Genomic DNA, 53711 nt, shown 5'->3' on the forward strand with positions numbered 1-53711 from the left:
TACAGCCCCGGTTCCTCGCCGCGCCCCAGCCGGGAATGTTGAAGACATGTCGGCCCAGCACCAGCAGGGTGAAGCCGATCACCACCGGCACGGGCGGTGCCGCTCTGGCCGATGGATGGGCCTGAGCCGCCCGAGGGCATGGATCGCCTCGGATTGTAGGAGCGCAACTCGTTGCGCGATGAGCCGGCCCGCCCCCCGAGGCGGAACCAGGCGCCTGGCTGCGTTCCTACAACCCCGGTTCCTCGCCGCGCCCCAGCCGGCGAATGTTGAAGACATGTCGGCCCAGCACCAGCAGGGTGAAGCCGATCACCACCGGCACGTAGGCCGGAGCCAGCCAGATCGCCGCCAGCGGCGCCATGGCCGCGCTGGCCAGCGAAGCGATGGCCGCGGTGCGCAGCCACCAGGCGAGCAGGCTCCAGACCAGGCCGCAGACCATCGCCACGCCCGGCATCAGCATCAGCATCACGCCGAAGGCGCTGGCCACCCCCTTGCCGCCGCGGAAGCGGTACCAGACCGGGTAGCTGTGGCCGAGCAGCACGCCCAGCCCCACCAGCCCCTGCCCCCAGGGCGGCAGCCCCATCAGCAGGGCCAGCCCCAGCACCGGCATGCCCTTGGCGGCATCCACCAGCAGGGTGGCCAGGGCCAGCCGGGGGCCGTGGAGCCGCAGCACGTTGGAGAAGCCGGGATTGCCGGAGCCCGCCAGCCGGGGATCGCCGAGCCCGGCGAGCCGGCAGACCGTCAGCGCGCCGAGCCAGGTGCCGCTGAGATAGCCCAGCGCCACGAGCGGCAGGAGGAGTTCGAGTTGGGTCAGCACCGGCGAGCCTCGCGTCGGGGAGTGACTCGATTCTGCCAGCCATGGCGCGGGGGGAACAGTCGGCGACGCTGTCCCCGTCGCATCCGCTGTCGTACAATCGCCGGCCAACCACCGCCCCACCCTGCCTGGCCCGGGAGCCCTCGATGGATCTCGTACTGATCGAAGCGCTGAAGGTCGACACCGTGATCGGCGTCTATGACTGGGAGCGCACCCTGACCCAGACCCTGGTGCTCGACCTCGAGCTGGCCGCCGACATCCGCCCCGCGGCGGCGGACGACGACCTGGCCAGGACCCTGAACTACGCCGCCATCAGCGAGCGCATCCAGGCCTTCGGCGCCGAGCACCGCTTCGAGCTGGTGGAGACCTTCGCCGAACGGCTGGCCGAGACCCTTCGCCAGGAGTTCGCCATCGCCTGGCTGCGGCTGACCCTGCGCAAGCCCGGCGCGGTGCCCGATGCGGCGGCGGTGGGCGTGCGCATCGAGCGGGGGCAGCGCTGATGGCCCGGGTCTGCGTGAGCATCGGCAGCAACATCGAGCGCGACCGCCACGTGCGCGCCTGCCTCGACGCCCTGGCCGACACCTTCGGCGACCTGCGCCTGTCGCGGGTCTACGAGAGCGAGCCGGTGGGCTTCGAGGACGGCCGCAACTTCTACAACCTGGTGGCGGTCTTCGAGTCCGCCTGGACGGTGGGCGAGCTGCAGGCCTGGTGCAAGCGCCTGGAATTCGCCAACGGGCGGCGCCCGGACAGCCCCAAGTTCAGCCCGCGGACCCTGGACATCGACCTGCTCAGCGTCGGCGAGCTGATCGGCGAGCACGACGGCGTCGCCCTGCCCCGCGCCGGGATCCGCCACCACGCCTTCGTGCTCAGGCCCCTGGCGGAGCTGTTGCCCGACGCCCGGCATCCGCTCGGCGGGGAGCGCTATGCCGACCTCTGGGCCGCCTTCGACGCCCCGGAGCAGGCCCTGTGGCCGGTGGACTTCGTGTGGCGGGGGCGCCGCCTGTCCGGGCAGGCCTGAGGCTCAGTCGTCCGCCAGCACCCCGTCGATCACCGCCCGGCGCCGGCGGGCGAGCTCCTCGCCCAGCGCACGCCCCTCGAAGCCCTCCTCGACCAGGCCGCGCGGCAGGATCTGGCCGGCCAGCCGCCAGGCCAGGGCCAGGGGCTCCGCCAGGTCGGCGACCTCCAGGCTGACCAGGCTGATCAGCGGCGGCACCCGCTCCGGGCGCCGCCAGGCATCCACGGCGTCGAGCCAGGCCATCACCCGGGCGCCGTCCAGTCCCCGTCGCTCGGCGTCGCGGCACAGCGACCGGGTCGCCGCGGCCTGGTCGGCGAGGCGCACCGGCGCGCCGGGCAGCCTGAGCCGATTCCCCAGGCGGCGGCGCGCCTCGCGGTCGAGGTGCTCGACCAGCCGCGCCCACCGCCAGTGGGCCTCCGCCTCGGCGGGGGTATCCTCGGGCAGTCGCGGCAACCGCCCCAGGGCCCGGTCGAGGGCCGCCTCGTCCGCCGCCAGCTCCGGCATCAGCACCGCCAGGGCCCCGCAGTCGTGCAGCGCCTGGAAGTAGACATCCGGCCAGGGCTCGCCCAGGGCCTTCTCGGTCTCGGCCCAGACTCGCTCGGCCACCAGGTGGTCGAGCTCGCCGCTGTCGACCAGGCGGCGCATCAGGGCCCGGGTCTCCTCGGCGATCACGAAGCCCAGGCCGGCGTAGCGGGCCAGGAAGCGCGCGGCGCGCAGCACCCGCAGCGGATCCTCGACGAAGGCCGGCGACACGTGGCGCAGCACCCGCGCCTGCAGGTCGGCCAGCCCGCCGTAGGGGTCCACCAGCTCGCCCTCCGGGGTCTCGGCCATGGCGTTGACGGTCAGGTCGCGGCGCGCCAGGTCCTGCTCCAGGGTGACCTCGGGGCTGGCATGGACCTCGAAGCCGGTGTAGCCGTGCCCGGCCTTGCGCTCGGTGCGCGCCAGGGCGAACTCCTCGTGGGTGTCCGGGTGCAGGAAGACCGGGAAGTCGCGGCCCACGGCCTTGAAGCCGCGGCCGGTCATGACCTCGGGCGTGGCGCCGACCACCACCCAGTCGACATCGGTGACCGGCCAGCCCAGGCGGGCGTCGCGCACGGCGCCGCCGACCCGGTAGACCGCCAGGCCCTCGAGACGGGCATCGCGACGGCGGGGCACGCTCAGGCCTCCACCCGCTCGGGGTGCCGGTGCTGCCAGTCGGTGAAGCCGCCGTCCAGGCTGTAGACCTCGGCGAAGCCCTGGGCGGCCAGCCAGGCGGCGGCCTGCTGGCTGGAGTGGCCGTGGTAGCAGATCACCACCAGCGGCGTCTCCCGGGGCGCCTCGGCCAGCAGCGCCGGAACGCCGGCGTTGTCCAGGTGGCGGCTGCCGGGCAGGTGGCCGGCGGCGAAGCTCGCCGGGTCGCGGATGTCCACCAGGGTCAGGGGGCGGCCGGCGTCGAGCCAGTCGCCCAGGGTGGCGTTGTCCAGGTGCAGGAAGGTCGGCGCAGTCATCGGGCCTCCGGGTCGCGGGGAAGGGGGCAGTGGCGGCTGGGCACGCGGATGCGCTCGCCGCTCTCGAGGTCCAGGGCGGTCAAGGCCCCGCCCCAGACGCAGCCGGTGTCCAGGGCCTCGGCCCGCACCCGGCTGCCGGGGGTGGCGCCCTGCAGGGCGGCCCAGTGGCCGAACAGCAGGCGCGGATCGTCGTCGCGGGGGTACTGGAACCAGGGGGCGAAGCCCGGCGGGGCGCTGTCCAACCCCTCCTTGGCGGTGAAGTCGAGGGTGCCGGCGGCGTCGATGAAGCGCATGCGGGTGAAGGTGTTGACGATCGCCCGCAGCCGGTCGAGGCCCTCCAGGTCGTCCCGCCAGCGGGCCGGGGCGTTGCCGTACATGCGCTCGAGGAAGGCGCCGGCATGCTCGCCGCCGAGCCGCTCGGCGACCTCGTCGGCCAGCGCCACCGCGCGGTCGAGGCCCCAGCGGGGCGGCAGGCCGGCGTGGCTCATCAGGGTGTCGCCGTCGCGGACCACCAGCGGCCGGCTCTGCAGCCAGTCGAGCAGGCGCTCCCGGTCGGGGGCCTCGAGGATGGCCGCCAGGGTGTCCTTGCGCTTGAGCCGGGCCCCGCCGCGCGCCACCGCCAGCAGGTGCAGGTCGTGGTTGCCGAGCACCACCCGGGCGGCGTCGCCCAGGGCGGCGACCTCGCGCAGGCAGGCCAGAGAGCCGCGGCCGCGGTTGACCAGGTCGCCGGCCAGCCACAGCCGGTCGCGGCGCGGGTCGAACGCCAGGCGCTCCAGCAGGGCCACGAACTCCTCGTGGCAGCCTTGCAGGTCGCCGACGGCATAGGTGGTCATGGGCGCTCCCTCGCGTTCAGTGGACCTGGTTGGGGCCGGCCAGCCGGAAGGGGGCGACGGCGACCTCGAAGGGGCGCTGGGAGGCGGTGTCCACGCAGGTGAAGGCGCCCTCCATGACCCCCACGGGACCGTCCAGGATCGCCCGGCTGGTGTAGCGGAAGGTCTGGCCAGGCCCGATCAGCGGCTGCTGGCCCACCACCCCCTTGCCGCGGACCTCCTGGACCTCGCCGCTGCTCTGGGTGATCTTCCAGTGGCGGGCCAGCAGCTGCATGCTGTGCCCGGAGTGGTTGTGCACCGTGATGGTGTAGCTGAACACGAAGCGCCCCTCCTCCGGGTCCGACTCGTCCTCCCGGAAGGCCGGCTCCACGTCGACGCGGATCCCCTCGCCCAGCGCCGGGGCCGTCATGAGTCACCTCCCGCCTCGGCCAGATGATTGGCGATACGCACGAATTCCTCCACGGTCAGGGTCTGGGGACGTCGGCCGGGCGCGATGCCCAGGGCCTCCAGGGCCTCGGCGCCGAGCCGGCCCTTGAGGTTGTTGCGCAGCGTCTTGCGACGCTGGGCGAAGGCCTGGCGCACCACCTCGAACAGCAGCGTCTCGTCGCTGGCCCGATGCGGCGGCTCGGCATGGGGCGTCAGGCGCACGATGGCCGACTCCACCTTGGGGCGCGGCACGAAGGCCTCGGGGGGCACGGTGAACAACGACTCGACCCGGCAGTGGTACTGGGCCAGCACCGACAGCCGGCCGCGCGCCGCGCTGCCGGGCTCGGCGGCCAGCCGCTCGACGACCTCCTTCTGCAGCATGAAGTGCATGTCGGCCACCGCCTCGCCGGCCTCGAGCAGGTGCGAGATCAGCGGCGTGGAAATATTGTAGGGCAGGTTGCCCACCACCCGCAGCGCCGGCCCCTCGCCGCGCAGGGCGCGGAAGTCCATCTTCAGGGCGTCGCCCTCGTGGATGACGAAGCCGGGCTTGTCGAAGAACTGCACGCGCAGCCCGGGGATCAGGTCGCGGTCCAGCTCGATGACCTCGAGGTGGCCGTCCGTCGCCTCCAGCAACGGCTCGGTGAGGGCGCCCTGGCCGGGGCCGATCTCGATCAGGCGCTCGCCGGGCCGGGGGCCGATGGCGCGCACCAGCCGGGCGATGATGCCGGGGTCGCGCAGGAAGTTCTGGCCGAAGCGCTTGCGGGCGCGATGACCCTGGGGGCGGGATGCCATGCACTCTGTCCTTCTGTTCGAATCGGGGGCGACACCGGGCTCAGCCGCGGCCCCGTCGCGCCATCTCGGCGGCGAGGGAGACGGCCACCGCCAGGCTGCCGGGGTCGGCGACGCCGCGGCCGGCCAGGTCCAGGGCCGTGCCGTGGTCGACCGAGGTGCGCACCAGGGGCAGGCCCAGGGTGACGTTGGCGGCGCGGCCGAAGCCGGCGTACTTGAGCACCGGCAGGCCCTGGTCATGATACATCGCCAGCACGGCGTCGGCGTCGGCCAGGTGGCGCGGGGTGAACAGGGTATCCGCCGGCAGCGGGCCGTCAAGGGTCAGCCCCTCGCGGCGCAGGGCCGCCAGGGTCGGGGCGATGGTGTCCAGCTCCTCGCTCCCCAGGTGACCGGCCTCGCCGGCATGGGGATTGAGCCCACAGACGGCGATGCGCGGCGCGTCCAGGCCGAACCAGCGGCGCAGGTCGGCGTCGAGGATCCGCAGCACCCGGCTCAGCCGCGCCGGGGTCACGGCGTCGGCCACCTCGCGCAGCGGCAGGTGGGTGGTAGCCAGCGCCACGCGCAGCGCCCGCGGGCCCTGCCAGCCGGAGCCCGCGGCGTGCAGGGCGCGGTCGGTGGCGAGCATCATCACCACCTCGTCGAGCCCGCAGGCGTCGCGCAGGTATTCGGTGTGGCCGGTGAACTCGGCCTGGCCGGCCTCGACGATCACCGCCTTGTGCAGCGGGGCGGTGACCATGCCCTCCGCCTCGCCGGCGCGGCAGGCCGCCAGGGCCCGGTCCAGGGTCTCGAGCACGTAGCCGGCGTTGCGGGTATCCAGCACGCCGGGGCGGGCCGGGGCGGCCAGCGACACCGGCCACACCGGCAGCCTCCCGGGCCGCGCCTCGGGCACCGGCTCGCCGGGTCCCAGCTCGACGAGCTCCAGGGGCCGGCCGATGGCCGCGGCGCGCTCGGCGAGCAGCTCGGGATCGCCCACCGCCACCGGCCGCCCGGCCGGCGTGCCGGCGGCGGCCAGCATCACCGCGAGCTCGGGGCCGATGCCGGCCGGCTCGCCGGTGGTCAGGGCCAGGACCGGGGCGTCGGTCATGCCCCGGGCTCGAGGCGCTCGTCGACGAAGGCCTCGGCGCGGATCTCCTGGAGCCAGGCCTCCATCTCGTCGCCGGCCTTGCGCTGGAAGAGCGCCTGGCGGGCCTGCTCGCGGCTCAGACCGCCCTGCTGCTCCATGAAGCGCTCGACCTCGCGCTCGGAGAGGCTGACCCGGCCGGCGACCCGGCGCTGCTGGAGCTCGCGCATCAGCAACTCGCGACGCACCTGGTCGCGCATCATGCCCAGCGACAGACCATCGGCCTCCAGGGCGTCGGCGAACTGCTCCAGGGTCATGCCGTTGCCCTCGGCGATGGCCCGCACCTGGCGGTTGAGCTCGGTGTCGTCGACGCTGAGGTTGGCCTCCCGGGCCATCTGCAGCTGGATCTCCTCGACGATCAGGCGGTCGAGCACCTGCTCGCGCAGCGCCTGGTCGGACGGCAGCTCGATGCCCCGGGCGGTCAGCTGGCGGCGGGTCTGGGCGAGGCGGTCCTCCAGCTGGGAGGCCATGATGGCGCCCTCGTTGACCACCGCCACGATGCGGTCCAGGGGCTGGCGCTCCTGGGCCTGGCCGGCCAGGGGCGCGGCCCCCAGCAGCACGGCCAGCAGCAGGGGGGCGAGTTGTCGGCTGCGCATGTCGGTCGTTCCTCTCTCGTTCGGGGTGTCTGGGGGGCCGGCGCCGCGCCGTTCAGGGCCGGCCGAAGGCGGTGCTGCGATATCCGGGAACGGCGCCGTCGAAGTAGCCCGCGGCCTCGCCGCCGACGCCGCCGAGTCCCTTGAAGACGAAGCGCAGGAAGAGGCCGCGGTCCGTGGTGTCGTCGCCGATGGTGTCGGCGGTGCCCTCGTCGTCGATCCACTCGCGCCACACCAGCTGCAGACCATAACAGCAGTCGTTCCACTGCACACCCGCCAGCTGCTCGAGGGTCCGGTCGTTGGTGTTGTCGTAGACCGCCCGGGCGATCAGGTCGAGGCTCGGCGAGACGCGCCAGGCGCCGGAGACGTCGATCTCCTCGCGGTCGTAGCCGCGCACGTCGTCGTCCTCCTCGGCCGGGTCGAAGCCCTGCAGCTCCCAGCGATAGCCCAGGTTGAACGCATGTCCGGCCTCGGCGCGGTACGCCAGGCTCCAGCCGGCGCGCTCGGTGCGCGACAGGTGGTCGTCGTAGAGCCACTCCCAGCAGGTGCGCCAGCGATCGGTCAGCCGCCAGTCGAGCCGGGCGACCAGCGGCGAGCGGTCCCGGGTGGCGTCGTAGAAGCGCTCGAAGCTGGCGAAGTCCTCGCGCTCGGCCTTGTCGGGATCGCCGGCCAGGTCGATGGCGCGATCGTCCAGGTAGTAGGCCTGGCCGAGGCCCAACGAGAGCCGCTCGCGGCCGCCGGCATCCTCCAGCAGCCGGGTCTCCAGGCCCAGCGACAGGCGATTGAGGTCGCCCACCCGATCGCCGCCGGAGAAGCGGTCCGGCGACCACAACTGGTTCCAGGAGAAGGCGCGCTGGCTGGTGTCGAAGTCGGGGAAGTCGCGCTGGTCCTCGGCCGGGACATAGGCGTAGTTGAGGCGCGGCTCCAGGGTCTGGCGGTAGCCGCGCCCGCCCAGCGACAGGTCGCGCTCGAACACCAGGCCGCCGTCCACCGAGGCCACGGGCACGGTCAGCGACGGGGTCTCGCTGCGCTCGGTGTCGCGACGGCCGTAGTCCAGGTCGTAGGCGAGATGGGCCAGCTCGACCCGGGGCTCCAAAAACCCCCAGGGGCGGTCGAGGCGCCAGCCCAGCGCCGGCGTCAGGCGCAGCCGGGTGCCGTCGGCCGCCTCGCGGATCGGGATCCGCCGGCGGCGGTCGCGGAAGTCGTAGAAGCCGTCCTCGTCGCCCTCGACGTCACGCCAGAAGTAGGTGAGGTTGGCGTTCCACTCCTGGTAGAGGCCGCTGTCCTGGGACCAGCGGCCCCGCGCGTCCAGGCTCGGCAGGCGATAGAAGGGCTTGTCGCCCTCGTCCAGGGGATCGTCGAGCTTCTGGTAGCCCTGGGCCCGGGCCTGCAGCCGCCAGACGTCGCCGCGGTAGTCGAGCCGGGCCAGGCGCGCCAGGTGGTCGGTGTCGCGCTCGGCGAAGTCGCGGCCGAAGTCGTCGAAGTAGGCGCCGTCGCTGGCCGCGCCGTATTGCAGGCGATAATCGGTGCGCGCATCGAGGCGGCCGGCATGGCGGACATCCAGGTACCAGCGCGCGTCACCGTCCTCCAGCGAAGAGCCGTCCGAGGCGCCCTCCCCGGCGCGCTTGTCGTCGGCGATATAGGCGCCCTCCAGGGTGCCGGCATCGGACGGGAAGAGGTAGCGATACTCGGCGCCCAGCAGCCAGCCGCGATCGCTGATCCAGCGCGGCGTGAGGGTCGCGTCCTGGTCGGGGGCGATGTTCCAGTAGAACGGCTGGGCATAGTCGAGGCCGTCGCCGCTGCTGCCGACCATCGGCCACAGGAAGCCGGTCTGGCGGCGGTCGTCGATGGGAAAGCGCACCCAGGGCCAGTAGAAGACCGGCACCCGGCCGACCTCCAGGCGCGCGTGGCGGGCGGTGCCGAAGCCGCTCTCGCGGTCGAGCAGGATGTCGTTGCCGACCAGGCGCCACAGCCGGCTGCCCGGCTCGCAGGTGGTGAAGCTGGCCTCGCGCAGGCGATAGCGCCCGTCCGCCAGCCGCGCCAGGCGCACCGCGTCGCCGCGCAGGCGCTGCGCGTGGGCCACGTAGTGGGCGCCCTCGATGCGCGCCGCGTCGCTGTCCAGGGAGAACTCGGCGGCCTCGCCGCGCACCAGCAGGTCGCGGTCGCGGATCGCCAGGGGGCCATCGGCCAGCACCCGGTCGCGGGCCGCGGGCAGGTGGACCCGCGGCGCCTCGAGCTGGGTGTCGCCGCGGCGCAGCACCACCTCGCCGGCGAGCCGAGTCTCGCCCTCGATGCCGTACTCGCCGCTGTCGGCCTCGCTGGCCACCCGCCCCTCGGGCGGCGGCGGCAGTCGGTAGGCCGGCATCACGTAGCGGCCGCGGCACACGGCGCCGGCGGGGCGTTCCTCGCCCCAGGGTTGCCAGTCCAGCTGTGCGGCCGGCAGCGGCTCGGGGGGCGCCGCCAGCGCCGGGCCGGTCAGCAGGCTCGAGGTCATCAGGCCTGCCAGGGCCGTCCAGGTGCGTCGCTTGGCCATGTTCCACGATGTCCTTGGCAGAGTGAATCGGTATTATACAGCCCCCGAGCGCGCTGTCCCGCCGACGCGCCCCGGTCGTCGCCGACGACGTGGGGCCTCAGCATGCGGCGCCGCCCCGGGGCCGTCAACCGACGCTCCGCCACCCGATGACCGAGAGGTGAAGATGCCCGAGGCCGATGCCCCGACGCGCCACGACTGCCTGCGCCAGTGGGTCGCCCGCCGCCACGGCCTGGCCCCGGCGGCCGTCGACCTGCGCCTGGCGGCCGGCGATGCCAGCTTTCGCCGCTACTACCGGCTGCGGCTGCCGGACGGCGACACGCGGATCCTGATGGACGCCCCGCCCGACCGGGAGGACAGCGCCCCCTTCGTGGCCGTGGCGCGCCGCTGGGCCGAGGCCGGCCTGCCGGTGCCGGCCCTGCACGGCGTGGATCTCGCCGCCGGCTTCCTGGAGCTCGACGACCTGGGCGACACCCCGCTGCAGAGCCGCTTCGCCGCCGAGGACGACCCCGCCACCCTGGCCTGGCACGAGCGCGCCCTGGATCTCGTCCATGACCTCCAGAACCGCGCCGCCCCGGATGGCCTGCCGCCCTATGACGCCGCGCTGCTCGGCCGCGAGCTGGACCTCTTCCCCGAGTGGTGCCTGGCGCGCTGGCTCGACGTCGCCCCGCCGCCCGGCTGGGACGCCCTGCGCCAGGCGCTGATCGAGGCCGCCCTGGCCCAGCCGGTGGTCACCGTGCACCGGGACTTCGACGCCATGAACCTGATGGTGGTCGAGGAGCGCCTCTACCTGATCGACTTCCAGGACGCCGTGGCCGGCCCCATCAGCTATGACCTGATCTCGCTGCTGCACGGCCGCTACTGCCGCTTCGCCCCGGCGCAACGTGCGGCCTGGATCGAGGCCTTCCGGGCCCGCGCGGTGGCCGACGGCCGGCTCGCGGCGGGCGTCGCCCCGGACGCCTTCCGCCGGCAGGTGGCGGGCATGGCCGCCCAGCGCAGCCTCAAGGTGCTGGGCATCTTCTGCCGGCTGACCCTGCGCGACCATCGCGACGGTTATCTCGCCCGGCTGCCGCACTTCCTCGCCCACCTGGAGGACGCCCTGGCCGAGCTCGACGGCCACGACGCCGTCCGGGCCTGGCTCGCCGACACCCTGCGCCCCGCCCTGGCGGCGCGACTGGCCGCGGAGGGGGCGGCATGAAGGCGATGATCCTGGCCGCCGGCCTCGGCACCCGCATGCGCCCGCTCACCGACCGCTGTCCCAAGCCGCTGCTGCCGGTAGCCGGCAAGCCGCTGATCGTCCACCACCTGGAACGCCTGGCCGCGGCGGGCATCCGCGAGGTGGTGATCAACGTCAGCTACCGGGCCGAGCAGATCATCGAGGCCCTGGGCGACGGCGGCGACTTCGGGGTGCATATCGCCTGGAGCCGCGAGGAGGCCCCGCTGGAGACCGGCGGCGGCATCCGCCGCGCCCTGCCGCTGCTCGGCGAGGCCCCCTTCTGGCTGGTCAACGGCGACGTCTGGTGCGACCTCGCCCCCGACGCACTCCCCGCCCTCGACGACGACCTGGCCCGGCTGGTGCTGGTGGACAACCCCGACCACCATCCGGACGGCGACTTCCACCTGGACGCCGCGGGGCGGGTGCACGCGACGGGCGCGCCCCGCCTGACCTACGCCGGCCTGGCGCAGCTCGACCCGGCGCTGGTGGCCGACCGGGCCGACGGCGCCTTCGCCCTGGCGCCGCTGCTGCGCGCGGCCATGGCAGAGGGGCGGGTCGCCGGCCATCATCATCGCGGCGCCTGGGTGGATGTCGGCACCCCGGCGCGCCTCGCGGCCCTGGACCGCCGCCTGCGCGACGGCCGGGGCTGAGCCCCGGCGCCGACAGCTGCTATGCTGCCCGCCTCCCCCTTGCCCGCAATCCAGAAGGACCCCGCCTATGAAAGCCACAGTGAAATGGACCGACGGTCGCCAGTTCGTCGCCTCGGGATGTGGACAGTCGGCAGCGGCCGCGGTGGAGTCGCGCGTTTAATCAACAGGAAGGAACTCAGCTCATGAAAGCCACAGTGAAATGGACCGACGGTCGCCAGTTCGTCGCTGAGGCCGGCAGCGGCCACAGCGTGGTCATCGACGGCCCCCCCGACCACGGCGGCCACAACACCGGCCCCCGCCCCATGGAAATGCTGCTGATGGGCATGGGCGCCTGCACCTCCTTCGACGTGCTGGAGATCCTCGAGAAGTCCCGGGCCCCGGTCTCGGACTGCGTGGCCAGCGTCGAGGCCGAGCGCGCCGACGCCGTGCCCAGCGTCTTCACCAGGATCCACGTGCACTTCACGGTCAGCGGCCGCGGCCTCAAGGAGAAGCAGGTCAAGCGCGCCGTGGAGCTGTCCGCCGACAAGTACTGCAGCGCCTCGATCATGCTGGCCAAGGGCGGCGTCGAGGTGACGCACTCCTTCACCATCGTCGAGGACTAAGCCGCCCCGCCGCGGCGGCGAAAAAAATCCGCCGCGGCGGGTGCGCCGTCACGGCGGGCTGTGCATAATACGCGCCTTTCGATCGCCAGGGGTTCCGGCGCCGCTCGTCGGGATGATACATCCGCCACTTTGGGAGGCTCGGACGTGACCGACAATCTCCGACTCCACGGGTTCAACAACCTGACCAGCTCCCTGAGCTTCAACATCTACGACATCTGCTACGCGAAGACCGAGGAGCAGCGCAAGGCGTACATCGACTACATCGATGAGCTCTACAACGCCGAGCGCCTGACGCAGATCCTCAAGGACGTCACCAACATCATCGGCGCCCATGTGCTCAACATCTCTCGCCAGGACTACGAGCCCCACGGCGCCAGCGTGACCATCCTGATCGCCGAGCACGAGCTGGAGGACGCCGATCCCGAACAGATGGAGCCCGGTCCCGGCCCGCTGCCGGAGACGGTGGTCGCCCACCTCGACAAGAGCCACGTCACGGTGCACAGCTACCCGGAGTCCCATCCGGACAACGGCATCAGCACCTTCCGCCTGGACATCGACGTGTCCACCTGCGGCCAGATCAGCCCGCTGAAGGCGCTGAACTACCTGATCCACAGCTTCGACTCCGACATCGTCACCATGGACTACCGGGTGCGCGGCTTCACCCGGGACGTAGACGGCAAGAAGCTGTTCATCGACCACGACATCACCTCCATCCAGGACTACCTGGCCGAGGACACCAAGCAGGCCTACCAGATGGTGGACGTGAACGTGTACCAGGAGAACATGTTCCACACCAAGATGCTGCTCAAGGACTTCGAGCTGGACAACTACCTGTTCGGCACCTCGCGCCGGGACATCTCCTTCGAGGAGGCGCGGGACATCGAGAGCCGCCTGCGCAAGGAGATGCTGGAGATCTTCTACTCGCGCAATATGGACTAGCCCGCGCGGAGCGCGGGAGCCATAAGCTGTAAGCCCCCCGAAAGCCCCGAAACCCCCACCGGTGCTGACCGATGGGGGTTTCGCCTTTTCTTACAGCTTAAAGCTTACGGCTTACAGCTTATAGACCGATTTGGTCATCACCCTGGAGGCCAGCGTCATGCCGGCCTTGACCGGCCCGGGGAAGCGGGCGCCGCCGGCGGCCAGGGCCTGTTCGGCGTGCTGAGCCTCGTCGACGGCCATCTGGCGCAGCACCGACCGGGAGCGGTGGTCGCCGGGGGGCAGGCGATCCAGATGGGCGTCGAGGTGGCGCCCCACCTGTTCCTCGGTGGCGGCCACGAAGCCCAGGCTGACGCGATCGCCCACGGCCCCGGCCAGGGCGCCGAGGCCGAAGGAGGCGGCGTAGAACAGCGGGTTGAGCCGGCTGGTGCGACCGCCGAGCTCGGTGATGCGGTCCTCGCACCAGGCCAGGTGGTCGATCTCCTCCTGGGCGGCCTCCTCCATCTGCTCGCGGACCTCGGGCAGCTTGGCGGTCAGCCCCTGGCCCTGGTAGAGCGCCTGGGCGCAGACCTCGCCGGTATGGTTGATGCGCATCAGCCCCTCGGCGTGGCGGCGCTCGTCGTCGCTCAGGGCCTCGTCGCGCACCTCGGGGCCGGCCGGCGAGGGACGGGCGGCCTTGGCCGCCCGGGGCACGAGCGTGCGCAGCACGGCGTCGAACTGGCAGACCAGGTGGTCGGCGCGGGAAAACTGGCGGTTCATGACACCCCCCTGACTCGATGGTGCGCTCATTGTAACCGAGTCGCCCCGGGGCGGGCAGTGCCCGGACGCGACGACGCCGCCCGGCGGGCGGCGTGCGCGAGATGCACCCGATGCGTCGAACGCCGCACGGGACCGCGGCGAGCCGCGGGTTGCCGACTACCCAGCCGGCCAGGTAAAGCGTCGACCGCCCATCAGGTGCATATGAATATGGTAGACGGTCTGGCCGCCCTGGTCATTGCAGTTCATCACCACCCGATAGCCGTCCTCGGCGAAGCCCTCGCGCTCGGCGAGCCGGGCGGCGGTGTACTGCAGGCGCCCCACCAGCGCCAGGTCGCCGTCCTCCTCGATGTCGTTGAGGGTGGCGATGTGCCGCTTGGGCACGATCAGCATATGGGTGGGGGCCTGGGGGTTGATGTCGTTGAAGGCCAGCACCTCGTCGTCTTCGTAGACGATATCGGCGGGAATCTCGCGATCGATGATCTTGCAGAACAGGCAATCCATGGGGGCGTGCTCCTCGTCGTGGCGGAGAATCAGCGGAAGCGCCGCTGGGTGAGCAGGTGGCGCACCAGCGGGCCCAGGATCAGCTCCATGGCCAGCGGCATCCGCGAGCCCGGCACCACCAGGGTGTGGGGGCGGCTCATGAAGGCATCCTGAATCATCGCCAGCAGGTAGGGAAAGTCCACCGTGGCGGGATCGCGGAAGCGGATCACCACGAAGGACTCGGCATCGGCGGGGATGTCCTGCACCTCGAAGGGGTTGGAGGTGTCCACCGTGGGAACCCGCTGGAAGTTGATGTGGGTGCGCGAGAACTGCGGCTGGATGTAGCGCACGTAGTCGTCCATGCGCCCCAGGATGGTGTCGATCACCGCCTCCTGGGAGTAGCCCCGGTAGCGCATGTCGCGATCGATCTTCTGGATCCACTCCAGGTTCATGGTCGGCGCCACCCCGACCAGCAGGTCGACGTGCCGGGCGATATCGTGGTCGGCGGTGACCAGGCCGCCGTGCAGGCCCTCGTAGAACAGCAGGTCGGTGCCGGTGGGCAGCGGCTGCCACTCGGTGAAGGTGCCCACCTGGTAGCCGGCCTCGATCATCGACTTGTCTTCGGCGTGGATGTAGTGGCGATAGGTACCGGTGCCGTGTTCGCCGTACTCCTGGAACAGCGTCTCCAGGCGGTCGAGCAGGTTGGCCTCCACGGCGAAGTGGGACAGCTTGTCCTTGCGCTCGGGCTCCTCGCGGAAGATCCGCGCCAGCTCCTGGCGGGTGTAGCGGTGGAAGGCGTCGCCGTCGACGAAGGCGGCGTGCACGTCCTCCCGGGCGAACATGCGCTCGAAGGTGCGCTTGACGGTGGTGGTGCCGGCCCCGGAGGAGCCGGTCACGGCGATGATCGGATACTCCCGGGACATCAGGCCGTCTCCGCCAGGCGCTCGCGCACCGCCTCGGGAATCGCCACCGGGCGCCCGGAGGCCGGATCCACCAGCATCAGGTTGAGCCGCGCGGTGGCCACCACGGCGGCATCCGCCTCGCGGCGCAGGCGATGGTAGACGGTGATTGCCTTGCGGCCCGGAGCCGGGATGGCGGTGTCCGCCACCAGCGCCTCGGGCCAGCGCGCCTCGGCCTGGTACTGGACGGCCAGGTCGGCGGCCACGCTGGGATAGCCGCCCATGTCGCCCTCGGCGAGCCCCAGGGCGGCCAGGGCCTGGATGCGGGCCTCATGGAGCAGCGACACCAGGGCGTCGTGGCCGAGGTGGCGGCCGTAGTTCATGTCGGTCACGCGCACCGTCAGCGGGTGGCGATGGCGGATATCGGCCTCGGGAAAGTCCAGCCTGACGCGCTCCATGCAGCCTCCTCGTATTGGTTCCGGGCGGACGCCTCAGCCCTCGCCGCCTTCCCGGGCGATGGCGCGGTGGGCGATGTCGCGACGGTAGAGCGCGTCCGGCCAGTGGATCTCGGCCACCCCCCGGTAGGCCAGGTCGCGGGCGGCGGACACGCCCTCGCCCAGGGCGGTGACGCACAGCACCCGGCCCCCGGCGGTGACGGGCTGGCCGTCGTCGCCCGCGGCGGTGCCGGCATGGAAGACCTTGCAGCCGGTGGCCTCGGCCGCCTCGAGCCCGGCGATGGCGTCGCCCTTGCGATAGCCGCCGGGATAGCCGCCGGCGGCCATCACCACGCCCACCGCGGCCCGCGCGTCCCAGTCGCAGGCGCGCCCGGCCAGCTCGCCGCGGGCCCCGGCCAGGCACAGCTCGGCCAGGTCGGAGGTCAGGCGCATCATGATCGGCTGGGTCTCGGGGTCGCCGAAGCGGCAGTTGTACTCGATCACCCGGGGGTTGCCCTCGGCGTCGATCATCAGCCCCGCGTACAGGAAGCCGGTGTAGGGGTGCCCTTCCTCGGCCATGCCGCGCACCGTGGGCCGGATGACCCGTTCCATGACGCGCTCGAAGACCGTGTCGGTGACCACCGGCGCCGGCGAGTAGGCGCCCATGCCGCCGGTGTTCGGCCCGCGGTCGCCGTCGAGGGCGCGCTTGTGGTCCTGGCTGGTGGCCATGGGCAGCACCGTGTCGCCGTCGACCATGACGATGAAGCTGGCCTCCTCGCCCTGCAGGAAGTCCTCGATCACCACCCGGGCGCCGGCATCGCCGAAGGCGTTGGCCTCGAGCATGTCGCGCACCGCGGCCTCGGCCTCGGCCAGTGTCTGGGCGACGATGACGCCCTTGCCGGCGGCCAGGCCGTCGGCCTTGATGACGATCGGCGCCCCGCGCTCGGCCAGGTAGGCGAGCGCCGGCTCCACGGCCACGAAGGTGCGATACTCGGCGGAGGGAATGGCGTGGCGGGCCAGGAAGTCCTTGGTGAAGGCCTTGGAGCCCTCGAGCTGGGCGGCCCCGGCGGTGGGGCCGAAGATCGCAAGGCCGGCCTCGCGGAAGCGGTCGACCACGCCGGCGACCAGCGGCGCCTCGGGGCCGACGATGGTCAGGTCGACGCCTCGCTCGCCGGCGAAGGCGACCAGGCCGTCCAGGTCCTCGGCGCCCACGGCCACGTTCTCGAGACCGGGCTCCCGGGCGGTGCCGGCGTTGCCCGGGGCCACGAAGACGGTCTCGACCCGGGGGGACTGGGCGACCTTCCAGGCCAGGGCGTGTTCGCGGCCACCGCCGCCGATGATCAGAACCTTCATCCGCTGCTCTACCTCGCTACCGGGGAAAAACGTCGCGGCATTATGTCAGAAAGCGTCCCGCTGCGCCGCCCCGCGGCGCCTAGGAATCGTCGTCGTCCTGGCGGCCCTTGCCGCCGAGGTTCTGCTGCCAGAAGCGCATGTTCTCCTCGGCCAGCTCGCGCATCAGCTCCATGGGAGTGTGGCGCATGGCCTGCTGCCACTGGTCCTGCATGTGCTTCTGCTGTTCCATCATCAGCCGGGTCCCCTGCTCCAGGTAACGAGCCAGGGGCAGCGGCTGGGCCATGTTGTAGACGCGGATGAACTGGGCCAGCAGGTCGTTGGAGAACACCTGGGCGTCGCCGTCGGCCTGCTCCTGCTCGATGATGATGGTCAGCAGGATGGTGCGGGTCAGGTCCTCGCCGCTCTTGGCGTCCTCGACCCGGAAGGGCACCTCGTCCAGGATCAGCTTGCGCAGGTCCTCGAGGGTCACGTAGCGGCTCTGCTCGGTATCGTAGAGCCGGCGATTGGCATACTTGCGAATCACGCGCACGGCGCTGCTCCTCGTTGTTCGTCGCGGGCGGGCGGCTGCCTCCCGATGCGATCATTGTGCACCGCCCCACCCGCCATGCAAGGGAAAGGCGGTTTTCCGGCACCGCGGGCCGATCCACATCGCCCGGACGGTGGGGTAGACTCCGCGGTCCGCGACACGTCCCAAGGCACCGCTTTGCCACCGAGGCCCCATGAACCTGATCCTGCTCTCCCCCGACGACCTCGAGAACGCCCGCCTGGCCCGGGTCCGCGATCCGCGCCGCCTGGCCCACCTGGCGGAGGTCCACCGCGCCCGCGTCGGCGACACCCTGACCCTGGGCCTCGAGGGCGGCCTGCTGGGCCGGGGCGAGCTGCTGAGCCTGAGCGACGAGGAGGCGGTCTTCGACGTCTCCGGGCTGGACCAGGCCCCGCCGCCGGCCCTGCCGGTGCACCTGGTGCTGGCCCTGCCCCGGCCGCGCATGCTGGCGCGCACCCTCGAGCACGTGACCGCGCTGGGCGTGAAATCGCTGACCCTGCTCAACACCCGCCGCGTGGAGAAGAGCTACTGGCAATCGCCGGAGCTGTCCGAGGACAAGATCCGCCGCCATTTGCTCCTGGGGCTGGAGCAGGCCCGGGACACCCGGCTGCCGACGGTGACCCTGGCCAAGGGCTTCCGTCCCTTCGTCGAGGACCGCCTGCCGGCGCTGCTGGAAGGCCGGCAGGGGCTGCTGGCCCACCCCGGCATGCCCGACGCCTGCCCCAGGGGGGTCGAGGCTCCCACCCTGCTGGTGGTGGGCCCGGAGGGCGGCTTCATCCCCTGGGAGGTGGAGCGGCTCCTGGAGGCCGGCTGCCGGGGCATTCACCTGGGCCCGCGCATCCTGCGGGTGGAGACCGCCGTGACCGCCCTGCTCGCCCGCCTGTTCTGATCGCGCCCCCCGCGGCAACGCCGCCTCAGGGCGCCGTGCGGCGCAGCCGCTCCAGCAGGGCCAGGGTGGCGAAGCCGTCCGGGGTCACGCCGAGCTCGCGCTGGAAGGCCCGCAGCCCCCGGCGGGTATCGGGGCCCAGCAGGCCGTCCACGGCGCCCACCGGATAGCCGCGCCGCGCCAGCCGCTGCTGCAGCTCGCGCACCTGGTCGTGACGCAGCGCCGGCTCCTCCCGGGGCCAGTCGCCGCGAATCGCCGGCCGCCCGGCCAGGGCGTCGGACAGCGCGGAGACCGCCAGGGCATAGCTGGTGGCGTTGTTGTAGCGGCGGATGACCCGGAAGTTGGGCCCCACCAGGAAGGCCGGCCCTCGGGCCCCGGCCGGGGCGATCACCGCCGCCTCGTCGAACGCCGCCAGGGGGCGGCCCTCGACGCCGCGCACGCCCCGGGCCGCCCATTCGGCCGCGGAGCGCCGGACGGCGGGCTCCGCCTGGCCATGGTCGAAGCCGGCCGGCAGCACCACCTCCTGCCCCCAGGGCTCGCCCCGGCGCCAGCCGGCCTCGGCGAGGTAGCGGCCGATGGAGGCCAGCGCGTCCGGGACGCTGCCCCAGATGTCGCGGTGCCCGTCGCCGTCGCCATCGGCGGCGTGGGCCAGGTAGCTGGACGGCAGGAACTGGGGATGGCCCATGGCGCCGGCCCAGGAGCCGACCAGCCGATCGGGCGCCACCTCCCCGGCCTCGAGGATGCGCAGGGCATCGAGCAGCTCGTCCCGGGCGAAGGCGCGGCGACGCCCCTCGTAGGCCAGGGTCGCCAGCGCCGACAGGGTCTCGACGTCGCCCTGGTAGCCGCCGTAGCTGCTCTCGATGCCCCACACGGCCACCAGCACCTCGGCCGGCACCCCGTAGCGTTCGGCCGCCGCCCGCGCCGCCGCGCGGTGCGTGGTCAGCCGCTGGCGCCCCAGGCGGATGCGGGTCGGCGACACGGCGGCGTCCAGGTAGGTCCAGATCGGACGCACGAACTCCGGCTGATGGCGATCCCGCTCGATGACCTCGGGGCGCAGGCGCAGCCCGTCCAGGACCCGGGCCAGGGTGGCCTCGCCGATGCCGGCCTCCCGGGCCCGGCGGTGGAAGTCGGCGCGCCAGGCCGCGAAGGAAGCGGCGGCCGGGGCCGGCGTGGCGGCCTCGGCCGGGGCGACGAGCAAGGGAGCGCCCTGGCCGCCGGCGAGGGCGGCCCAGAGGCAGGCGGCGAGGAACGGACGAGACGGCATGGCGACGATGGCTTCCCTGGGACGACGAGAGCCCGATGATCGCCGAGATCGCGCCGTCAGGCCAGTCGCATCAGCCGCAGGAGCAGCAGAAGGTGGGCGGCCACCACGACCAGGGTCAGCAGGGTGCGCAGGCGGCGATAGTGGCCGGGCAGCCCAGACGCCCCGGGGCCCGCCTCGTAGGCGCGCAGGGCGAGGAAGCCCGCCGCCAGGCAGCCGGCCCCCAGCCGGGCGTCGATCAGCAGCGCCGGCCAGGCCACCAGGCTCGGCAGCACGGCCACCGCCAACCGTCGATGGCGGACGGCGGCCGCCACGCCGCCGCCCAGCGCCAGGCCCCAGTGCACTCCGCCCAGGAAGGACAGGATCACCGCCCCATAGGCCAGGAAGGCCTGGATGGCCAGCACCTGCCAGAAGGGCGGCGCCAGCCAGGCGGCGGCCAGGGCTCCCAGGAAGGGCAGCAGGCCGGCGAGCCCCAGGCCCCGGGTCAGGCGTTCGAAGCGGGCATCGTGCATGGCGTCGCCTCCATCGCTTCAGGGCGAGGCCCCGACATCGGCGTCCGGCTCGGCCGCCGCCAGGGGGGCCGGGAAGGCCTCGGGGGCGGCGCGCCACGGCCGATGACGGTCATGTCCCGGCGGCAGCGCGGCCAGGGCGGGCTGCCAGCGCGCCACGTACTCGCCACGGGGGTCGTAGTGTTCGGCCTGGCGCAGCACCGCGAAGCGCCGCGGGCGCTCATGCCGCCCCTGGCCGGCCAGGTAGGCCCAGTTGCCCCAGTTGCTGGCCGCGTCGTGATCGATCAGGCAGCGCTCGAACCAGCCGGCGCCCAGCCGCCAGTCGCCGCCCAGGTCGTGCAGCCAGTAGCTGGCCACGTTCTGGCGGGCGCGGTTGGACAGCCAGCCGGTGGCCGCCAGCTCGCGCATGCCGGCATCGACCAGGGGCACCCCGGTCTCGCCGCGGGTCCAGGCCGCGAAGGCCTCCCCCGGATCGGGCCAAGGGCGGGCGCCGAACAGCCGTGGTCCGTCCTGCCAGGCCGCCCAGTGGAAGTAGTCGCGCCACAGCAGCTCGAAGCGCAGCCAGCGGCTCGAGTCGCTCTCGCCGTGCTCCGCCTCCCAGGCCCGCAGGGCATCGTTGACCCGCCGCGCGGACAGGCAGCCCATCGCCAGCCAGGGCGACAGCCGGCTGGAGAAGTCGGCGCCGGCCAGACCGTTGCGGGTCCGGGCATAGTGGGCCACGGCGCCGCCGTGCCACAGATAGTCGGCCAGGCGCGCCGCGCCCGCCTCCTCGCCGCCGGTGAAACCGAAGTCGCCCCTCGGCGAGGCCTGCCAGCCCGCCGCCCGGGGACAGATCCGCCCCAGGGCGGGCAGCCCCCGGGGGGCGCCCGAGGGCCAGGGCGGCAGGGTCAGGGGCGCCGGGGCGGCCGGCGGCGGCGACGCCTCGGCCAGCCGGCGGCGAAAGGCGGAGAAGCTCGCCGGCAATGCCTCCACGGCCGTCGGCAGGTGCTCCCGGCCCAGCAGCATGCCCCCCTCGCGCTCCTCCACGGGACACACCGCCTCGAGCCGGCGCCGCAGGCGACTCACCGCGGCGCGTTCCTCCCAGCCCGGATCCCGGCGCACGCGCACCCGGTCGGCCCCCAGCATCTCGGCCAGGCGCGCCACCTCCTCGGCCGGGTCGCCCAGGCGCACCAGCAGGTCGCTGCCGCGCTTGAGCAGCTCGCCGCGCAGGGCGATCAGGCTCTGCCAGAGGAAGCCCAGGCGCGCCGGACCGATGCGCGCCTCGTCGAGCCAACGCCGGTCCAGCACATAGAGGCACAGCAGCTGCTGGCCCAGGCCCTCCCCCAGCAGGGGGTTGTCGGCCAGGCGCAGATCCTGGCGCAGCCAGATGACGTCGATGCTCATGGCGTTCTCCTGTCGCGCCGTGCGCGGCGGCAGCGTTCGCTGCAGTGGCGCACCTCGTCCCAGCAGCGCGCCCACTTGCGGCGCCAGCGGAAGGGGCGCCCGCAGGTCCGGCAGGGCTTGCTGGGCAGGTCGGCCTTGCGGCGCATGGCGGCCTCATCATGTACATTTAAAATAATCTGTATAGCATATGTACATGATAATGCGTCGAGCCGACAACGCAAGCGGCCACCCGAGGGTGGCCGCCGGCGTCGAGGCGGGGCAGGGTCAGCGGGCGTCCCGGTCGCCGTCGTCTTCGAGGCCGCTGTGCAGCCGGTGGGTCAGGGGATCGTAGTGGGGGCGCAGCTCGTCCTTGACGGTGCCGTCCCACAGGCGGGTGCCGACGAAATAGCCGGCGCGCCCGATGGCGTGCGCCGCCACCGGGGCGGTCAGCATCACGAAGATCACGACCCCCAGGGCTCGGGCCACCACGGCGCCCTCGCCGAAGTGCAGGGCCACGGCCAGCATGATCAGCGCGATGCCCAGGGTGGCCGCCTTGGTGGTGGCGTGCATGCGGGTCAGCAGGTCGGGCAGGCGCAGCACGCCCAGCGCGGCCACCAGCATGAAGGCCGTGCCGCCCAGCAGCAGGGCGCCCTTCAAGAGCTCAATCATCGCCCCGCCCTCCCCGTTCGACGAAGCGCGCGAAGCCGACGGTGGCCATGAACCCCATCAGCGCCATGACGATGGCCACATCCAGCAGCTCGGCGACGTCGGCGGCGATGGTCAGCAGGCCGATGATGCCCACCGTCAGGGTGGCGAACAGCTCGAGGGCCACCACCCGGTCGGGCAGGCTGGGGCCCCGCCAGAGCCGCGCCAGGGCCAGGCCGAGCCCCGCCGTCAGGGCCAGCAGACACGACGCCAGGATGGCGGACATGGCAACCTCCTCCGCGGCTAGTCGAACAGCGCCAGCGCCCGGCGCTCGAGCTCGGCCAGGCTGCGCCGCAGGGCCGGCTCGTCGTCGAGGAACATGGCATGAATATAGAGCACGCGGCGGTCGTCGGAGACATCCAGGCTCAGCGTGCCCGGCGTCAGCGAGATCAGGTTGGCGACCAGGGCGATCTCGAACTCCCGCCGCGCGGTGAGCGGCATGGCGATCACCCCGGGGCGCATGTACCAGGGCGGCGTGACGATGTCGTAGGCGACCTTGAAGTTGGCCATCACCAGCTGGCGCAGGAAGAAGGCCATGAAGCCCAGCAGCCGGGGGACCCGCTGGGCGTGGCCGGCCAGCACCGGGACCTGCGGCTGCAGGACCGCCAGCGCCAGGTAGGCCAGCACCAGCCCGGCGAGCAGGTTGGGGCCGCTGAAGTCGCCGCTCAGCACCACCCAGGCGAGCCCCAGCAGCAGGTTCCAGACCGCGGCGATCATGGCGCGCCTCCCGGGCCCAGCACCGCCTCGATGTAGCGCTCGGGCGCCAGCAGCTGGGCCGCCGAGGCCTCGGCCAGGGCGTAGAGGGGCCCGGCCTGCAGGCCGATGGCCAGGGTGCAGAGCGCCAGCCCCGCCACCGGCGCCGCCATCAGCCACAGGGTGGCGCGCCCCGGCGCCGCGGGGGGCGAGGCGCCCTCCGGCGGCGCCTTCCAGAACGCCTCGGCCCAGATCTTGACCATCGAATACAGGGTCAGCAGCCCGACCAGCAGGGCGACGGCGGTGACCCCGTAGGCCTCGGCCTCGAGGCCGGCCCGCAGGATCAGCAGCTTGGCGAAGAAGCCCGAGAGCGGCGGCATGCCCGCCAGGGACAGCGCGGAGACCAGGAACAGCAGCGCCAGCCAGGGGGTACGGCGATACAGCCCGCCGAGGCATTCCAGCCGATGGCTGCCGCCCAGGCGATGGATCAGGCCGGCGATCAGGAAGAGGTTCGCCTTCACGATGATGTGGTGGACGATGTAGAAGAGCCCGCCCAGCACCGCCAGCGGCGTGAACAGCGCCAGCCCCAGCAGCATGTAGCCGATCTGGCTGACGATATGGAACGACAGGATGCGGCGCACCTCGAACTGCGCCACGGCCCCCAGCACCCCGGTCAGCATGGTCAGGCCCGCCGCCCACAGCAGGATCTCGTGGGTATACCCCGGGTGGTGCGGGAACAGCAGGGTGAAGACGCGGAACAGGGCATAGACCCCGACCTTGGTCAGCAGCCCGGCGAACAGCGCCGATACCGCCACCGGCGGGGTGTGGTAGGAGGCCGGCAGCCAGAAGAACAGCGGGAAGGCCGCGGCCTTGATGCCGAAGGCGACCATGAACATCAGCGCCAGCACGTCCACCAGGCCGGGATCCACGGCGGCCAGGCGCCGCGCGACATGGGCCATGTTGAGGCTGCCCACCAGCCCGTAGAGCAGCCCCACCGCGACCAGGAAGATCACCGAGGACAGCAGGTTGAGGGCCACGTACTTGATCGCGCCCTCCAGCTGGGGCCGCTCGTTGCCCAGCGTCAGCAGGGCGAAGGAGGCCACCAGCATCACCTCGAACCAGACGTAGAGGTTGAAGATGTCGCCGGTGAGGAAGGCGCCGACGACCCCCGCCAGCAACAGGTGTATCAGCGGGAAATAGCCCAGCGCCTGGCGCTCGCTGCCCACGGTGGCCAGCGAGTAGAGGGCCACGGCCAGGCCGATGAGCCCGGCGATCACCACCATCAGGGCGCCGAGCAGGTCCGCCACCAGGCTGATGCCGACCGGCGCCGGCCAGTCGCCCACCTGGGCGACCCGGATGCCGTGTTGCCACACCGAGGCCAGCAGCCAGCCGCCGCAGCCCAGCAGCGCCGCCGTGCCGGCCACCGCGATGCTCCGCTGCAGGGCCGGCCGGCGCCAGGCCAGCAGCGACAGCGCGCCGGCGAGCAGCGGCACCAGCAGCGGCAGGGCGACCGGCGGCATCACCGATCGGTGTCCTGCAGCCGGTCCAGGTCGTCGGTGCGCCCCATCTCCCAGGCCCGCCGCACCAGCACCACCGCGAAGGACAGCACGCCGAAGGCGATGACGATGGCGGTCAGCACCAGCGCCTGGGGCAGCGGGTCGGCCACCGGCCCGGCGGGCGCCGACAGCCCCTCGGGCACCAGCGGGGGCGCGCCCCGGCGCAGCCCCGCGGCGACGAAGACCAGCAGGTTGGCGGCGTTGGACAGCAGGATCAGGCCGATCACCAGCTTGACGATGGAGCGGCGCAGCAGCATGTAGACGGCGGCGGCGAAGAGGATGCCGATGGTCACGGCCAGCAAGGCGTCCATGAAACCTCCTGTCAGCGGGAATCCGGGCCCGGGTCGCGCTCCGCCAGGGCGGTGATGGCGGTCAGCAGGGTCCCGAGCACCACCAGGTAGACTCCCAGGTCGAAGAGCAGCGGGGTGGACAGCGGCAGGCCGATCCACGGCAGGGCCCCCCACTGGGCGGTGAAGAAGGGCTCGCCCCGCCCCCAGGCCGGTAGCGCCGAGAGGACGCCGAGCACCAGGCCCAGGCCGATCAGGTCGCGGGGCGCGACGCGCAGCATGCGGGACAGGGCGCGGCGCCCGTGGGCGAACAGATACAGCGCGAAGCCGCCCGCCGCCACCAGGCCGGCGATGAAGCCGCCCCCCGGCGCGTCGTGGCCGCGCAGCAGCAGGAACACCGAGAACAGCAGCTGCAGCGGCAGCAGCCACTGGGCGGCCACCCCCAGGATCAGGGTCCCCGACCTAACCATCGCCCTCGCCCTCCGTTCGCCGGCGCAGCATGGCGTGGACCCCGGTCGCGGCCAGCGCCAGCACGCAGATCTCGCCCAGGGTATCCAGGGCCCGGAAGTCCACCAGGATGACATTGACCAGGTTGCGGCCATGCCCCAGCGGCTGGCCGTTGGCGACCATGTACCCGGACACGCTGTCCGGCCCCCCGGCGCCCAGCACCGCCAGCGTCAGCGCCGCGATCAGGCCGCCGACCAGGCCCGCCACGCCCAGGTCGTGGAGGCGCTGGCGCGACGTCGACAGCCGGGTGAAGGACGGCAGGCGGAACAGCACCAGGACCAGCAGCACCACGGTGAGGGTCTCCACCAGCAGCTGGGTGATCGCCAGGTCGGGCGCCGAGAAGGCCACGAAGATCAGGGCGATGGCGAAGCCCATGCTGCCCAGCAGGGCCACCGCGGCGAGCCGCGAGGGCGCCAGGCAGGCGGCCACCGCCGCCGCGGCCATCAACCCGGCGATCGCCGCCTCGTGGGCCCGCCAGTCCGAGAACGGCCAGTCCGGGAGGCCGTGACGCACCAGCAGCGCCTGGCCCACCAGCCCCGCCCAGGTCACCAGCGTGACCGCCAGATAGGTGCGCAGGCGGCCGTTCTGCAGCCGCCGGGTCTGCCAGGACGCCAGTGCCAGGGTCCGCCAGCCCAGCGCCGAGTGCCAGACCTCGGGCCCCCGGGCCAGCAGCGGGGCCAGGCCGGCGACCAGTCGCTCGCGCACCGCGTCCCAGCGGGCGAAGACCGCCCCGCCCAGCGCCAGCCCGGCCAGCGACAGCCATAGCGGGCCGCCCGCGCCGTGCCAGAGCGCCAGGTGCACCGGCTCGCCGGGCACGCCCAGCCCGGCCAGGGTGGCGTTGACGACGCCGTCCAGGCCGGCCGGCCACAGGCCGAACAGCAGCGACAGCGCGGCCAGCGCCGCCGGCCCGACCAGCAGGCCGACCGGCGTGCCCCGCCGCGAGCAGGGTGTGGCCCGCGGGGCGCCGAGGAAGGGGCGGCAGGCGACGACCGCCGCCACCGCCAGGGTCAGGCCGGCCGCCAGCCCCGTGGCCGCCAGCGCCAGCCAGCCGAGGGGGCCGGTCGCCAGCAGGGCCGCGAACAGCGCCTCCTTGCCGACGAAGCCCAGCAGCGGCGGCATCCCGGCCAGGGACAGCGCGGCCGGCACCGCGATCAGGGCGGTGGCAGGCAGGCGGCGGCGCAGCCCGCCCAGGACGGTGAGGTCCAGGGTGCCGGTCATGACGTCGAGGATGCCGGCGATCAGGAAGAGCGCGCCCTTGTAGAGGGCGTGGGCGATCAGGAACACCAGGCAGGCCGCCAGGGCCGCGCGGGTGCCGATGCCCAGCAGCAGCGTCATGGTGCCCAGGGCCATGACGGTGGAATAGGCCAGCATCAGCTTGAGGTTGGTCTGGCGCAGCGCCATCACCGCCCCGACCACCAGGGTCGCGACGCCCACCGCGCCCAGGGTCAGCGACCAGCCCGAGGTGCCGCCCAGCGCCGGGTGCAACCGCGCCAGCAGGTAGAGCCCGGCCTTGACCATGGTCGCCGAGTGCAGGTAGGCGGAGACCGGGGTGGGCGCCACCATGGCGTTGGGCAGCCAGAAATGGAAGGGGAACTGCGCCGACTTGGTGAAGGCGCCGATCAGCACCCCGGCCAGCGCCGCCGGGTAGAGGGCATCGGCGCGCAGGGCCTCGCCGCGACCGACCAGCGTCGCCAGCGACCAGCTGCCGCCCGCCTGGGCCATCAGCACCAGGCCGACCAGCAGCGCCAGTCCGCCGCCCGCGGTGACCAGCAGGCCCTGCAGGGCGGCCCGGCGTGCCAGGGGGTCGGCGTGACGAAAGCCGATCAGCAGGTAGGACGCGAGGCTGGTGAGCTCCCAGAAGACGAACAGGGCGATCAGGTTGTCCGCCAGCACCAGCCCCAGCATGGCGGTCATGAAGGCGATCAGCACCGCCAGGAAGCGCGGCAGGTCGGCATGGCCGCGCAGGTAGGCGCCGGCATAGATCAGCACCAGGCTGCCGATGGCGGCGATCAGCATCGCGAACAGCCAGGCCAGGCCATCCAGCCGCAGGGTGAGATCCAGCCCCAGGGCCGGCACCCAGGCCCATTCCCGCACCAGGGGCTCGCCCGCGGCGATGCCGGGCCATTGCAGCAGCAGCCAGGCGACGATGGCGGCGGGCCAGAGCGCCAGCAGCGTCGCCGCCCGCGCCCCCGCGAGGCGATGCAGCCAGGGGGCCAATCCGGCGACCGCGATCCCTCCCCATACCAGCGCTTGCATGGCAGCACCTCCGTTTCCGCCGCCCGGGCGGCGCCCGCGGCCATATCGGTGGCTACCGATTCACTCTAGCACCGCTGGCCGTGGAGGGGCGTCGCCAGCGCGTGACCGAAGGACGCAAGGAGGGCGCGAGACGCGGCACATTGCGGTAGAGTGTTGAGCCGATTGCCATTGATGGGCCCATCTTCGCCCAGGGACGCAAGGCGAGCTCCCGCCCCACGCGGGCCGTTCCTGTGGCAGCATGGCGCCCCCAGCCAACGCAACCGTGCAGGATGATCGACCGATGACCTTGCTGTGGATAGCCCTGCTACCCCTTCTCGGCGTGCTGGTGCCGGCCTTCGGCGCCGGGCTGCGACGCCGCGAGTGCTCCCTGGCCACCGCCGCCCTGCCCCTGCTGGCGCTGCTGCTGACCCTGGCCGAGGTCCCGGCCCTGGTCGACGGCGAGACGCTGCGCTTCGCCGTCGACTGGCTGCCGGCCCTGGGCCTGGAGCTGGCCTTCCGCCTGGACGGCCTGACGCTGCTGTTCAACCTGCTGATTCTCGGCATCGGGCTGCTGATCCTGCTCTATGCCCACTTCTACCTGGCCCCCGAGGAGCCCTACGGCCGCTTCTATGCCTACCTGGTGCTGTTCATGGCCTCCATGGTCGGCATCGTCATGGCCGACAACCTGCTGCTGCTGTGGCTCTTCTGGGAGCTCACCAGCCTGTCGTCCTTCCTGCTGATCGGCTTCTGGTCGCAACGCAGCGACGCCCGCAAGGGCGCGCGCATGGCCCTGGCGGTCACCGGCGCCGGCGGGCTCGCCCTGCTCGCCGGCTTCCTGCTGATCGGCGATATCGTGGGCAGCTACGACCTGGATCGCGTGCTGGCGAGCGGCGAGGCGATCCTCGCCGATCCGCGCTACCCGCTGACCCTGGCCCTGGTGCTGATCGGCGCCTTCGCCAAGTCGGCGCAGTTCCCCTTCCAGTTCTGGCTGCCCCACGCCATGGCCGCGCCGACGCCGGTGTCCGCTTACCTGCACTCGGCGACCATGGTCAAGGCCGGCATCTTCCTGATGGCGCGGCTGCACCCGGCGCTGGCCGGCAGCGAGCTGTGGCACCTGACGGTCTCGCTGGTGGGCATGACCACCCTGCTCTACGGCGCCTGGTTCGCGCTGATGAAGACCGATCTCAAGGGCATCCTGGCCTTCTCCACGGTCAGCCACCTGGGCCTGGTCACGGTGCTGCTGGGGATAGGCAGCCCCATGGCGGTGCTCGCCGCCCTCTTCCACATCCTCAACCACGCCACCTTCAAGGCGGCACTGTTCATGAGCGCCGGCATCATCGATCACGAGACCGGCAGCCGCGACCTGAGCCGCCTCGGCGGGCTGCGCCGCGCCATGCCGATCACCGCCCTGCTGACCTCGATCGCCGGGGCGGCCATGGCCGGGGTGCCGCTGTTCAACGGCTTCCTGTCCAAGGAGATGCTGTTCGCCGAGACCCTGACCACGCCGGTGCTGGGCGGGCTGAGCTGGCTGATGCCGCTGCTGGCGACCGCCGGCGGGGTGCTCTCGGTGGCCTACTCGCTGCGCCTGGTGCACGGCGTCTTCTTCCGCACGCCTCGCCAGGCGCCGCCCAGGACGCCCCATGAGCCGCCCCGCCTGATGCGCCTGCCGGTGGAGATCTTCGCCGTGCTGTGCGTGCTGGTGGGGCTGTTTCCCTCGGCGATGGCCGGCGGCCTGCTCGACCTGGCCAGCCGCGCCGTGCTGCAGGCGCCCCTGGACTTCCACCTGGCGGTCTGGCACGGCGTCAACCTGCCGCTGGCGATGAGCGCCGTGGCCCTGATCGTCGGCATCGGCCTCTATCCGCTGCACCGGCATCTGCGCCGCTTCCTGCGCGGTTTCGCCCCGGTGGATGCCCGCCTGGTGTTCGAGGCCGCCACCCAGCGCCTGGGGCGACAGGCCGAACGCGCGCTGCAGCGCCTCGAAAACGGCTCGCTGCAGCGCTACATGGGCCTGCTGCTGCTGGCCTCGCTGGGGCTGGTGGCCCTGGGCCTCGGCGGCATGCCGAGCCTGGCCGGCGCGCGGGCGGAGCAACCGGTGGACGGGGTGCTGCTGACCGGCGCGGCGCTGCTGATCTTCAGCGGCCTGGCCACCGTGGTGACCCACCGCTATCGCCTGATCTCGCTGCTGATGCTGTCGATGGTGGGGCTGCTGGTGTCGCTGACCTTCGCCCGCTTCTCGGCCCCCGACCTGGCCCTGACCCAGCTGTCCGTGGAGGTGGTGACCATCATCCTGCTGATGCTGGCGCTGTTCTTCCTGCCCCAGCGCACGCCCCGGGAGTCGTCGGTGCCGCGCAGCCTGCGCGACGCCGTGCTGGCCGGCGCCCTCGGCATGCTGATCGCCAGCCTCAACTACGCGGTGCTGACCCGCGACGTCGCCGGCATCTCCGGCTTCTTCGTCGACAACAGCGTGCCCGGCGGCGGCGGCCACAACGTGGTCAACGTCATCCTGGTCGACTTCCGTGGCTTCGATACCCTGGGCGAGATCACAGTGCTGGCCATCGCCGGCCTGGCGATCTTCAAGCTGCTCAACCGCCTGCGGCTGTTCATGCCGCACAGCGACGCCGAGGGCCGGCTGTGGTCCCCGGATCGCTATCCGATGATCCTCACCACCATCTCCCAGGCCCTGCTGCCGCTGGCGCTGCTGGTCTCGGTGTTCATCTTCCTGCGCGGCCACAACCTGCCCGGCGGCGGCTTCATCGCCGGGCTGATCACCGCGGTGGCGCTGATCCTGCTGTACATGGCTCGCGGCGTGGAGTGGGCCCAGTCGCGACTCGACTTCCAGTACCAGCCGGTGGCCATCGCCGGCGTCGGCGTGGCCGCGGCCACCGGGGTCGGCAGCTGGCTGTTCGGCCGGCCCTTCCTGACCTCGGCCTTCGGCCACTTCCATATCCCGCTGATCGGCGACATCGAGCTGGCCACCGCCATGCTCTTCGACCTCGGCGTCTACCTGGCGGTGGTCGGCGCGACCCTGATGATCCTGGCCAACCTGGGCAAGGTCACCACGCCGCACCGGCCGGTCAAGGAGGCCCCCGCCACACCCTTCGTCAAGGAGAAACGCTGATGGAAAGCCTCTACGCCATCACCACCGGCGTGCTCAGCGCCTGCGGGCTCTACCTGACGCTGCGGGGACGCACCTTCCCCGTGGTGGTGGGGCTGACCCTGCTGTCCTACGCGGTCAACCTCTTCCTGTTCTCCATGGGGGGGCTGACCACCGACGGCGCGGCGATCGTCGACGGCAAGGACGGCTACGCCGATCCCCTGCCCCAGGCCCTGGTACTGACCGCCATCGTCATCGGCTTCGCCATGACCGCCTTCGCCGTGATCCTGTCGATGCGCGCCCGCGGGGACATGGGCAATGACCACGTCGACGGTCGCAGCGAGGAACGAGAGGAGGGACGCCGGTGATCCAGCATCTGATCGTCCTGCCCGTGGTGCTGCCGCTGCTGACGGGCCTGGTGCTGCTGAGCTCGCGACTGGGCGGCCAGCGCTTCACGCGCCTCGCCGGCGTCGGGGCGACCCTGGCGCTGGTGGTGGTCGCCGCCCTGCTGGTGGCCCGCGCCGCCGGGGGCGAGATCGCCTACTACGCCCTGGGCGACTGGCAGCCGCCGTTCGGCATCGTGCTGGTGCTGGACCGCCTCTCGGCGCTGCTGGTGCTGCTCACCGCCGTGCTGGCGCTGGGCTGTGTGGTCTTCGCCTGCGGCGGCGACGACGAGAAGGGCAGCAACTTCCACGGCCTCTTCCAGCTCCAGCTGATGGGCATCAACGGCGCCTTCCTGACCGGCGACCTATTCAACCTCTTCGTGTTCTTCGAGGTGCTGCTGCTGGCCTCCTACGCCCTGCTGCTGCACGGCGGCGGCAAGTCGCGCATCCAGGCCACGGTCCACTACGCGGTGCTCAACCTGGCCGGCTCGGCGCTGTTCCTGATCGCCGTAGGCACCCTCTACGGCGCCACCGGCACCCTCAACATGGCCGACATGGCCACGCGCCTGGCCGAGCTGCCCGACGAGCGCGCCGGCCTGGTCACCGCCGGGGCCCTGCTGCTGCTGGTGGTGTTCGGCCTCAAGGCCGCCATCCTGCCGCTGCACTTCTGGCTGCCGCGAGCCTATGCCGCGGCGCCGGCGCCGGTGGCGGCGCTGTTCGCGATCATGACCAAGGTGGGCATCTACGCCATCCTGCGGGTCTACTCCCTGGTGTTCGGCGACCAGGCCGGCGACCTGGCCGCCCTGGAGCGCCCCTGGGTGTGGTGGCTGTCGCTGGGCACCCTGGCCGTGGCGACCCTGGGGGTGCTGGCCGCCCGCGACCTGCGCCTGCTGGTCGCCTACCTGGTGCTGGTCTCGGTGGGCACCCTGCTGGCCGGGGTGGGCATGGGCACGGTGGAGGCCACCGCCGCGCTGCTCTACTACCTGGTCCACACCACCCTGGTGACCGGCGGGCTCTTCCTGCTGGCCGAGATGATCGGCCTGCAGCGCGGCAAGGCGGGCACCCGCATCGTCAAGGGCAAGCCGCTGACCCAGGGCGGCGCCCTGGCGCTGTGCTTCCTGGGCGGCGCCGTGGCGGTCGCCGGCATGCCGCCGCTGTCCGGGGCCATCGGCAAGGCCCTGCTGCTGGAGGCGGCGACCCCGGCCCAGCAGCCCTGGCTGTGGCCGCTGCTGCTGGCCAGCGGCCTGGCGGCGATCGTCGCCCTGTCCCGGGCCGGCTCGACGCTGTTCTGGCGCAGCCAGGAGGGCGCCCCCGGCGGCGACGCCCTGCCCCGCGAGCAGTGGGCCGGCCTGGGGCTGCTGCTGGCCGCCGCGCCGCTGCTGGTGGCGCTGGCCGGCCCGGTCAGCGACTATACCCGGGCCACCGCCGAGCAGCTCGCCGATCCCGATGCCCTGGTGACTTCCCTGCTGTCCGATGCCGGAGACGCCCCATGATCAAGCCTCGCTCCTGGCTCCCCATCCCGCTGCTGTCGCTGCTGCTGCTGGTGGTCTGGCTGCTGCTGGTGCGCAGCCTGGCCATCGGCCACCTGCTGCTGGGCGGCCTGCTGGCGGTGGCCATCCCGCTGTTCACCTACCGCTTCTGGGACGTGCAGCCCGACGTCAAGCGGCCCTGGCTGCTGCTGCGCTTCGTCGCCCGGGTGCTCGGCGACATCATCGTCGCCAACTTCCAGGTGGCCTGGCTGATCGTCAATCCCTGGCAGCGCACGCGTCCCCACTTCGTGGAATACCCGCTGATGCTGGAGGAGCGCTTCACCATCACCCTGCTGGCCAACACCATCAGCCTGACGCCGGGCACGGTATCGGCCAACCTGCGCATGGACGGCCGGACGCTGCTGATCCATGCCCTGGACGTGAAGGACGAGGACGCGCTGATCGCCCAGATCCGCGATCGCTACGAGCGCCCGCTCAAGGAGATCTACGAATGCTAGACATCGCGCTCAAGATCAGCCTGACCCTGGTGATGATCGCCCTGGTGCTCAACGCCTACCGGCTGACGGTGGGGCCCGGCCTGCCCGACCGCATCCTGGCACTGGACACCATGTACGTGAACTCGATCGCGCTGATCGTGCTGCTGGGGCTGTGGCTCGGCACCAAGACCTACTTCGAGGCGGCGCTGCTGATCGCCATGCTCGGCTTCATCAGCACCGTGGCCGTCTGCAAGTACCTGCTGCGCGGCGACATCATCGAATGACCCGGAGGCGACCATGACCCTCTTCGTGTTTCTCGAGGCCCTGATCTCGCTGTTTCTGATCGCCGGCGGGGCCTTCATCTTCATCGGCTCGCTGGGCATGACCCACCTGCGCGACTTCTACATGCGCCTGCACGGGCCCACCAAGGCCACCACCATGGGCATCGGCTGCACCCTGATCGCCTCGATGCTCTACTTCGGGGTGCTCGACAACGAGCCGGTGGTCCAGGAGATGCTGATCACCCTCTTCCTGTTCATCACCGCCCCGGTGAGCGCGCACCTGCTGGCCAAGACCGGCCTGCACCTGCGGCTGCGCCACGTGGACAAGACCCGGGGCCGGCCGGTGGAGCTCCACCCCGAGGAAGTCGGCGAGACGCCGATTCCCCATCCGGCCCAGGGGCACGAGCCGGTCACCCACGAGCGCACGCCGCTGAGGGAACCCGCCGCCGACCGGCGCGACTGATCCGCGCCGGGCCGGCGAGCCCGCGGGTCAGCCGGCGGTCGCCGGCGGCAGCCAGCCCGCCAGCTCGTTGTCGGCGATGGCGGCCAGGGCGGCGATGTGGTCGTCCCGGGCGTTGAGGCAGGGCACATAGGTGAAGGTCTCGCCGCCGGCGGCCAGGAAGGCGTCGCGGATCTCCTGCTGGATCTCCTCGAGGGTCTCCACGCAGTCGGCGGCGAAGGCCGGCGAGATCACCGCGATGTGCTTGCGTCCCTCCCGGGCCAGCTCGGCCACACGCTCCACGGTGGCCGGCCCCACCCACTCCTCGGGGCCGAACTTCGACTGGAAGGTGGTCTCGATGGCCGCGTCCTCCCAGCCCAGCCGTTCCTGGAGCAGCCGGGTAGTCTTGCGGCAGTGGCAGTAGTAGGGATCGCCCTCGTCGAGATAGCGCCGGGGCACGCCATGGTAGGAGGCCACCAGCACCTCGGGGGGCGTGTCGGCGGTCTCGTAGGCCTCGTGCACCGAGGCCGCCAGGGCGGCCACGTAGTCGGGATGCGCGAAATAGGCCGGCACGGTGCGGATCGCCGGCTGCCACTTGAGGCGCATCAGGGTGCGGAAAGCCTGGTCGCAGGCGGTGGCGGTGGTCGGCGAGCCGTACTGGGGGTAGAGCGGAAACACCAGGATCCGCTCGCAGCCCCGGGCCTGCAGGCGACGCAGCACGCTGTCGGTGGAGGGGTTGCCGTAGCGCATGCAGAACGCCACCTCGATCCGGTCGCCGTGGGTCGCCTCGAGTCGGGCGGCCAGCTTCTCGGTCTGCTCGCGGGTGATGGTCAGCAGCGGACTCTCGTCCAGGGCCTGGTTCCAGATCCCGCGATAGGCCTTGCCCGAGACGAAGGGCCGCCGGGTCAGGATCACCAGCTGCAGCAGCGGCTGCCACAGCCACCGCGAGTAGTCGACGACCCGCCGATCGGACAGGAACTCGCTCAGGTAGCGGCGCATCGACCAGTAGTCGGTGGCGTCGGGCGTTCCCAGGTTGACCAGCAGCACGCCGACCCGGCCCCGGGGGACGGGCGGATGGTCGGCGGGCGCGTGGCCCAGGCGGCCCTCGCCGGGCTGCACCATTTCGAGGTCGGTGGCATGTTGTGAGGCGGCCATGGTGGACGTTCCCTGTGCGTGGCGTTGATATCTCCCCTAGCCTAACACCCCTGCCGGGATGTCGGAATCGAGTTATACTGCAAAAGTCATTTGTATAACTTCTGGTGAATCATGTCGCTCCCCCTGCTGCTGGTGGCCGGCGATCAGCTCGACCCCGAGCTGCCGAGCCTGCGCGACGCCCCCGACGAGGCGGTGATCGCGCTGTGCGAGGTGGCCGAGGAAGGCCGCTACGTGCCCCACCACCCCCAGAAGATCGCGCTGATGTTCTCGGCCATGCGCCACTTCGCCGCGCGCCTGCGCGACGCCGGCCGGCGGGTCCACTACAGCGCCCTCGACGATCCCGACAACGCCCAGACGCTGATCGGCGAGGCCGAGCGCCTGGCGGCCCTCTATGGCTGCGACGAGATTCGCGCCACCCGGCCCGGGGAGTGGCGGCTGTGGCAGGCGATGGCGGCGCGGCGCGAGGCGTCCCTGCCCTGGCGGCTGTACGAGGACGAGCGCTTCTTCACCACCCCGGAGGACTTCGCCGCCTGGGCCCGCGACCGTCGGGCGCCGCGCCTCGAGCACTTCTATCGTGCCCAGCGCCGGCGCACCGGCCTGCTGATGGATGGCGACGCCCCGGCCGGCGGCCACTGGAACCTCGACGCCGACAATCGCGAGCCCCTGCCCGAGCGCCTCAGGGTGCCGCGCCCGCCCCGCCACCGCCGGGACGCGGTCACCCGCGAGGTGCTGTCGCTGGTGGCCGAGCGCTTCGACACCCATTTCGGCACCCTGGACGCCTTCCACTGGCCGGTGACCCGGCGCCAGGCCCTGGTCGACCTGCGCCACTTCCTCGAGTCCCTGCTGCCAGCGTTCGGCCGCTACCAGGACGCCATCAGCGACGCCGAGCCCTTCCTGTTTCATTCGCGGCTCGCGGCGGCGCTGAACCTGGGCCTGCTCTCCCCCCGGGAGGTCTGCGCGGCGGTCGAGCGCGAATACCGGGCGGGGCGCGCGCCCCTTAACGCGGCGGAGGGCTTCATCCGTCAGGTACTCGGCTGGCGGGAGTACGTGCGCGGCCTCTACTGGACGCGCATGCCCGACTACAAGCGTGGCAATCCGCGCGGCGCGAGCCGCGGCCTGCCGGCCTTCTACTGGACGGGCGACACCGAGCTGCGCTGCCTGCGGCGCGCCATCGAGATGACCCGCGAGCACGCCTATGCCCACCACATCCAGCGCCTGATGGTCACCGGCAACTTCGCCCTGCTCTGCGAGGTGGCGCCCGCGGCGCTGTGCGACTGGTACCTGGCGGTCTACGCCGACGCCTGCGAGTGGGTGGAGCTGCCCAACACCCTGGGCATGGTGCTGCATGCCGACGGCGGCCTGATGGGCTCCAAGCCGTACTGCGCCTCGGGCAAGTACATCGACCGCATGTCGGACCACTGCCGGCACTGCCGCTACGACCCCAGGCGGGTCACCGGCGAGGACGCCTGCCCCTTCAACAGCCTCTACTGGCGCTTCCTCGAGACCCATCGCGAGGCGCTGTCCGGCAACCACCGCATGAAGCTGATCTACGGCGCGCTGGACCGGATGTCGAACGACAAGCGTGCGGCGATGCGCGACCAGGCGGAGGCCTTCCTGGCCAGCCTGGACACCGAGGCGGCCTACGGTCGGGGGCCCCATGCCGAGGGCTACGCGCGCGACGGGAGGGAGGCGCCATGAGCCGCTTCTCGGCCCTGCGGGCCCGGCCGCCGGTGACGCTGTTCCACGACGGCCGCTGCCCCTTCTGCCGGCGCGAGGTGGCCTGGCTGGCCCGGCATCCCCGACGGGATCGCCTGCAGCTGGTGGACATCCGGGCGGCGGACTTCGAGGCGGCGGCCTGGGGGCGGCGCTTCGAGGACATGATGGGGCGGCTGCACCTGCGCGACGCGCGGGGGCGCTGGTACCTGGGCATGGACGCCAGCAGGGCGCTCTACGCGGTGCTGGGGCACCGCCGGCTGGTGTGGTGGAGCTGCCTGCCGGGGGTGGCCGGCGTGCTGGAGGCGGGTTACGGGCGGTTCGCCCGGCATCGGGAGCGCCTGGGGCGCTGGGTGTCGAGACGCCGACGCCACTAGCGGCGTCGGCCGGTCAGAAGACCAGCGGCATGCGCGAGGTCAGGGGATCGCGATAGTGGGCCTCGCGGCCGATCATCTCGTCATGGGGCACCTGCTGGACCAGGTAGGCCCGGTGGATGCCGGCGCGCTTGAGCTCCAGGTAGACGTCGTCGAGGGCGCGGAACAGCACCGGCTTGCCGGCACGGGTCAGCATGTGGCGGCCGCCCTCCACGTCCTCGAGCTCGACCTGGTAGCAGTGGCTGCCGGCATGGCCGATGACGCGGATCTCGAAGTTGTCGTGCTGGGCCACGAAGGCCTTGAGGTCGTTGAAGTCCATGGCTCCCTCCATCGGTGGGCATCGGGGCGGATCGGACTCAGCCTGAGGCCGCGCGATGACACTCGCATGACCGATCCGTGTCGCCGGTATGACCGATGGAGGGCGCCGGGGTTCCGCCTTACTGGTAGTCGGCGGGGTCGATGGCCTTGCCCAGGGAGTTGCGGTCGACCCACTTGCCGGCCTTGGTCTCCTTGTAGCGGAACACCACCTTGTCGCCCACCTGCACCGGCAGCTCGGCGTCCTCGGTCTGGTAGCTGTAGGCCTCGCCGTCGACCACGATGTGGTAGCGGTAGAGGTCCGGCATGCCCAGCCACTCCTTGAAGGGGCCCTCCCGCTCCACGGACTCCAGCTCGCCGCGGGCCTCGAGTTTGGGGGTGCGACGCCGGTTGCCGCGTCGGAATCCGCCTGCCATGGTCTGCCTCCAGTGTGCTGTTCGGGGGGTGGGATTATACGGGGCCGGGCGCCCCGCTCAAGGGCCGTCACTCGCCGAAGGCCTCGCCGTAGCTGTCCGGCGCCAGGTCCTCGAAGCGGGTGTACTTGCCGATGAAGGCCATGTGCACCGTGCCGATGGGGCCGTTACGCTGCTTGCCGATGATGAACTCGGCCAGCCCCTGGTTGTCGGGGTTATCCGGATTGTAGACCTCGTCGCGATAGACGAAGCCGATCAGGTCGGCGTCCTGCTCGATGGCCCCGGACTCGCGCAGGTCCGACATCACCGGCCGCTTGTTGGGCCGCTGCTCCAGGGAGCGGTTAAGCTGCGACAGCGCCACCACCGGGCAGCCGAACTCCTTGGCCAGGCCCTTCAGCGAGCGGGAGATCTCCGAGATCTCGCCGGTGCGGTTCTCCGAGAAGCCGGGGATCTGCATCAGCTGCAGGTAGTCGATCATGATCAGCGCCAGGTTGCCGTGCTCGCGCACCACCCGCCGGATCCGCGAGCGCATCTCGTTGGGCGACAGCGCCGCGGTGTCGTCGATGAACAGCTGCTTGTCCTTGAGCAGGTTCACCGCCGAGGTCAGCCGCGGCCAGTCCTCGTCCTCGAGCTGGCCGGTGCGCACCCGGGTCTGATCGATACGCCCCAGGGACGACAGCATGCGCAGCATCAGCTGCTCGGCCGGCATCTCCATGGAGAACACCATCACCGGCTTGTCGCTGGCGATCACCGCGTGCTCGACGAGGTTCATGGCGAAGGTGGTCTTGCCCATGGAGGGACGCCCGGCGACGATCACCAGGTCCGAGGGCTGCAGGCCGGAGGTCATGTCGTCCAGGTCGCGGAAGCCGGTGGACAGCCCGGTCATCTCGCCCTGCATGTTGAACATCTCGTCGATGCGGTCCACCGCCTTGGCCAGCAGGTCGCTCATGCCGATGGGGCCGCCGGACTTGGGCCGCTCCTCGCTGATCTGGAAGACCAGCCGCTCGGCCTCGTTGACCAGCTCGTCGGCCGGCCGGCCCTGGGGGGCGAAGGCGCTCTCGGCGACCTGGCTGGCGGCGCGGATCAGCTTGCGCAGGGTGGCCCGCTCGCGAACGATGTCGGCGTAGGCGCGGATGTTGCTCGCCGAGGGGGTGTTGCGCGCCAGCTCCGCCAGGGTCGCCAGCCCGCCCACGGTGTCCAGCTGGTCGCGCCCCTCCAGCGCCTCGGAGAGGGTCACCACGTCCAGCGGCCGGGCCTCCTCGGCCAGCCCGGCCATGACGTTGAAGATCAGGCGATGCTCGTAGCGGTAGAAGTCGTCGGCCACCAGGCGGTCGGCCACGCTGTCCCAGGCCTGGTTGTCGAGCATCAGGCCGCCGAGCACCGACTGCTCGGCCTCCAGCGAGTGGGGGGGGACCTTGAGCGCCGCGGTTTCCTGGTCGAGCTCGAGGGATTCGTTCATTGGGGCGGGACCTCCGCTAGTAACCTGGCCATCGAGGCGAGCGTCCGGGTCGCCTCGATCGTCGCCGACGCCACGCCCGCGCAGCAGGGAGCCTCGGCGGGCGCGGCACGGGCTGGCGACGGCTCGGCGGCCGTCGGCGGCCCCGACCTCCCTGCTGGCCGGGTCGATGGATGGGCCGGCACATTCTACCCGAAGGACAGGGCGCGCCTAAGGGCCAGCAAAAAGGGCGCGAGGATCTCTCCTCGCGCCCCTCGGCGTCCGCGGCGGGGATCGGGCTTACTCGGCCACGACCACCACGCGCACGGTGGCGTCGACTTCGGCATGCAGGTGCAGGGCGATGTCGTACTCGCCGGTCTGGCGGATCGGCCCTTCCGGCATGCGGACCTCGCTCTTGGCCACCTCGATGCCGGCGGAAGAGATCGCCTCGGCCAGGTCGCGCGGACCGATGGAACCGAACAGCTTGCCCTCGTCGCCGGACTTGGCAACCAGCGACAGCTCGATGTCGTTGAGCTGTTCGGCGCGAGCCTCGGCCTCGGCCTTGCGCTCGGCGGCCTCGGCCTCGAGCTCGGCGCGCTGGGCCTCGAAGGCCTCGATGTTGTCTTTGGTGGCCGGCACGGCGAGGCCGTAGGGCACCAGGTAGTTGCGGCCATAACCGGGCTTGACGGTGACCTGGTCACCCAGACCGCCCAGCTTGCCAATCTTGTCGAGCAGAATGACTTCCATCTCGTAAACCTCTTGTCAGTCGCTGCGGCCGAGTCGAGCGCGGAAATCCGCGAACGAGTCGATCAGGGCCGCGAGCAGCACGATGAGAATCATGGGCCAGGTGGTGATCAGCAACACATAGAAGGCGACCAGCCACAGCCCGTTCATTCCCTTCAATCCGATGACACCGTGTACCAGCGCGATGCCGGCCACCAGCAGCGGGATCCACAGCAGCATGCCCAGGCCCGGCAGCCCCAGCAGGGCGCCGGCGATGCCGATTCCGGCCAGCAGGGCCAGCTCGCGAGGCGCCAGGCGCAGGCCATGGAACTCCTCGCGGAAGCCGCCGGGGTTGTAGAGCCCGGCCTGCCAGCCCCGTGCCAGCGCCAGGCAGGCCACGGCCGCCAGCAGCACCACCAGGCCGGTGACGCCGCCGATCAGCAGGCCGGCGAGGCGCTCGGTCGACATGCCCTGGCGGGCGAACTCGTCGAGCATCGCCGCGACCTCCGGCGACCCCTGACGCAGCTGCTCCAGCACCGGGCCGGCCCCGCCGGGGGGCAGGAAGATGCCCAGCTGGATCATCGCCGCCCCGGCCAGGGCGCCGACGATCAGCGTCTCGCTCCAGCTCAGCCGGGCCCGCAGCACCACCGCCATCAGCGTGACCAGCAGCACGCTGGCCAGCGGGATGACGTCGCCGCGGGTCCACCACCAGCCCGCGGGCAGGGCGGCGGCAACGATCACCGGCAGCGCCGGGGCTAGCCCGCGGCGCAGGGTGACCAGGCCGGCGATGGCGGCGCCCAGCCAGAACAGCCAGGGCACCAGGGTGGCGGCGGCCGCCCCCCCCACGGCCTGGGGGGTGCCGCGCATCATCCAGCGGGCGACGGGCAGCATCACGCGCGTGTCTTACTGGTGGCTATCGGTGTAGGGCAGCAGCGCCAGGTAGCGTGCCCGCTTGATGGCGGTGGACAGCTGGCGCTGGTAACGGGCCTTGGTCCCGGTGATGCGGCTGGGAACGATCTTGCCGGTCTCGGTGATGTAGGCCTTGAGGGTATCCAGATCCTTGTAGTCGATCTGCTTGACGCCCTCGGCGGTGAAACGGCAGAACTTGCGGCGACGGAAAAAGCGTGCCATGGGAAAGACTCCTTAGACGTGCGACGTATGGGCTCAGGCGGACTCGGCGGAGCGTGACGGCTTCTCGTCACGACGGCCACGCTTGTCTTCCGCCGGCTTCATCATCGGGGAAGCCTCGGTGACGGCTTCCTTGCAGCGCACGACCAGGCTGCGGATGATGGCGTCGTTGAAGCGGAAGATGTTCTCGATTTCCTCGAGGGTCTCGCCGCGGCACTCGACGTTCATCAGCACGTAGTGAGCCTTGTGGATCTTGTTGATCGGGTAGGCCAGGTGACGGCGCCCCCAATCCTCGAGACGGTGAACGGTGCCGCCGTTCTCGGTGACGATGCTGGTGTAGCGCTCGACCATCGCCGGCACCTGCTCGCTCTGGTCCGGGTGGACCATGAAGACGATCTCGTAATGACGCATGGGGTCTCCTTGCGGTTTGGCAGCTTCCGATGGAACGACTCGCCCTTCCACGGGAAGCAAGGAGGTGATTATCGAAATGCACGACGCCCGTTCGTTGGACGAACGGGCGCAAGCATTCTAAAGACTGGGCGCCGGAGGCGCAAGCTGGAAGCTGGAAGACAGCTTGAGCCCAACCTCTCCGGAGACCAGCATTTTACGGCTTACAGCTCCGGGCGAAGCCCGGCTCTTCAAGCTTCCCGCTTACGGCCGCGAAGCGGACGATCTTCCAGCTCCCGGCGAAGCCGGGAACTTCCAGCTTCAGGCTTACGGCTAGCGGTCTATCGCGCCTCCGGCGCGCTAGACCGCTGTCGGACGGCCTCGAACAGCCCGATGCCGGTGGCCACCGAGACATTGAGGCTGGACACGCTGCCGACCATGGGCAGCTTGACCAGCTGGTCGCAGGCCTCGCGGGTGAGCCGCCGCATGCCCTTGCCCTCGGCGCCCATCACCAGGGCGGTGGCGCCGCGGAGGTCGACCTCGAACAGGCTCGCCTCGGCCTCGCCGGCGGTGCCGGTGATCCAGACGCCGAGCGCCTTGAGCTTGTCGAGCGCCCGGGCCAGGTTGGTGACCTGGTAGACGGGCACCGCCTCGGCGGCCCCGCAGGCGACCTTGCGCACCGTGGCATTGAGCGGCGCCGACTTGTCCTTGGGCACCACCACCCCATGCACGCCGGCGGCATCGGCGCTGCGCAGGCAGGCGCCGAAGTTGTGGACGTCGGTGATGCCGTCGAGCACCAGCAGCAGCGGCGCCTCGGGAGCCGTCCAGCCCTGGAGGCGGTGCCAGAGGGCGGCCTCGGCCTCGAAGGCCAGCGGCGGGCAGAAGGCGATTACCCCCTGGTGGGCGGCCCCCTGGGCGAGGCGATCCAGGTCGTCGCGGGGGTGCGTCGTCACCCGGGCGCCCCGCGCCCGGGCCTGTTCGACCAGCTCGGCCAGGCGGCCGGCGGCCTCGCCCTCCTGCAACCAGAGTTCGCGGGGCGCCTCGCCCCGCGCGAGCAGCGCGCGCACGGCATGCACGCCGTGCACGGCCTCGAGGCCGTTCGGGGCCCGGGGGCCGCGACGCGGCGCCGATCTGGGCTTCTTCTTCATCGACATGCGTGGACCTCGCCCCTCAGCGCCGGCGCGGGCCGCGGCGGCGGCGCTTGCGACCGCCCTTGTCGCCCTCGTCCGCGGACGCCCCCTGGGCGTCGCCCTGCTGGCCGCCCTTCGCCGGCGCCTGACCGCCGCGCCGCTTGCGCGGGGCGCGCCGCGGACGCGGCTTGTCGTCGGCCAGCTCGAAGTCGATCTTGCGGTCGTCCAGGTCGACGCGCGCCACCTGCACGGCCACGCCGTCGCCGAGCCGGTAGCTCATGCCGCTGCGCTCGCCCTTGAGGCGGTGCTTCTCCGGCTCGTAGTGGTAGTAGTCGGAGGGCAGCGAGGTGACGTGCACCAGGCCCTCGACATAGACCTCGTCGAGACGCACGAAGATGCCGAACTGGGTCACCGAGGCGATGGTGCCCTCGAAGACCTCGCCGAGCTTGTCGGACATGAACTCGCACTTCAGCCAGCTCTCAACGTCGCGGGTGGCGTCGTCGGCGCGGCGCTCGGTCATCGAGCAGTGCTCGCCGAGCTCCAGCATCTGCTCGAAGGTGTAGGGGCACCACTTGCTGGGCGGCTCCACCGGCGCGCCCTCGGCGCGCAGCACGGTCGCGGTCTGGCGCGGCCCGCGGATCACCGAGCGGATGGCGCGATGGACCAGCAGGTCCGGGTAGCGGCGGATCGGCGAGGTGAAGTGGGCGTAGGCCGGGTAGGCCAGGCCGAAGTGCCCCTCGTTCTGGGGCGAGTACACGGCCTGGCTCATCGAGCGCAGCATCACCGTCTGGATGATGTCGGCGTCGTCGCGGCCCTTGATCGATTCGGCCAGGTCGCGGTAGTCCTGGGGCGTCGGCTCGTCGCCGCCGGGCAGCGACATCCCCAGCTCGTTGAGGAACAGCCGCAACTTGTCGAGGCGCTCCGGCGAGGGGCGCTCGTGGATGCGGTAGAGCGCCGGCAGGTCGTGCTTGTCGAGGAAGCGGGCGGTGGCCACGTTGGCCGCCAGCATGCACTCCTCGATGATCTTGTGGGCATCGTTGCGCGAGCGCGGGACGATCTTCTCGATCTTGCGCTCGTCGTTGAAGACGATGGCCGTCTCGGTGGTCTCGAAGTCGATGGCGCCGCGAGCCTCGCGAGCCTCGCGCAGCAGCGTGTAGAGCGCGTGCAGGTTCTTCAGCGAGGGCACCAGCTCGCGGTATTCCTCGCGCAGCGCCTCGCCCTGCTCGCCGTCGTCATCGAGGATGGCGGCGACCTTGTTGTAGGTCAGCCGGGCATGGGAGCGGAACACCGCCTCGTAGAAGCGATAGCGGCTGATCGCCCCGGTCTTGGAGATGTTCATCTCACAGACCATGGCCAGGCGGTCGACGTCGGGGTTCAGCGAGCACAGGCCGTTGGACAGCAGCTCCGGCAGCATGGGCACCACCTGCCCCGGGAAGTACACCGAGTTGCCACGGCTGATCGCCTCCTGGTCCAGGGGGCTGCCCGGGCGCACGTAATGGGAGACGTCGGCGATGGCCACCACCAGCTTCCAGCTGCCGGACTTGGTCTTCCAGGCGCAGACGGCGTCGTCGAAGTCCTTGGCGGTCTCGTCGTCGATGGTCACCAGCGGCAGGTCGCGCAGGTCGACGCGGTGCGCCTTGTCGTCCTCGGCCACCTCGGCGTCCATGCCGGCGATCTGATCCTGCACCTCGGGGGGGAACTCGGCGGGGATCTCGTAGCTGCGCAGGGCGATGTCGATCTCCATGCCGGGATCCATGCGCTCGCCGAGCACCTCGGCGACCTCGCCCACCGGCTGCACCCGGGTCTCGGGCTGCTTGACGATGGTCACCGACACCACCTGGCCATCCCGGGCCCCGCCGTTGGCCTTGTGGGGGATGATGATTTCCTGGGCGATGCGCGGATTCTCGGGGATCAGCACGCCGAAGTCGGGGGTGTTCTCGCGATAGACGCCGACCATGGTCTGGGTGTTGCGCGCCAGCACCTCGACGATGGTCGCCTCGTCCCGGCCGCGGCGGTCCCGGCCGCTGACGCGCACCAGGACGTGGTCATTGTGGAAGACCCGGCGCATCTGCCGCGGCGGCAGCACAAGGTCGGGCTTCTTGCCGTCGTCGCGGAGCAGGAAGCCGAAACCGTCGCGGTGGCCGAGCACCCGCCCCTTGATCAGGTCGAGCTTGTCGATCAGCGCATAGGCGCCGCGGCGGTTGCGCAGCACCTGGCCGTCGCGCTCCATGGCGGACAGCCGGCGGCGCACCGCCTCCTGGAGATCCTCGTCCTCCAGGCCCAGCATCCGGCTCATGGCCTCGTGGGTGATGGGCTTGCCGTGCTCCTCCAGGCGAGCCAGCAGATAGTCGCGGCTGGGGGCGGGCTTGTCGTACTTGTGGGCCTCGCGGCTGGCGTGCGGGTCGTCGCTGAGCGTCCAGTGAGTCATGCGGAGAGCATCCTTGGCAGGGTCGGGGACGGCATGAGGGAGGTGGCGCGCGGGCGCCGCGGGCATGCGGTGATGCGATAGGGATCTATGGTCATGGCGGCAGTATAGCGTCGCCGAAGGGCGCACCCAACCATGGTCGCCGCTCCGAGGGCCGCGACGATGGCGCGATCTCGTCCGCGAGGCGAATCGGGGGTTGCAATCCCGGCCAGATGCGGTAATATACGCGCCACTTGCCCAGGTGGCGGAATTGGTAGACGCGCTAGCTTCAGGTGCTAGTGTCCTTACGGACGTGGAGGTTCAAGTCCTCTCCTGGGCACCAAGATACTTCGGTATCGCCGCTCTTTATCAGCTCGAAATCGCTCGTGTTTCGCCCAGGTGGCGGAATTGGTAGACGCGCTAGCTTCAGGTGCTAGTGTCCTTACGGACGTGGAGGTTCAAGTCCTCTCCTGGGCACCATCATCGCCCTTGCGATGGCCCGGAACACGACGATATGCATGACGCGCCCAGGTGGCGGAATTGGTAGACGCGCTAGCTTCAGGTGCTAGTGTCCTTACGGACGTGGAGGTTCAAGTCCTCTCCTGGGCACCATTTCGCGTTATGCAGAGTTGACCCCCCTATCGTTATCGCTCGATCATCGGCCGCACACGTTGCGGTTTTCTTGCGTGCGCGCGTCACGGCCCCGACGCCTCACTCGAAGCGACCCGGCAGGTCGGCCACGGCCGCCAGACCCCACCCCTCGGTGACCACCCGCCCTTCCAGGGCCGCCGCCGCCTCTTCCGACAGGTTCGGCAGGAAGTCCAGCCCGGTCATGGCCTCGATGCGGTCGACGCTGACCAGGAAGCGGTCCAGCGGCTCGCCGCCGTCGACGTCCTGGGGCATCAGGAAGGCCAGCGCCCGGGGATGCCGCCCCGGCACCACCAGGATCTTGTAGAAGGCCACGGGCACCTCCACCAGGCCGACCCGATGCAGGACCCCGGCGGCGACGTCGTCGGCGAACACCGGGCCTGCGATCACCTGCAGGCGGCCGAAGCGGGGCAGGAAGTGGTCGACCACGACCTCCTCCAGCCGCTGCCAGAGCCGCCGGTTCAGGTCCGGGCGCTGGGGCATCATGTTGCTCATCAGGAAGGTGTCGCGCTGGGCGGCCGGCCCGTGCGCGGCGGCGATGGCATAGTTGGGCGCCAGATGGCCGCGATCGTAGCCGCTGCGCCGGTAGGCGTTCGGGGTCAGCGGCCACAGGGTCCGCCAGTCGCGCCGGAACCCGGGTCGGTCGCCGACCGGGAAGCGCCGGTCGGCCCGCAGCTGGTAGCTGGCCCACAGCGAACCGACCCGCAGGTCCGACCAGCCCACCAGGTAGCCGTCGTTGCGCAGGACCCGGTGCAGGCTCAGCGGCGTCGGGCGCTCCCAGGTGGGCACGCCCATCCAGCTGAGCCGCTCGCGGACCTCGCGCTCCTCGGCATACCACAGGCCGCTGCCCACGGCGGCGAAGAGCGCGGCGATGCCCAGCCGGCGCAGGCGGGGGCGCCATCGGCGGGCGACACGGGAACGGCGGCGCGGCACGTCGCGGCGGCTTACCAGCCCAGCGAGAACATGGTCTCGAGGTCGTGACGGGAGTGCACCTGCATGGCATTGAGGGTCTCGGTCTCGCGAATGCCCTCGACGTCGTTGAGGCGGCCGGTCACCAGCTCGGCCAGGCTCTCGAAGTCACGGGTCCGGGCGATGGCCACCAGGTCGTAGCGCCCGCAGGTGGAAAACACCTCGCTGATGCCCTCGACCTCGGCCAGCCGCTCGGCCACGGCCTTGACCTGCCCCTTCTCGGTGTTGATCAGGATGACGGCATTCTGCATCGGGCATGCTCCCTCTGAAATCGGCTCACCGCGGCGGGATCCTCCGCCGCCACTGCGGCGAGTATAGCAGCGTCGCCGCGCGATCAGCAGCCTCCCGCGGCAGCGCTACGGAGCGCGGCGGATTGCCGCATGGCCGGCGTCGGGGTTCGTCAGCCCGCCGCCGGCTGACTACCATGATGGGGACGAACTCCGCGGGCTTCGCCCTGTCGGACGTCCAGGCGGGCGCCAGATCCGCCGAAGGCAAAAAACGAGAAGGACGGGCCGGATCGCCGGCCACCGTGACAAGACCCGTGATGATGACAAGGAGAGACCATGGCCAATCACAGCCGTCGTGACTTCGTGCGCCACAGCCTGCTGGGCCTCGCCGCCCTGCCCCTGGGGGCCGGCATCCTGTCCCGGACCGCCCTGGCCCAGGAGCTGCCGCCCCTGGATCCCAGCAGCGACCAGGCCAAGGCCCTGAACTATGTGGTGAACGCCAGCGAGGCCAGCGATCACCCCGCCTACGCGGAAGGCGAGAACTGCGCCAACTGCATGTTCTACCAGGCGGACTCCCAGGGCTGCCAGCTGTTCCCGCAGAACAGCGTCAGCCCCGAGGGATGGTGCCAGTCCTGGACCGCCCAGGCCTGATCGCCCCTCCGGCGACACGCGACCCGCGCCACCCGGCGCGGGTCGCGTCGTTTCCGCCCCTCAGTCGTCGCCCTCCTCGTCCTCCGGCAGCGGCCAGTGGTAGCGACGCACCACCTCGTCGCCGTCCATGGACTCGAGCCTCACCGGGAAGCCCCACAGCTGGTGCAGGTGGCGCATCACCGGATAGACGCTGCGCGCCAGCGGGCGGCGGCTGTCCTGGACGTGGCGCAGGGTCAGGGAGCGGTCACCCCGGATGTCCGCCGACCAGATCTGGATGTTCGGCTCGCGCACCGACAGGGCGTACTGGATGGCCAGGCCCTCGCGGATGCGCTGGTACCCGCGATCGTCGTGGATGGCGGTGACCTCGAGCATCTCGTCCTGGTCGTCGTCGAGCACCATGAACAGCTTGAGGTCGCGGATCACCTTCGGCGACAGGTACTGCTGGATGAAGGACTCGTCCTTGAAGTTGCGCATGGCGAAATGCAGCGTCTCCAGCCAGTCGCTGCCGGCGGTGTCCGGGAACCAGCGGCGATCCTCCTCGGTGGGGTGCTCGCAGATGCGCCGCAGGTCGGTGTACATGGCGAACCCGAGGGCATAGGGGTTGAGGCCGTTGAAGTGAGGGCTGTCGAAGGGCGGCTGCTGGACCACGGCGGTGTGCGACTGCAGGAATTCCAGCATCAGCCCCTCGTCCACCAGGCCCTCGTCGAACAGCCGGTTCATCAGGGTATAGTGCCAGAAGGTCGCCCAGCCCTCGTTCATTACCTGGGTCTGGCGCTGGGGATAGAAGTACTGGGCGAGCTTGCGCACGATGCGCACCACCTCGCGCTGCCAGGGCGCCAGCAGCGGCGCGTTCTTCTCGATGAAGTACAGCAGGTTCTCCTGGGGCTCGGGGGGATAGCGGCCGCCGGCATGCAGGCCCAGGGGATCCTCCTCGTCGTCGACCTCGCCGTCCAGCCCCTCCGCCGGCGAACGCCCGGGAATCGTCCGCCACAGGGTGTTCACCTGGGCCTGGAGGTAGGCCTCGCGCTCCTTCTGGCGCCGCGCCTCCTCCTCGGCGGAGATCGGCGAGGGACGCTTGTAGCGGTCGACGCCGTAGTTCTGCAGGGCATGACAGGCGTCGAGCAGCTGCTCCACCGCGGTGACGCCGTGGCGCTCCTCACATTCGGCGATATAGCGCCGGGCGAACAGCAGGTAGTCGACGATGGAGCCGGCGTCGGTCCAGGTGCGGAACAGGTAGTTGCCCTTGAAGAAGGAGTTGTGGCCGTAGCAGGCGTGGGCCATCACCAGCACCTGCATCATCAGGGTGTTCTCCTCCATCAGGTAGGCGATGCAGGGGTCGGAATTGATTACCAGCTCGTAGGCCAGGCCCATCTGGCCGCGCCGGTAGGCCTGCTCCACGGCCAGGAACTGCTTGCCGAACGACCAGTGGTGATAGCCCACCGGCATGCCCACGCTGGCGTAGGCGTCCATCATCTGCTCGGTGGTGATGATCTCGATCTGGTTGGGGTAGGTGTCCAGGCGATACTCGTCGGCGAGCCGGGCGATCTCGGTCTCGAAGTCCTCGAGGATCTCGAAGTTCCAGTCGGAGCCGCTGGCGATGGGCTTGCGGTCGGTCATGCTGCCTCCTTGGCCACGCTCACGACTGGGCGTGGCGGCGACGGAACAGGTCGCGGAACACCGGGTAGATGTCGCCGGCCTCGACGATCTGCCGCATGGCGAAGCGATCCGGATACTCGGCCTCCACCCGCTCGTACTCCTCCCACAGCGCCTGGTGGGCGTGGGGCGTGATCTCCACGTAGGTGAAGTACTGCAGCCGCGGCATCAGCGACTTGGCCAGCAGGTCGCGGCAGGTCAGGGAGTCGTCGTCCCAGTTGTCGCCGTCGGAGGCCTGAGCCACGTAGAGGTTCCACTGGGTCGGGGGGTAGCGGTCGCGGATGATCTCGTCGACCAGGGTCAGGGCGCTGGAGACGATGGTCCCGCCGGTCTCCCGGGAATAGAAGAACTCCTCCTCGTCGACCTCCTTGGCGGCGGTATGGTGACGCACGAAGACCAGCTCGACCTTCTCGTAGTTGCGCTCCAGGAAGAGGTAGAGCAGCAGGAAGAAGCGCTTGGCGATGTCCTTGTGGGCCTGGGTCATCGAGCCCGAGACGTCCATGACGCAGAACATCACCGCCTTGCTGGACGGCTGGGGCTGATTCATCAGGTTGTTGTAGCGCAGGTCATAGGTGTCGATGAAGGGAATCGCCTCCAGGCGCTTCTCCAGGCGCGCGATCTCGGCCTTGAGCTCGGCGATGCGCGCCGGGTTGCGCAGCACCGGATCCTTGCGCTCCTCGACCTCCAGCGCCTCGCGGGCCTCGCGCAGGGCACGGCGGATGGGGCCGCGCATGGCGATGCGCCGGGCATGGGCCTCGCGCATCGAACGCACGATGTTGATGCGCGCCGGCACGCCCTCGCGGGTGAAGCCGGCGCGCACCGGCCGCACCTCGTCGAGATCCACCAGGCTCTTGCGCTCCAGGTGGGGCAGCTCGAGGCCGTCGAAGACGAAGTCCAGGAACTCCTCCCGGGACAGGGTGAAGGCGAACTCGTCCATGCCCTCGCCCTGGTTGGAGGCGCCCCCCTCGCCGGCGCCGCCGCTTCCGCCGCCGCCCGGGCGGCGCAGCCGGTCGCCCTCGACGAACTCCTTGTTGCCCGGGGCGATGATGGCGCGCTTGCCGCCGGGGCCGTGCTGGAAGACCGGCTCGGAGATGTCCCGGGTCGGGATCGACACCTTCTCGCCGCGCTCCATGTCGGTGATGGAGCGGCGATTGACCGCCTCCTCGACGGAGCGCTTGATGTGGGTGCGATAGCGATCGAGGAAGCGCTGGCGGTTGACCGCACTCTTGTGCTTGGCATTGGCACGACGGTCGATGAAATAGGTCATGCTGACCTCCTCCTGGCGCTGGTCGCCGCGGGGCGGGGACGATATCGACCGCCCTCCCCCGCTCGTGGCCCTTGGCCCTTGGCCCGTGGCCCGTGGCCATCAGGCTACTGCGACTTGCGCACCCTCAGGTACCACTCGGACAGCAGGCGCACCTGCTTCTCGGTGTAGCCGCGATCGACCATGCGGGCCACGAAGTCCTCGTGCTTCTTCTGGTCCGCGGTGGAGGCCTTGGCGTTGAACGAGATCACCGGCAGCAGCTCCTCGGTGTTGGCGAACATCTTGTGCTCGATCACCCCGCGCAGCTTCTCGTAGGACTGCCAGCTGGGGTTCATGCCGTTGTTCTGGGCCCGGGCCCGCAGCACGAAGTTGACCACCTCGTGGCGGAAGTCCTTGGGGTTGGAGATGCCGGCCGGCTTCTCGATCTTCTCCAGCTCCTCGTTGAGGGACTGGCGGTCGAACAGCTCGCCGGTCTCCGGATCCCGGTACTCCTGGTCCTGGATCCAGAAGTCGGCATAGGTGACGTAGCGATCGAAGATGTTCTGGCCATACTCGGAGTAGGACTCCAGGTAGGCGGTCTGGATCTCCTTGCCGATGAAGTCGACGTAGCGCGGCGCCAGGAATTCCTTGATGAAGCGCAGGTAGCGCTCGAAGGTCTCCTTGGGCAGCTGCTCCTGCTCCAGGCGCTGCTCGAGGACGTAGAGCAGGTGCACCGGGTTGGCCGCCACCTCGTGGTTGTCGAAGTTGAACACCTTGGCCAGGATCTTGAAGGCGAAGCGCGTGGAGAGCCCGTCCATGCCCTCGTCGACCCCGGCGGCGTCGCGGTACTCCTGGATCGACTTGGCCTTGGGATCGGTGTCCTTGAGGTTCTCGCCGTCATAGACCCGCATCTTGGAGTAGACGCTCGAGTTCTCGGGCTCCTTGAGCCGCGAGAGCACCGAGAACTGCGCCAGCATGCGCAGGGTGTCCGGGGCGCAGGGCGCCTCGGCCAGGGTGGAATGCTCGAGGAGCTTCTTGTAGATGTTGATCTCCTCGGTCACCCGCAGGCAGTAGGGCACCTTGACGATGTAGACCCGGTCGAGGAAGGCCTCGTTGTTGCGGTTGTTGCGGAAGGTCTGCCACTCGCTCTCGTTGGAGTGGGCGAGGATCACGCCGTCGTAGGGGATCGCTCCCATGCCCTCGGTGGGGTTGTAATTGCCCTCCTGGGTCGCGGTCAGCAGCGGGTGCAGCACCTTGATCGGCGCCTTGAACATCTCGACGAATTCCATCAGCCCCTGGTTGGCCCGGCACAGGCCGCCGGAGAAGCTGTAGGCGTCGGGGTCGTCCTGGGAATAGAGCTCCAGCTGGCGGATGTCCACCTTGCCGACCAGCGAGGAGATGTCCTGGTTGTTCTCGTCGCCGGGCTCGGTCTTGGCGATGGCGATCTGGTTGAGCCGCGACGGGTAGAGCCGCACCACCCGGAACTGGCTGATGTCGCCGCCGTACTCCTTGAGCCGCTTGGCGGCCCAGGGCGACATCACGCTCTTCAGGCAGCGCCGGGGAATGCCGTACTCCTTCTCCAGCAACTCGCCGTCATGCTCCGGCGAGAAGAGCCCCAGCGGCGATTCCTGCACCGGCGAGCCCTTGATGGCATAGAAGGGAATATGCTCCATCAGCAGCTTGAGCTGCTCGGCCAGGGACGACTTGCCGCCCCCCACCGGCCCCAGCAGGTAGAGGATCTGCTTCTTCTCCTCGAGGCCCTGGGCGGCATGGCGGAAGTAGGCGACGATCTGCTCGATGGCCTCCTCCATACCGTAGAACTCGGCGAAGGCCGGATAGCGCCGGATCACCTTGTTGGAGAAGATCCGCGACAGGCGCGGGTCCTTCGCCGTGTCGATCACCTCGGGCTCGCCGATGGCTTCCAGCATGCGCTCGGCCGCGCTGGCATAGACCGAAGGATCCTCACGGCAGAGTTCCAGATACTCCTGCAGGCTCATTTCCTCCTGCTGGATGCGTTCGAATCGGTTCTGCACATGATCGAAGATGCTCATCGATGCCTCCTTAAAGCCCGGGGCTCCGGCCGCACGACCCACTCGCGGCGGCCGGGTCGGTAGCTTCAGCGTAGTCAGCGCGACCGGACGAGACGGCCCGGTGCCTTTCAACGCAGTACGCCACTACTTCCTATGAACCTCGAAGCCGGCAAGCGTTTCGTTGCGAACTGTGCATCTTGTCATCTTCCGCCCCCGGGCGGGGCGGACCCGGCCGGGCAGCGGGAAGGCGCGGGCCGGCCGAGGCGGCGGGGGCGGCCGGCCCCGGTAGCTAGAGGGAGGCGGCCAGGCGGGTGCCCTGCTCGATGGCCCGCTTGGCGTCGAGCTCGGCGGGCTCGAAGGCCCCGCCGACGACGTGCACCGAGACGCCGGCCTCGCGCAGCGGCGCCAGCCAGTCTCGCTCGGCCTCCTGGCCGGCGCAGATCACCACGGAATCGACCTCGAGCAGGCGCGGCTCGCCGTCGACGCGGATATGCAGGCCCGCGTCGTCGATGCCCACGTACTCGCAGCCGGCCAGGGTCTCGACGCCGCGATGGCGCAGCGAGGCCCGGTGCACCCAGCCGGTGGTGGTGCCGAGCCCGCGGCCCGGCTTGCTGCGCTTGCGCTGCAGCAGGAAGACGCGCCGGGGGATCCGCGGGCGCTCGGCGTCGCGCAGCCCGCCGGGCGAGGCCACGCCCAGGTCCACCCCCCACTCCCGGCACCAGGCCTCGACGTCCCGGGCCGGATGATCGGCATGGGTGAGCAGCTCGGCGACATCGAAGCCGATGCCGCCGGCGCCGATGATCGCCACCCGCGGCCCGACCCGCTCGGGGTGGCGGATCGCGAACGGATAGGACAGCACCTTGGGGTGGTCGATGCCCGGCAGGTCGAGCCTGCGCGGACGCACCCCGGTGGCCAGGATCACCTCGTCGAAGGCCCGCAGGGCGTGCAGCTCCGGCTCGGCGCCGAGGTACACGGTGACGCCGTGCTTGTCCAGCATCACCCGGTAGTAGCGCAGGGTCTCGTCGAACTCCTCCTTGCCGGGTATGCGACGGGCATGGTTGAACTGGCCGCCGAGCTCCGCCTGGCGCTCGAACAGCGTCACCGCATGGCCGCGCTGGGCGGCGGTCACCGCCGCGGCGAGCCCGGCCGGGCCGCCGCCCACCACGGCGATGCGCCTCGTCTCGGCCGCCGGGGCGACGACCAGCTCGGTCTCGTGGCAGGCCCGGGGATTGACCAGGCAGGAGGTGAGCTTGCCCTGGAAGGTGTGATCCAGGCAGGCCTGGTTGCAGGCGATGCAGGTATTGATCTCCGCGGCGCGATCCTCCCGGGCCTTGGCCACCCAGGCCGGGTCGGCCAGGAAGGGGCGGGCCATGGAGACCATGTCGGCGACGCCCTCGGCGAGCAGGCGCTCGGCCACCTCCGGCATGTTGATGCGGTTGGTGGCGATCAGCGGCACCTCGAGCTCGGCCTTCATG

58 protein-coding genes and 3 tRNA genes (1 of these 61 running past the window's edge) are annotated in these 53711 nt (G+C 71.2%); 19 read left to right on the forward strand and 42 right to left on the reverse strand.

Annotation, left to right across the window (positions count from 1 at the left end):
* Window positions 1–226 precede the first annotated feature (226 nt).
* On the reverse strand, window positions 227–814 hold the full coding sequence (locus QC818_RS07195; protein ID WP_309652170.1) for a glycerol-3-phosphate acyltransferase: 588 nt from the start codon (window positions 812–814) through the stop codon (window positions 227–229).
* Between the two features lie 143 nt (window positions 815–957).
* Between QC818_RS07195 and folB the strand changes: the two genes are divergently transcribed.
* Window positions 958–1311: a dihydroneopterin aldolase gene (gene folB / locus QC818_RS07200; protein ID WP_309652171.1), complete on the forward strand. Its 354-nt coding sequence runs from the start codon at window positions 958–960 to the stop codon at window positions 1309–1311.
* Window positions 1311–1829, forward strand: coding sequence for a 2-amino-4-hydroxy-6-hydroxymethyldihydropteridine diphosphokinase (gene folK, locus QC818_RS07205; RefSeq protein WP_309652172.1), 519 nt, complete (start codon window positions 1311–1313; stop codon window positions 1827–1829). Before folB ends, folK begins: the two co-directional genes overlap by 1 nt.
* 3 nt (window positions 1830–1832) lie before the next feature.
* Here the strand turns inward: folK and QC818_RS07210 are convergent, their stop codons facing one another.
* The 8 genes from QC818_RS07210 to QC818_RS07245 are packed head-to-tail and all read right to left on the reverse strand — an operon-like array spanning window position 1833 to window position 9604.
* Window positions 1833–2981, reverse strand: coding sequence for a polynucleotide adenylyltransferase (locus QC818_RS07210; RefSeq protein ID WP_309652173.1), 1149 nt, complete (start codon window positions 2979–2981; stop codon window positions 1833–1835).
* A gap of 2 nt (window positions 2982–2983) precedes the next feature.
* A complete protein-coding gene (gene glpE, locus QC818_RS07215) occupies window positions 2984–3313 on the reverse strand; it encodes a thiosulfate sulfurtransferase GlpE (RefSeq protein ID WP_309652174.1) in 330 nt (109 codons plus the stop codon).
* Window positions 3310–4146, reverse strand: coding sequence for a symmetrical bis(5'-nucleosyl)-tetraphosphatase (locus QC818_RS07220; RefSeq protein ID WP_309652175.1), 837 nt, complete (start codon window positions 4144–4146; stop codon window positions 3310–3312). The genes glpE and QC818_RS07220 overlap by 4 nt, the downstream gene beginning before the upstream one ends.
* 16 nt (window positions 4147–4162) lie before the next feature.
* Window positions 4163–4552, reverse strand: coding sequence for a Co2+/Mg2+ efflux protein ApaG (gene apaG / locus QC818_RS07225; RefSeq protein WP_309652176.1), 390 nt, complete (start codon window positions 4550–4552; stop codon window positions 4163–4165).
* Entirely contained in the window at window positions 4549–5361 is an 813-nt protein-coding gene (gene rsmA, locus QC818_RS07230) for a 16S rRNA (adenine(1518)-N(6)/adenine(1519)-N(6))-dimethyltransferase RsmA (protein ID WP_309652177.1), read from the reverse strand. Before rsmA ends, apaG begins: the two co-directional genes overlap by 4 nt.
* A gap of 40 nt (window positions 5362–5401) precedes the next feature.
* Complete coding sequence (gene pdxA, locus QC818_RS07235; protein WP_309652178.1) at window positions 5402–6442, reverse strand: 4-hydroxythreonine-4-phosphate dehydrogenase PdxA; 1041 nt, start codon at window positions 6440–6442, stop codon at window positions 5402–5404.
* Entirely contained in the window at window positions 6439–7074 is a 636-nt protein-coding gene (locus QC818_RS07240; protein ID WP_309652179.1) for a SurA N-terminal domain-containing protein, read from the reverse strand. Before QC818_RS07240 ends, pdxA begins: the two co-directional genes overlap by 4 nt.
* A 52-nt stretch (window positions 7075–7126) precedes the next feature.
* Window positions 7127–9604: an LPS-assembly protein LptD gene (locus QC818_RS07245; RefSeq protein ID WP_309652180.1), complete on the reverse strand. Its 2478-nt coding sequence runs from the start codon at window positions 9602–9604 to the stop codon at window positions 7127–7129.
* 163 nt (window positions 9605–9767) lie between these two features.
* Here QC818_RS07245 and QC818_RS07250 point away from each other — a divergent pair, with 163 nt between their 5' ends.
* From QC818_RS07250 to speD, 4 genes are all read left to right on the forward strand, one after another.
* Window positions 9768–10799: an aminoglycoside phosphotransferase family protein gene (locus QC818_RS07250; RefSeq protein ID WP_309652181.1), complete on the forward strand. Its 1032-nt coding sequence runs from the start codon at window positions 9768–9770 to the stop codon at window positions 10797–10799.
* Window positions 10796–11467 carry an N-acetylmuramate alpha-1-phosphate uridylyltransferase MurU gene (murU, locus tag QC818_RS07255; RefSeq protein WP_309652182.1) on the forward strand — a complete coding sequence of 224 codons (672 nt, stop codon included), beginning with the start codon at window positions 10796–10798 and terminating at the stop codon, window positions 11465–11467. The genes QC818_RS07250 and murU overlap by 4 nt, the downstream gene beginning before the upstream one ends.
* Window positions 11468–11649: 182 nt before the next feature.
* Window positions 11650–12069: an OsmC family protein gene (locus tag QC818_RS07260; protein ID WP_309652183.1), complete on the forward strand. Its 420-nt coding sequence runs from the start codon at window positions 11650–11652 to the stop codon at window positions 12067–12069.
* 144 nt (window positions 12070–12213) lie between these two features.
* On the forward strand, window positions 12214–13008 hold the full coding sequence (gene speD, locus QC818_RS07265; RefSeq protein ID WP_309652184.1) for an adenosylmethionine decarboxylase: 795 nt from the start codon (window positions 12214–12216) through the stop codon (window positions 13006–13008).
* Between the two features lie 111 nt (window positions 13009–13119).
* Here the strand turns inward: speD and coq7 are convergent, their stop codons facing one another.
* The 6 genes from coq7 to phaR form a co-directional block, all read right to left on the reverse strand.
* Window positions 13120–13764, reverse strand: coding sequence for a 2-polyprenyl-3-methyl-6-methoxy-1,4-benzoquinone monooxygenase (gene coq7, locus QC818_RS07270; protein ID WP_309652185.1), 645 nt, complete (start codon window positions 13762–13764; stop codon window positions 13120–13122).
* 156 nt (window positions 13765–13920) lie between these two features.
* Complete coding sequence (locus tag QC818_RS07275; protein ID WP_309652186.1) at window positions 13921–14265, reverse strand: histidine triad nucleotide-binding protein; 345 nt, start codon at window positions 14263–14265, stop codon at window positions 13921–13923.
* A 29-nt stretch (window positions 14266–14294) separates the two neighbouring features.
* On the reverse strand, window positions 14295–15167 hold the full coding sequence (locus tag QC818_RS07280; RefSeq protein WP_309652187.1) for a phosphoribulokinase: 873 nt from the start codon (window positions 15165–15167) through the stop codon (window positions 14295–14297).
* Window positions 15167–15601 (reverse strand): acyl-CoA thioesterase, encoded by a 435-nt coding sequence (locus QC818_RS07285; protein ID WP_309652188.1) that lies wholly within the window; start codon window positions 15599–15601, stop codon window positions 15167–15169. The genes QC818_RS07280 and QC818_RS07285 overlap by 1 nt, the downstream gene beginning before the upstream one ends.
* 33 nt (window positions 15602–15634) lie before the next feature.
* Window positions 15635–16930: a phosphoribosylamine--glycine ligase gene (gene purD, locus QC818_RS07290; protein WP_309652189.1), complete on the reverse strand. Its 1296-nt coding sequence runs from the start codon at window positions 16928–16930 to the stop codon at window positions 15635–15637.
* A gap of 79 nt (window positions 16931–17009) precedes the next feature.
* On the reverse strand, window positions 17010–17459 hold the full coding sequence (gene phaR / locus QC818_RS07295) for a polyhydroxyalkanoate synthesis repressor PhaR (protein WP_309652190.1): 450 nt from the start codon (window positions 17457–17459) through the stop codon (window positions 17010–17012).
* Window positions 17460–17649: 190 nt separating this feature from the next.
* Here phaR and QC818_RS07300 point away from each other — a divergent pair, with 190 nt between their 5' ends.
* Window positions 17650–18363 (forward strand): 16S rRNA (uracil(1498)-N(3))-methyltransferase, encoded by a 714-nt coding sequence (locus QC818_RS07300; protein ID WP_309652191.1) that lies wholly within the window; start codon window positions 17650–17652, stop codon window positions 18361–18363.
* 25 nt (window positions 18364–18388) lie between these two features.
* On the opposite strand, the gene QC818_RS07305 is transcribed toward QC818_RS07300, so the two are convergent.
* The 11 genes from QC818_RS07305 to mbhE all read right to left on the reverse strand — a co-directional run bounded on the left by QC818_RS07305 (window position 18389) and on the right by mbhE (window position 27496).
* Entirely contained in the window at window positions 18389–19624 is a 1236-nt protein-coding gene (locus QC818_RS07305) for a lytic murein transglycosylase (RefSeq protein WP_309652192.1), read from the reverse strand.
* Between the two features lie 56 nt (window positions 19625–19680).
* Window positions 19681–20133 carry a DUF3429 domain-containing protein gene (locus tag QC818_RS07310; RefSeq protein ID WP_309652193.1) on the reverse strand — a complete coding sequence of 151 codons (453 nt, stop codon included), beginning with the start codon at window positions 20131–20133 and terminating at the stop codon, window positions 19681–19683.
* Between the two features lie 18 nt (window positions 20134–20151).
* Window positions 20152–21513 (reverse strand): DASH family cryptochrome, encoded by a 1362-nt coding sequence (locus QC818_RS07315; RefSeq protein ID WP_309652194.1) that lies wholly within the window; start codon window positions 21511–21513, stop codon window positions 20152–20154.
* Window positions 21510–21659, reverse strand: a complete 150-nt coding sequence (locus tag QC818_RS07320; RefSeq protein WP_309652195.1) for a DUF2256 domain-containing protein — start codon at window positions 21657–21659, stop codon at window positions 21510–21512. The genes QC818_RS07315 and QC818_RS07320 overlap by 4 nt, the downstream gene beginning before the upstream one ends.
* A gap of 118 nt (window positions 21660–21777) precedes the next feature.
* Window positions 21778–22161 (reverse strand): monovalent cation/H(+) antiporter subunit G, encoded by a 384-nt coding sequence (gene mnhG / locus QC818_RS07325; RefSeq protein ID WP_309652196.1) that lies wholly within the window; start codon window positions 22159–22161, stop codon window positions 21778–21780.
* Window positions 22154–22423, reverse strand: a complete 270-nt coding sequence (locus QC818_RS07330; protein ID WP_309652197.1) for a monovalent cation/H+ antiporter complex subunit F — start codon at window positions 22421–22423, stop codon at window positions 22154–22156. The genes mnhG and QC818_RS07330 overlap by 8 nt, the downstream gene beginning before the upstream one ends.
* A 17-nt stretch (window positions 22424–22440) precedes the next feature.
* The gene (locus QC818_RS07335) at window positions 22441–22914 is read right to left on the reverse strand and encodes a Na+/H+ antiporter subunit E (protein ID WP_309652198.1); all 474 of its coding nucleotides are present in this window, start codon (window positions 22912–22914) and stop codon (window positions 22441–22443) included.
* Window positions 22911–24413, reverse strand: a complete 1503-nt coding sequence (locus tag QC818_RS07340) for a Na+/H+ antiporter subunit D (protein ID WP_309652199.1) — start codon at window positions 24411–24413, stop codon at window positions 22911–22913. The genes QC818_RS07335 and QC818_RS07340 overlap by 4 nt, the downstream gene beginning before the upstream one ends.
* Window positions 24410–24757, reverse strand: a complete 348-nt coding sequence (locus QC818_RS07345; protein ID WP_309652200.1) for a Na+/H+ antiporter subunit C — start codon at window positions 24755–24757, stop codon at window positions 24410–24412. Before QC818_RS07345 ends, QC818_RS07340 begins: the two co-directional genes overlap by 4 nt.
* 11 nt (window positions 24758–24768) lie before the next feature.
* Window positions 24769–25203, reverse strand: coding sequence for a Na+/H+ antiporter subunit B (locus QC818_RS07350; RefSeq protein ID WP_309652201.1), 435 nt, complete (start codon window positions 25201–25203; stop codon window positions 24769–24771).
* Entirely contained in the window at window positions 25196–27496 is a 2301-nt protein-coding gene (gene mbhE, locus QC818_RS07355; protein WP_309652202.1) for a hydrogen gas-evolving membrane-bound hydrogenase subunit E, read from the reverse strand. The genes QC818_RS07350 and mbhE overlap by 8 nt, the downstream gene beginning before the upstream one ends.
* 280 nt (window positions 27497–27776) lie before the next feature.
* Between mbhE and QC818_RS07360 the strand changes: the two genes are divergently transcribed.
* The 6 genes from QC818_RS07360 to QC818_RS07385 are packed head-to-tail and all read left to right on the forward strand — an operon-like array spanning window position 27777 to window position 33662.
* Complete coding sequence (locus QC818_RS07360; protein WP_309652203.1) at window positions 27777–30593, forward strand: monovalent cation/H+ antiporter subunit A; 2817 nt, start codon at window positions 27777–27779, stop codon at window positions 30591–30593.
* Window positions 30593–30937 (forward strand): Na+/H+ antiporter subunit C, encoded by a 345-nt coding sequence (locus tag QC818_RS07365; protein WP_309652204.1) that lies wholly within the window; start codon window positions 30593–30595, stop codon window positions 30935–30937. Before QC818_RS07360 ends, QC818_RS07365 begins: the two co-directional genes overlap by 1 nt.
* Entirely contained in the window at window positions 30934–32445 is a 1512-nt protein-coding gene (locus QC818_RS07370) for a monovalent cation/H+ antiporter subunit D (RefSeq protein WP_309652205.1), read from the forward strand. The genes QC818_RS07365 and QC818_RS07370 overlap by 4 nt, the downstream gene beginning before the upstream one ends.
* On the forward strand, window positions 32442–32939 hold the full coding sequence (locus QC818_RS07375) for a Na+/H+ antiporter subunit E (protein WP_309652206.1): 498 nt from the start codon (window positions 32442–32444) through the stop codon (window positions 32937–32939). Before QC818_RS07370 ends, QC818_RS07375 begins: the two co-directional genes overlap by 4 nt.
* Window positions 32933–33202, forward strand: coding sequence for a K+/H+ antiporter subunit F (locus QC818_RS07380; RefSeq protein ID WP_309652207.1), 270 nt, complete (start codon window positions 32933–32935; stop codon window positions 33200–33202). The genes QC818_RS07375 and QC818_RS07380 overlap by 7 nt, the downstream gene beginning before the upstream one ends.
* Before the next feature lie 13 nt (window positions 33203–33215).
* A complete protein-coding gene (locus QC818_RS07385) occupies window positions 33216–33662 on the forward strand; it encodes a Na+/H+ antiporter subunit G (RefSeq protein ID WP_309652208.1) in 447 nt (148 codons plus the stop codon).
* Window positions 33663–33689: 27 nt separating this feature from the next.
* Here the strand turns inward: QC818_RS07385 and hemH are convergent, their stop codons facing one another.
* Window positions 33690–34793 (reverse strand): ferrochelatase, encoded by a 1104-nt coding sequence (gene hemH / locus QC818_RS07390; protein WP_309652209.1) that lies wholly within the window; start codon window positions 34791–34793, stop codon window positions 33690–33692.
* Window positions 34794–34904: 111 nt separating this feature from the next.
* Between hemH and QC818_RS07395 the strand changes: the two genes are divergently transcribed.
* Window positions 34905–36491 carry a cryptochrome/photolyase family protein gene (locus QC818_RS07395; RefSeq protein WP_309652210.1) on the forward strand — a complete coding sequence of 529 codons (1587 nt, stop codon included), beginning with the start codon at window positions 34905–34907 and terminating at the stop codon, window positions 36489–36491.
* Entirely contained in the window at window positions 36488–36883 is a 396-nt protein-coding gene (locus QC818_RS07400) for a thiol-disulfide oxidoreductase DCC family protein (RefSeq protein WP_309652211.1), read from the forward strand. The genes QC818_RS07395 and QC818_RS07400 overlap by 4 nt, the downstream gene beginning before the upstream one ends.
* Before the next feature lie 13 nt (window positions 36884–36896).
* Here the strand turns inward: QC818_RS07400 and QC818_RS07405 are convergent, their stop codons facing one another.
* From QC818_RS07405 to rnr, 9 genes are all read right to left on the reverse strand, one after another.
* A complete protein-coding gene (locus QC818_RS07405) occupies window positions 36897–37199 on the reverse strand; it encodes a DUF6482 family protein (protein WP_309652212.1) in 303 nt (100 codons plus the stop codon).
* A gap of 118 nt (window positions 37200–37317) precedes the next feature.
* Window positions 37318–37611, reverse strand: a complete 294-nt coding sequence (locus QC818_RS07410; protein WP_309652213.1) for a hypothetical protein — start codon at window positions 37609–37611, stop codon at window positions 37318–37320.
* 67 nt (window positions 37612–37678) lie between these two features.
* Complete coding sequence (dnaB, locus tag QC818_RS07415; protein WP_309652214.1) at window positions 37679–39067, reverse strand: replicative DNA helicase; 1389 nt, start codon at window positions 39065–39067, stop codon at window positions 37679–37681.
* A gap of 276 nt (window positions 39068–39343) precedes the next feature.
* The gene (gene rplI / locus QC818_RS07420) at window positions 39344–39790 is read right to left on the reverse strand and encodes a 50S ribosomal protein L9 (protein ID WP_309652215.1); all 447 of its coding nucleotides are present in this window, start codon (window positions 39788–39790) and stop codon (window positions 39344–39346) included.
* A 15-nt stretch (window positions 39791–39805) separates the two neighbouring features.
* On the reverse strand, window positions 39806–40657 hold the full coding sequence (locus tag QC818_RS07425) for a hypothetical protein (protein ID WP_309652361.1): 852 nt from the start codon (window positions 40655–40657) through the stop codon (window positions 39806–39808).
* Window positions 40658–40669: 12 nt separating this feature from the next.
* A complete protein-coding gene (gene rpsR, locus QC818_RS07430; protein ID WP_016853668.1) occupies window positions 40670–40897 on the reverse strand; it encodes a 30S ribosomal protein S18 in 228 nt (75 codons plus the stop codon).
* A gap of 33 nt (window positions 40898–40930) precedes the next feature.
* Complete coding sequence (gene rpsF / locus QC818_RS07435; RefSeq protein WP_309652216.1) at window positions 40931–41305, reverse strand: 30S ribosomal protein S6; 375 nt, start codon at window positions 41303–41305, stop codon at window positions 40931–40933.
* A gap of 317 nt (window positions 41306–41622) precedes the next feature.
* The gene (gene rlmB, locus QC818_RS07440) at window positions 41623–42429 is read right to left on the reverse strand and encodes a 23S rRNA (guanosine(2251)-2'-O)-methyltransferase RlmB (protein WP_309652362.1); all 807 of its coding nucleotides are present in this window, start codon (window positions 42427–42429) and stop codon (window positions 41623–41625) included.
* 22 nt (window positions 42430–42451) lie between these two features.
* Window positions 42452–44839 (reverse strand): ribonuclease R, encoded by a 2388-nt coding sequence (rnr, locus tag QC818_RS07445; RefSeq protein ID WP_309652217.1) that lies wholly within the window; start codon window positions 44837–44839, stop codon window positions 42452–42454.
* Window positions 44840–45071: 232 nt separating this feature from the next.
* Here rnr and QC818_RS07450 point away from each other — a divergent pair.
* The 3 genes from QC818_RS07450 to QC818_RS07460 all read left to right on the forward strand — a co-directional run bounded on the left by QC818_RS07450 (window position 45072) and on the right by QC818_RS07460 (window position 45427).
* A tRNA-Leu gene (locus QC818_RS07450) sits at window positions 45072–45158 on the forward strand.
* Between the two features lie 50 nt (window positions 45159–45208).
* A tRNA-Leu gene (locus QC818_RS07455) sits at window positions 45209–45295 on the forward strand.
* A gap of 45 nt (window positions 45296–45340) precedes the next feature.
* Window positions 45341–45427: transfer RNA gene (locus QC818_RS07460), tRNA-Leu, on the forward strand.
* A gap of 99 nt (window positions 45428–45526) precedes the next feature.
* On the opposite strand, the gene QC818_RS07465 is transcribed toward QC818_RS07460, so the two are convergent.
* Together QC818_RS07465 and QC818_RS07470 are read right to left on the reverse strand one after the other, a co-directional pair.
* A complete protein-coding gene (locus tag QC818_RS07465; RefSeq protein ID WP_309652218.1) occupies window positions 45527–46396 on the reverse strand; it encodes a DNA/RNA non-specific endonuclease in 870 nt (289 codons plus the stop codon).
* Between the two features lie 11 nt (window positions 46397–46407).
* Window positions 46408–46683 (reverse strand): Lrp/AsnC family transcriptional regulator, encoded by a 276-nt coding sequence (locus tag QC818_RS07470; RefSeq protein ID WP_309652219.1) that lies wholly within the window; start codon window positions 46681–46683, stop codon window positions 46408–46410.
* A 312-nt stretch (window positions 46684–46995) separates the two neighbouring features.
* Between QC818_RS07470 and QC818_RS07475 the strand changes: the two genes are divergently transcribed.
* On the forward strand, window positions 46996–47310 hold the full coding sequence (locus QC818_RS07475) for a high-potential iron-sulfur protein (RefSeq protein ID WP_309652220.1): 315 nt from the start codon (window positions 46996–46998) through the stop codon (window positions 47308–47310).
* Window positions 47311–47370: 60 nt separating this feature from the next.
* On the opposite strand, the gene QC818_RS07480 is transcribed toward QC818_RS07475, so the two are convergent.
* The 4 genes from QC818_RS07480 to QC818_RS07495 form a co-directional block, all read right to left on the reverse strand.
* A complete protein-coding gene (locus QC818_RS07480) occupies window positions 47371–48927 on the reverse strand; it encodes a SpoVR family protein (protein WP_309652221.1) in 1557 nt (518 codons plus the stop codon).
* A 19-nt stretch (window positions 48928–48946) separates the two neighbouring features.
* Window positions 48947–50230 carry a YeaH/YhbH family protein gene (locus tag QC818_RS07485; RefSeq protein WP_309652222.1) on the reverse strand — a complete coding sequence of 428 codons (1284 nt, stop codon included), beginning with the start codon at window positions 50228–50230 and terminating at the stop codon, window positions 48947–48949.
* Between the two features lie 104 nt (window positions 50231–50334).
* Window positions 50335–52257 (reverse strand): PrkA family serine protein kinase, encoded by a 1923-nt coding sequence (locus QC818_RS07490; RefSeq protein WP_309652223.1) that lies wholly within the window; start codon window positions 52255–52257, stop codon window positions 50335–50337.
* A gap of 268 nt (window positions 52258–52525) precedes the next feature.
* Window positions 52526–53711 carry the 3' portion of an NADPH-dependent 2,4-dienoyl-CoA reductase gene (locus QC818_RS07495; protein ID WP_309652224.1) on the reverse strand. It continues 827 nt past the right edge of the window, so the window shows 1186 of its 2013 coding nt (coding positions 828–2013); its start codon lies off the right edge, out of view; its stop codon occupies window positions 52526–52528.

This window comes from Halomonas koreensis, assembly GCF_031451675.1.
GTDB classification, from domain to species: Bacteria; Pseudomonadota; Gammaproteobacteria; order Pseudomonadales; family Halomonadaceae; genus Halomonas; species Halomonas koreensis.

Excerpts from the sequence above, each read along its gene's own strand:
- folB (WP_309652171.1), top strand. The coding sequence starts at position 958 with ATGGATCTCGTACTGATCGAAGCGCTGAAGGTCGACACCGTGATCGGC.
- folK (WP_309652172.1), top strand. The coding sequence starts at position 1,311 with ATGGCCCGGGTCTGCGTGAGCATCGGCAGCAACATCGAGCGCGACCGC.
- glpE (WP_309652174.1), bottom strand. The coding sequence starts at position 3,313 with ATGACTGCGCCGACCTTCCTGCACCTGGACAACGCCACCCTGGGCGAC.
- QC818_RS07220 (WP_309652175.1), bottom strand. The coding sequence starts at position 4,146 with ATGACCACCTATGCCGTCGGCGACCTGCAAGGCTGCCACGAGGAGTTC.
- apaG (WP_309652176.1), bottom strand. The coding sequence starts at position 4,552 with ATGACGGCCCCGGCGCTGGGCGAGGGGATCCGCGTCGACGTGGAGCCG.
- rsmA (WP_309652177.1), bottom strand. The coding sequence starts at position 5,361 with ATGGCATCCCGCCCCCAGGGTCATCGCGCCCGCAAGCGCTTCGGCCAG.
- pdxA (WP_309652178.1), bottom strand. The coding sequence starts at position 6,442 with ATGACCGACGCCCCGGTCCTGGCCCTGACCACCGGCGAGCCGGCCGGC.
- QC818_RS07240 (WP_309652179.1), bottom strand. The coding sequence starts at position 7,074 with ATGCGCAGCCGACAACTCGCCCCCCTGCTGCTGGCCGTGCTGCTGGGG.
- QC818_RS07245 (WP_309652180.1), bottom strand. The coding sequence starts at position 9,604 with ATGGCCAAGCGACGCACCTGGACGGCCCTGGCAGGCCTGATGACCTCG.
- QC818_RS07250 (WP_309652181.1), top strand. The coding sequence starts at position 9,768 with ATGCCCGAGGCCGATGCCCCGACGCGCCACGACTGCCTGCGCCAGTGG.
- murU (WP_309652182.1), top strand. The coding sequence starts at position 10,796 with ATGAAGGCGATGATCCTGGCCGCCGGCCTCGGCACCCGCATGCGCCCG.
- QC818_RS07260 (WP_309652183.1), top strand. The coding sequence starts at position 11,650 with ATGAAAGCCACAGTGAAATGGACCGACGGTCGCCAGTTCGTCGCTGAG.
- coq7 (WP_309652185.1), bottom strand. The coding sequence starts at position 13,764 with ATGAACCGCCAGTTTTCCCGCGCCGACCACCTGGTCTGCCAGTTCGAC.
- QC818_RS07275 (WP_309652186.1), bottom strand. The coding sequence starts at position 14,265 with ATGGATTGCCTGTTCTGCAAGATCATCGATCGCGAGATTCCCGCCGAT.
- QC818_RS07280 (WP_309652187.1), bottom strand. The coding sequence starts at position 15,167 with ATGTCCCGGGAGTATCCGATCATCGCCGTGACCGGCTCCTCCGGGGCC.
- QC818_RS07285 (WP_309652188.1), bottom strand. The coding sequence starts at position 15,601 with ATGGAGCGCGTCAGGCTGGACTTTCCCGAGGCCGATATCCGCCATCGC.
- purD (WP_309652189.1), bottom strand. The coding sequence starts at position 16,930 with ATGAAGGTTCTGATCATCGGCGGCGGTGGCCGCGAACACGCCCTGGCC.
- QC818_RS07300 (WP_309652191.1), top strand. The coding sequence starts at position 17,650 with ATGAACCTGATCCTGCTCTCCCCCGACGACCTCGAGAACGCCCGCCTG.
- QC818_RS07305 (WP_309652192.1), bottom strand. The coding sequence starts at position 19,624 with ATGCCGTCTCGTCCGTTCCTCGCCGCCTGCCTCTGGGCCGCCCTCGCC.
- QC818_RS07310 (WP_309652193.1), bottom strand. The coding sequence starts at position 20,133 with ATGCACGATGCCCGCTTCGAACGCCTGACCCGGGGCCTGGGGCTCGCC.
- QC818_RS07315 (WP_309652194.1), bottom strand. The coding sequence starts at position 21,513 with ATGAGCATCGACGTCATCTGGCTGCGCCAGGATCTGCGCCTGGCCGAC.
- QC818_RS07320 (WP_309652195.1), bottom strand. The coding sequence starts at position 21,659 with ATGCGCCGCAAGGCCGACCTGCCCAGCAAGCCCTGCCGGACCTGCGGG.
- mnhG (WP_309652196.1), bottom strand. The coding sequence starts at position 22,161 with ATGATTGAGCTCTTGAAGGGCGCCCTGCTGCTGGGCGGCACGGCCTTC.
- QC818_RS07330 (WP_309652197.1), bottom strand. The coding sequence starts at position 22,423 with ATGTCCGCCATCCTGGCGTCGTGTCTGCTGGCCCTGACGGCGGGGCTC.
- QC818_RS07335 (WP_309652198.1), bottom strand. The coding sequence starts at position 22,914 with ATGATCGCCGCGGTCTGGAACCTGCTGCTGGGGCTCGCCTGGGTGGTG.
- QC818_RS07345 (WP_309652200.1), bottom strand. The coding sequence starts at position 24,757 with ATGGACGCCTTGCTGGCCGTGACCATCGGCATCCTCTTCGCCGCCGCC.
- QC818_RS07350 (WP_309652201.1), bottom strand. The coding sequence starts at position 25,203 with ATGGTTAGGTCGGGGACCCTGATCCTGGGGGTGGCCGCCCAGTGGCTG.
- mbhE (WP_309652202.1), bottom strand. The coding sequence starts at position 27,496 with ATGCAAGCGCTGGTATGGGGAGGGATCGCGGTCGCCGGATTGGCCCCC.
- QC818_RS07360 (WP_309652203.1), top strand. The coding sequence starts at position 27,777 with ATGACCTTGCTGTGGATAGCCCTGCTACCCCTTCTCGGCGTGCTGGTG.
- QC818_RS07365 (WP_309652204.1), top strand. The coding sequence starts at position 30,593 with ATGGAAAGCCTCTACGCCATCACCACCGGCGTGCTCAGCGCCTGCGGG.
- QC818_RS07375 (WP_309652206.1), top strand. The coding sequence starts at position 32,442 with ATGATCAAGCCTCGCTCCTGGCTCCCCATCCCGCTGCTGTCGCTGCTG.
- QC818_RS07380 (WP_309652207.1), top strand. The coding sequence starts at position 32,933 with ATGCTAGACATCGCGCTCAAGATCAGCCTGACCCTGGTGATGATCGCC.
- QC818_RS07385 (WP_309652208.1), top strand. The coding sequence starts at position 33,216 with ATGACCCTCTTCGTGTTTCTCGAGGCCCTGATCTCGCTGTTTCTGATC.
- hemH (WP_309652209.1), bottom strand. The coding sequence starts at position 34,793 with ATGGCCGCCTCACAACATGCCACCGACCTCGAAATGGTGCAGCCCGGC.
- QC818_RS07395 (WP_309652210.1), top strand. The coding sequence starts at position 34,905 with ATGTCGCTCCCCCTGCTGCTGGTGGCCGGCGATCAGCTCGACCCCGAG.
- QC818_RS07400 (WP_309652211.1), top strand. The coding sequence starts at position 36,488 with ATGAGCCGCTTCTCGGCCCTGCGGGCCCGGCCGCCGGTGACGCTGTTC.
- QC818_RS07405 (WP_309652212.1), bottom strand. The coding sequence starts at position 37,199 with ATGGACTTCAACGACCTCAAGGCCTTCGTGGCCCAGCACGACAACTTC.
- QC818_RS07410 (WP_309652213.1), bottom strand. The coding sequence starts at position 37,611 with ATGGCAGGCGGATTCCGACGCGGCAACCGGCGTCGCACCCCCAAACTC.
- dnaB (WP_309652214.1), bottom strand. The coding sequence starts at position 39,067 with ATGAACGAATCCCTCGAGCTCGACCAGGAAACCGCGGCGCTCAAGGTC.
- rplI (WP_309652215.1), bottom strand. The coding sequence starts at position 39,790 with ATGGAAGTCATTCTGCTCGACAAGATTGGCAAGCTGGGCGGTCTGGGT.
- QC818_RS07425 (WP_309652361.1), bottom strand. The coding sequence starts at position 40,657 with ATGCTGCCCGTCGCCCGCTGGATGATGCGCGGCACCCCCCAGGCCGTG.
- rpsR (WP_016853668.1), bottom strand. The coding sequence starts at position 40,897 with ATGGCACGCTTTTTCCGTCGCCGCAAGTTCTGCCGTTTCACCGCCGAG.
- rpsF (WP_309652216.1), bottom strand. The coding sequence starts at position 41,305 with ATGCGTCATTACGAGATCGTCTTCATGGTCCACCCGGACCAGAGCGAG.
- rlmB (WP_309652362.1), bottom strand. The coding sequence starts at position 42,429 with ATGAAGAAGAAGCCCAGATCGGCGCCGCGTCGCGGCCCCCGGGCCCCG.
- rnr (WP_309652217.1), bottom strand. The coding sequence starts at position 44,839 with ATGACTCACTGGACGCTCAGCGACGACCCGCACGCCAGCCGCGAGGCC.
- QC818_RS07470 (WP_309652219.1), bottom strand. The coding sequence starts at position 46,683 with ATGCAGAATGCCGTCATCCTGATCAACACCGAGAAGGGGCAGGTCAAG.
- QC818_RS07475 (WP_309652220.1), top strand. The coding sequence starts at position 46,996 with ATGGCCAATCACAGCCGTCGTGACTTCGTGCGCCACAGCCTGCTGGGC.
- QC818_RS07480 (WP_309652221.1), bottom strand. The coding sequence starts at position 48,927 with ATGACCGACCGCAAGCCCATCGCCAGCGGCTCCGACTGGAACTTCGAG.
- QC818_RS07485 (WP_309652222.1), bottom strand. The coding sequence starts at position 50,230 with ATGACCTATTTCATCGACCGTCGTGCCAATGCCAAGCACAAGAGTGCG.
- QC818_RS07490 (WP_309652223.1), bottom strand. The coding sequence starts at position 52,257 with ATGAGCATCTTCGATCATGTGCAGAACCGATTCGAACGCATCCAGCAG.